Annotated in this window: 43 protein-coding genes and 6 tRNA genes (1 of these 49 running past the window's edge); 28 read left to right on the forward strand and 21 right to left on the reverse strand. The window is 46.0% G+C overall.

The genetic code is table 11. The features are described 5' to 3' along the window. Positions 1-71 precede the first annotated feature (71 nt). On the reverse strand, positions 72-1,481 hold the full coding sequence (gene gltX / locus K6Y21_RS17475; protein ID WP_233073172.1) for a glutamate--tRNA ligase: 1,410 nt from the start codon (positions 1,479-1,481) through the stop codon (positions 72-74). Between the two features lie 260 nt (positions 1,482-1,741). Between gltX and K6Y21_RS17480 the strand changes: the two genes are divergently transcribed. The 8 genes from K6Y21_RS17480 to K6Y21_RS17515 all read left to right on the forward strand — a co-directional run bounded on the left by K6Y21_RS17480 (position 1,742) and on the right by K6Y21_RS17515 (position 4,813). Further along, a tRNA-Val gene (locus K6Y21_RS17480) sits at positions 1,742-1,817 on the forward strand. A 37-nt stretch (positions 1,818-1,854) separates the two neighbouring features. Next, positions 1,855-1,930: transfer RNA gene (locus K6Y21_RS17485), tRNA-Val, on the forward strand. A gap of 40 nt (positions 1,931-1,970) precedes the next feature. After that, positions 1,971-2,046: transfer RNA gene (locus K6Y21_RS17490), tRNA-Val, on the forward strand. A gap of 33 nt (positions 2,047-2,079) precedes the next feature. Beyond that, positions 2,080-2,155 (forward strand) — tRNA-Val (locus K6Y21_RS17495). A 58-nt stretch (positions 2,156-2,213) separates the two neighbouring features. Beyond that, positions 2,214-2,289 (forward strand) — tRNA-Val (locus tag K6Y21_RS17500). Between the two features lie 45 nt (positions 2,290-2,334). Beyond that, a tRNA-Val gene (locus K6Y21_RS17505) sits at positions 2,335-2,410 on the forward strand. A gap of 164 nt (positions 2,411-2,574) precedes the next feature. Further along, on the forward strand, positions 2,575-4,119 hold the full coding sequence (locus tag K6Y21_RS17510; RefSeq protein ID WP_233073173.1) for a phospholipase D family protein: 1,545 nt from the start codon (positions 2,575-2,577) through the stop codon (positions 4,117-4,119). Positions 4,120-4,132: 13 nt separating this feature from the next. After that, positions 4,133-4,813, forward strand: a complete 681-nt coding sequence (locus K6Y21_RS17515) for a DNA-3-methyladenine glycosylase I (RefSeq protein WP_233073174.1) — start codon at positions 4,133-4,135, stop codon at positions 4,811-4,813. Between the two features lie 9 nt (positions 4,814-4,822). Here K6Y21_RS17515 and K6Y21_RS17520 read toward each other — a convergent pair whose 3' ends face one another. After that, complete coding sequence (locus K6Y21_RS17520; RefSeq protein WP_233073175.1) at positions 4,823-6,019, reverse strand: potassium/proton antiporter; 1,197 nt, start codon at positions 6,017-6,019, stop codon at positions 4,823-4,825. 150 nt (positions 6,020-6,169) lie between these two features. Continuing rightward, positions 6,170-7,069: a TIGR01777 family oxidoreductase gene (locus K6Y21_RS17525; RefSeq protein ID WP_233073176.1), complete on the reverse strand. Its 900-nt coding sequence runs from the start codon at positions 7,067-7,069 to the stop codon at positions 6,170-6,172. Between the two features lie 131 nt (positions 7,070-7,200). Here K6Y21_RS17525 and K6Y21_RS17530 point away from each other — a divergent pair, with 131 nt between their 5' ends. Both K6Y21_RS17530 and K6Y21_RS17540 read left to right on the forward strand, forming a co-directional pair. Further along, positions 7,201-8,250, forward strand: coding sequence for an AI-2E family transporter (locus K6Y21_RS17530; RefSeq protein WP_233073177.1), 1,050 nt, complete (start codon positions 7,201-7,203; stop codon positions 8,248-8,250). Positions 8,251-8,626: 376 nt separating this feature from the next. After that, positions 8,627-9,532: a class I SAM-dependent methyltransferase gene (locus K6Y21_RS17540; RefSeq protein WP_233073178.1), complete on the forward strand. Its 906-nt coding sequence runs from the start codon at positions 8,627-8,629 to the stop codon at positions 9,530-9,532. Here K6Y21_RS17540 and K6Y21_RS17545 read toward each other — a convergent pair. From K6Y21_RS17545 to K6Y21_RS17555, 3 genes are all read right to left on the reverse strand, one after another. Further along, the gene (locus K6Y21_RS17545; RefSeq protein WP_233073179.1) at positions 9,524-9,721 is read right to left on the reverse strand and encodes a hypothetical protein; all 198 of its coding nucleotides are present in this window, start codon (positions 9,719-9,721) and stop codon (positions 9,524-9,526) included. The two genes, K6Y21_RS17540 and K6Y21_RS17545, sit on opposite strands and share 9 nt — an antisense overlap. A 354-nt stretch (positions 9,722-10,075) precedes the next feature. Continuing rightward, on the reverse strand, positions 10,076-12,220 hold the full coding sequence (gene pta, locus K6Y21_RS17550; protein WP_233073180.1) for a phosphate acetyltransferase: 2,145 nt from the start codon (positions 12,218-12,220) through the stop codon (positions 10,076-10,078). Positions 12,221-12,304: 84 nt separating this feature from the next. After that, positions 12,305-13,501, reverse strand: a complete 1,197-nt coding sequence (locus K6Y21_RS17555) for an acetate kinase (RefSeq protein ID WP_233073181.1) — start codon at positions 13,499-13,501, stop codon at positions 12,305-12,307. 297 nt (positions 13,502-13,798) lie between these two features. Between K6Y21_RS17555 and yfbV the strand changes: the two genes are divergently transcribed. From yfbV to cydC, 7 genes are all read left to right on the forward strand, one after another. Continuing rightward, positions 13,799-14,245 carry a terminus macrodomain insulation protein YfbV gene (gene yfbV / locus K6Y21_RS17560; protein ID WP_233073182.1) on the forward strand — a complete coding sequence of 149 codons (447 nt, stop codon included), beginning with the start codon at positions 13,799-13,801 and terminating at the stop codon, positions 14,243-14,245. 364 nt (positions 14,246-14,609) lie between these two features. Then, entirely contained in the window at positions 14,610-15,173 is a 564-nt protein-coding gene (locus K6Y21_RS17565) for a GbsR/MarR family transcriptional regulator (RefSeq protein WP_233073183.1), read from the forward strand. A gap of 29 nt (positions 15,174-15,202) precedes the next feature. After that, the gene (locus tag K6Y21_RS17570) at positions 15,203-16,789 is read left to right on the forward strand and encodes a cytochrome ubiquinol oxidase subunit I (protein ID WP_233073184.1); all 1,587 of its coding nucleotides are present in this window, start codon (positions 15,203-15,205) and stop codon (positions 16,787-16,789) included. Between the two features lie 9 nt (positions 16,790-16,798). Next, positions 16,799-17,938: a cytochrome d ubiquinol oxidase subunit II gene (gene cydB / locus K6Y21_RS17575; RefSeq protein WP_233073185.1), complete on the forward strand. Its 1,140-nt coding sequence runs from the start codon at positions 16,799-16,801 to the stop codon at positions 17,936-17,938. Positions 17,939-17,993: 55 nt separating this feature from the next. After that, complete coding sequence (gene cydX, locus K6Y21_RS17580) at positions 17,994-18,122, forward strand: cytochrome bd-I oxidase subunit CydX (protein WP_233073186.1); 129 nt, start codon at positions 17,994-17,996, stop codon at positions 18,120-18,122. Between the two features lie 168 nt (positions 18,123-18,290). After that, positions 18,291-20,114 carry a thiol reductant ABC exporter subunit CydD gene (cydD, locus tag K6Y21_RS17585; RefSeq protein WP_233073187.1) on the forward strand — a complete coding sequence of 608 codons (1,824 nt, stop codon included), beginning with the start codon at positions 18,291-18,293 and terminating at the stop codon, positions 20,112-20,114. After that, complete coding sequence (gene cydC, locus K6Y21_RS17590) at positions 20,107-21,828, forward strand: thiol reductant ABC exporter subunit CydC (protein WP_233073188.1); 1,722 nt, start codon at positions 20,107-20,109, stop codon at positions 21,826-21,828. Before cydD ends, cydC begins: the two co-directional genes overlap by 8 nt. Positions 21,829-22,033: 205 nt before the next feature. On the opposite strand, the gene K6Y21_RS17595 is transcribed toward cydC, so the two are convergent. The 3 genes from K6Y21_RS17595 to pflA all read right to left on the reverse strand — a co-directional run bounded on the left by K6Y21_RS17595 (position 22,034) and on the right by pflA (position 25,439). Beyond that, a complete protein-coding gene (locus K6Y21_RS17595) occupies positions 22,034-23,914 on the reverse strand; it encodes a methyl-accepting chemotaxis protein (RefSeq protein WP_233073189.1) in 1,881 nt (626 codons plus the stop codon). Positions 23,915-24,030: 116 nt separating this feature from the next. Next, on the reverse strand, positions 24,031-24,696 hold the full coding sequence (locus K6Y21_RS17600; protein WP_233073190.1) for an energy-coupling factor ABC transporter permease: 666 nt from the start codon (positions 24,694-24,696) through the stop codon (positions 24,031-24,033). Then, positions 24,696-25,439: a pyruvate formate lyase 1-activating protein gene (gene pflA, locus K6Y21_RS17605; protein WP_233073228.1), complete on the reverse strand. Its 744-nt coding sequence runs from the start codon at positions 25,437-25,439 to the stop codon at positions 24,696-24,698. The genes K6Y21_RS17600 and pflA overlap by 1 nt, the downstream gene beginning before the upstream one ends. 548 nt (positions 25,440-25,987) lie before the next feature. Here pflA and K6Y21_RS17610 point away from each other — a divergent pair. From K6Y21_RS17610 to K6Y21_RS17630, 5 genes are all read left to right on the forward strand, one after another. Next, the gene (locus tag K6Y21_RS17610) at positions 25,988-27,547 is read left to right on the forward strand and encodes an ethylbenzene dehydrogenase-related protein (RefSeq protein WP_233073191.1); all 1,560 of its coding nucleotides are present in this window, start codon (positions 25,988-25,990) and stop codon (positions 27,545-27,547) included. Continuing rightward, positions 27,544-28,137 (forward strand): Lcl C-terminal domain-containing protein, encoded by a 594-nt coding sequence (locus K6Y21_RS17615; protein WP_233073192.1) that lies wholly within the window; start codon positions 27,544-27,546, stop codon positions 28,135-28,137. Before K6Y21_RS17610 ends, K6Y21_RS17615 begins: the two co-directional genes overlap by 4 nt. A gap of 40 nt (positions 28,138-28,177) precedes the next feature. Then, positions 28,178-30,772, forward strand: coding sequence for a PKD domain-containing protein (locus K6Y21_RS17620; RefSeq protein WP_233073193.1), 2,595 nt, complete (start codon positions 28,178-28,180; stop codon positions 30,770-30,772). 160 nt (positions 30,773-30,932) lie between these two features. Next, on the forward strand, positions 30,933-32,402 hold the full coding sequence (locus K6Y21_RS17625) for a M12 family metallopeptidase (RefSeq protein WP_233073194.1): 1,470 nt from the start codon (positions 30,933-30,935) through the stop codon (positions 32,400-32,402). Positions 32,403-32,680: 278 nt separating this feature from the next. Beyond that, complete coding sequence (locus K6Y21_RS17630) at positions 32,681-36,631, forward strand: two-component regulator propeller domain-containing protein (RefSeq protein WP_233073195.1); 3,951 nt, start codon at positions 32,681-32,683, stop codon at positions 36,629-36,631. A gap of 63 nt (positions 36,632-36,694) precedes the next feature. Here the strand turns inward: K6Y21_RS17630 and K6Y21_RS17635 are convergent, their stop codons facing one another. From K6Y21_RS17635 to K6Y21_RS17645, 3 genes are all read right to left on the reverse strand, one after another. Next, positions 36,695-37,612: an alpha/beta hydrolase gene (locus K6Y21_RS17635; RefSeq protein ID WP_233073196.1), complete on the reverse strand. Its 918-nt coding sequence runs from the start codon at positions 37,610-37,612 to the stop codon at positions 36,695-36,697. Between the two features lie 253 nt (positions 37,613-37,865). Beyond that, positions 37,866-38,600, reverse strand: coding sequence for a glutathione S-transferase family protein (locus K6Y21_RS17640; protein WP_233073197.1), 735 nt, complete (start codon positions 38,598-38,600; stop codon positions 37,866-37,868). Then, the gene (locus K6Y21_RS17645; RefSeq protein WP_233073198.1) at positions 38,597-39,061 is read right to left on the reverse strand and encodes a DoxX family protein; all 465 of its coding nucleotides are present in this window, start codon (positions 39,059-39,061) and stop codon (positions 38,597-38,599) included. Before K6Y21_RS17645 ends, K6Y21_RS17640 begins: the two co-directional genes overlap by 4 nt. Positions 39,062-39,176: 115 nt before the next feature. Here K6Y21_RS17645 and K6Y21_RS17650 point away from each other — a divergent pair, with 115 nt between their 5' ends. Then, complete coding sequence (locus tag K6Y21_RS17650; protein WP_233073199.1) at positions 39,177-40,058, forward strand: LysR family transcriptional regulator; 882 nt, start codon at positions 39,177-39,179, stop codon at positions 40,056-40,058. Between the two features lie 30 nt (positions 40,059-40,088). On the opposite strand, the gene K6Y21_RS17655 is transcribed toward K6Y21_RS17650, so the two are convergent. From K6Y21_RS17655 to ohr, 4 genes are all read right to left on the reverse strand, one after another. Further along, positions 40,089-40,676: a hypothetical protein gene (locus K6Y21_RS17655; protein ID WP_233073200.1), complete on the reverse strand. Its 588-nt coding sequence runs from the start codon at positions 40,674-40,676 to the stop codon at positions 40,089-40,091. 137 nt (positions 40,677-40,813) lie between these two features. Beyond that, complete coding sequence (locus tag K6Y21_RS17660) at positions 40,814-41,263, reverse strand: DUF2541 family protein (protein WP_233073201.1); 450 nt, start codon at positions 41,261-41,263, stop codon at positions 40,814-40,816. A gap of 263 nt (positions 41,264-41,526) precedes the next feature. Continuing rightward, a complete protein-coding gene (locus K6Y21_RS17665) occupies positions 41,527-41,913 on the reverse strand; it encodes a DoxX family protein (protein WP_233073202.1) in 387 nt (128 codons plus the stop codon). Further along, positions 41,913-42,335 (reverse strand): organic hydroperoxide reductase Ohr, encoded by a 423-nt coding sequence (ohr, locus tag K6Y21_RS17670; RefSeq protein WP_233073203.1) that lies wholly within the window; start codon positions 42,333-42,335, stop codon positions 41,913-41,915. The genes K6Y21_RS17665 and ohr overlap by 1 nt, the downstream gene beginning before the upstream one ends. 165 nt (positions 42,336-42,500) lie before the next feature. On the opposite strand from ohr, the gene ohrR reads away from it, so the two are divergent. From ohrR to K6Y21_RS17685, 3 genes are all read left to right on the forward strand, one after another. Further along, positions 42,501-42,968, forward strand: a complete 468-nt coding sequence (ohrR, locus tag K6Y21_RS17675; RefSeq protein ID WP_233073229.1) for a transcriptional regulator OhrR — start codon at positions 42,501-42,503, stop codon at positions 42,966-42,968. 528 nt (positions 42,969-43,496) lie between these two features. Continuing rightward, on the forward strand, positions 43,497-47,465 hold the full coding sequence (locus K6Y21_RS17680) for a hybrid sensor histidine kinase/response regulator transcription factor (protein ID WP_233073204.1): 3,969 nt from the start codon (positions 43,497-43,499) through the stop codon (positions 47,463-47,465). Positions 47,466-47,809: 344 nt separating this feature from the next. Continuing rightward, positions 47,810-49,858: a M4 family metallopeptidase gene (locus K6Y21_RS17685; protein WP_233073205.1), complete on the forward strand. Its 2,049-nt coding sequence runs from the start codon at positions 47,810-47,812 to the stop codon at positions 49,856-49,858. A 253-nt stretch (positions 49,859-50,111) separates the two neighbouring features. Here K6Y21_RS17685 and pflB read toward each other — a convergent pair whose 3' ends face one another. The 3 genes from pflB to K6Y21_RS17700 form a co-directional block, all read right to left on the reverse strand. Next, on the reverse strand, positions 50,112-52,397 hold the full coding sequence (pflB, locus tag K6Y21_RS17690) for a formate C-acetyltransferase (RefSeq protein WP_233073206.1): 2,286 nt from the start codon (positions 52,395-52,397) through the stop codon (positions 50,112-50,114). A gap of 740 nt (positions 52,398-53,137) precedes the next feature. Continuing rightward, a complete protein-coding gene (ycaO, locus tag K6Y21_RS17695; RefSeq protein WP_233073207.1) occupies positions 53,138-54,931 on the reverse strand; it encodes a 30S ribosomal protein S12 methylthiotransferase accessory factor YcaO in 1,794 nt (597 codons plus the stop codon). A 352-nt stretch (positions 54,932-55,283) separates the two neighbouring features. Then, a complete protein-coding gene (locus tag K6Y21_RS17700) occupies positions 55,284-55,457 on the reverse strand; it encodes a hypothetical protein (protein ID WP_233073208.1) in 174 nt (57 codons plus the stop codon). 304 nt (positions 55,458-55,761) lie between these two features. On the opposite strand from K6Y21_RS17700, the gene K6Y21_RS17705 reads away from it, so the two are divergent. Beyond that, a complete protein-coding gene (locus K6Y21_RS17705; protein WP_233073209.1) occupies positions 55,762-56,226 on the forward strand; it encodes a YehS family protein in 465 nt (154 codons plus the stop codon). A gap of 67 nt (positions 56,227-56,293) precedes the next feature. Here K6Y21_RS17705 and aqpZ read toward each other — a convergent pair whose 3' ends face one another. Together aqpZ and K6Y21_RS17715 are read right to left on the reverse strand one after the other, a co-directional pair. Beyond that, positions 56,294-56,992: an aquaporin Z gene (aqpZ, locus tag K6Y21_RS17710; RefSeq protein ID WP_233073210.1), complete on the reverse strand. Its 699-nt coding sequence runs from the start codon at positions 56,990-56,992 to the stop codon at positions 56,294-56,296. Between the two features lie 223 nt (positions 56,993-57,215). Further along, positions 57,216-57,506, reverse strand: coding sequence for a DUF1244 domain-containing protein (locus K6Y21_RS17715; protein ID WP_233073211.1), 291 nt, complete (start codon positions 57,504-57,506; stop codon positions 57,216-57,218). A gap of 87 nt (positions 57,507-57,593) precedes the next feature. Here K6Y21_RS17715 and K6Y21_RS17720 point away from each other — a divergent pair, with 87 nt between their 5' ends. Beyond that, a protein-coding gene (locus K6Y21_RS17720) for a hypothetical protein (RefSeq protein ID WP_233073212.1) crosses the window boundary here: on the forward strand, positions 57,594-57,671 show its 5' end (the start). It continues 420 nt past the right edge of the window; the window shows 78 of its 498 coding nt (coding positions 1-78); the start codon lies at positions 57,594-57,596; its stop codon lies beyond the right edge, outside the window.

Genomic DNA, 57,671 nt, shown 5'->3' on the forward strand with positions numbered 1-57,671 from the left:
GCTTAAGTGCGGGGGAGGGGATAAGCACAAAAAAGGCCACCGAAGTGGCCTAGCAATCTAGCGGTTGGCGATTAGCCCGCGCGCTGCGCGATAAACTCAAGGGCTTGACTGATGCGCGCGATGCTGCGCGTTTTACCAATCAGCTTTAACGTGATGTCCAATGAAGGTGATTGGCCTGCACCAGTGATGGCGACGCGTAGCGGCATGCCCACCTTACCCATACCTAACTCAAGCTCGGTGGCGGTATCGGCAATCGCTTGGTGTAAGATAGCTTCATCTTGCCAGTCTTCGATGGCGGCTAACTTGTTCTGGACAGTTGTAAGGGCCTCAGCAGCAACGGGACGCAGGTGTTTTTTCGCCGCAGTAGGGTCAAATTCACTGAAGTCTTCATAGAAGTAACGGCTTGATGCGGCCAACTCTTTTAGGGTTTTGGCGCGGTCGGCTAGGGCAGGGATAATATCCGTTAGTGCGGGGCCGTTATTCGTATCAATACCTTGGTCTTGCATATGCCAGCTTAGGTACTGCGCAATGTGCTCTGGCTCGCCAGTTTTGATGTAATGCTGGTTTAGCCAGTTTAGTTTTTCGGTATTAAAGGCCGATGCGGCTTTGTTAATGTCTGTTAGCTTAAATAGCTCGGTCATTTCGGCAATCGAGAAGATCTCTTGATCGCCATGAGACCAACCTAAGCGTACTAAGTAATTTAAAATCGCTTCAGGCAGGTAGCCGTCATCACGGTATTGCATCACACCCACCGCACCATGGCGTTTTGATAATTTTGCACCGTCATCGCCTAAGATCATAGAGACATGCGCATACACAGGTACAGGTGCGCCTAACGCCTTAAGGATGTTAATTTGACGCGGCGTATTGTTAATATGATCTTCACCACGAATAACGTGGGTGATGCCCATATCCCAGTCGTCTACCACCACACAGAAGTTATAGGTTGGTGAGCCATCGCTGCGTAAGATGATGAGGTCATCGAGCTCGCTGTTGTTAAATTCAATGGTGCCGCGCACTTGATCGTCAAACACCACACTGCCTTCGGTTGGGTTTTTAAAACGAATTACATAAGGCTTGTCGGCAGGGTAGTCGGTGCGGTTGCGCCATTCACCGTTATAGCGTGCACTTTCGCCACGTGCCATTTGCGCTTCACGCATGGCTTCTAATTCTTCAGGTGTGCAGTAACAGCGGTAAGCTTTGCCCTCATCAACCAATTGCTGGATCAACTCTTTGTAGCGATCAAAACGTTTGGTTTGGTAGTAAGGACCTTCATCCCAGTTTAAACCTAACCAGCTCATGCCTTCTAAGATGGCATCAACCGCAGGTTGAGTAGAACGTTCTAAATCTGTGTCTTCTATTCGTAGAACAAATTCGCCTTGATTCGCTTTTGCATATAACCATGAATAAAGAGCGGTACGAGCGCCGCCTATATGTAAATAACCGGTAGGGCTGGGAGCAAAACGCGTTTTAATCGTCATAATCGACTTATGTCCTTTAGTTTTGAATAGAAAAGTTGGCGTCATTTTATCCTCGTGGCGCGCCAAGCTCAATTTTTGTTGCTCAGTAATTACCTATTCGGTGTTTTTTAGTGCGGGTTTTGCTGTGTTTTTGCGCAAATTAATTAAATAATGTTCAGTCGTACAAAATTGAAAAAAAAGAGGTTGACGCTTTCGCTTTGCTCCCTATAATACGCCCTCACAAACACAGCGGATGTCGCAAATGACAAAAGTTGGTTGACGGACGATTAGCTCAGTTGGGAGAGCACCGCCCTTACAAGGCGGGGGTCACTGGTTCAAGCCCAGTATCGTCCACCACTACTCTAGATGAGTAGGTTAGCAAGCATATTCTGTTGGGCGATTAGCTCAGTTGGGAGAGCACCGCCCTTACAAGGCGGGGGTCACTGGTTCAAGCCCAGTATCGCCCACCAACAGAATAGCAAGTTGACAATTGAAGTAACCTATAAAGTTGGGCGATTAGCTCAGTTGGGAGAGCACCGCCCTTACAAGGCGGGGGTCACTGGTTCAAGCCCAGTATCGCCCACCACTTCAACACGAAGTGCCAACTTTATACTCTATCGGGCGATTAGCTCAGTTGGGAGAGCACCGCCCTTACAAGGCGGGGGTCACTGGTTCAAGCCCAGTATCGCCCACCACTTCAGTACCGAAAGTATATACGGTAATGAAGTACCGATAGAGACAAACCATTAAGCTGGGCGATTAGCTCAGTTGGGAGAGCACCGCCCTTACAAGGCGGGGGTCACTGGTTCAAGCCCAGTATCGCCCACCACTTCAACATCGCAAGCATGCTTGAGGTACCAGCTTAATAAAATATGGACGATTAGCTCAGTTGGGAGAGCACCGCCCTTACAAGGCGGGGGTCACTGGTTCAAGCCCAGTATCGTCCACCATCTCGTTTTACTCTTCTTCAGCATCCAAAAACATAAACTAAGACAACTAGAACAACTTAGTGTCTCATTCCGTGCCATCACTTCTACTTTGTTGATATACTCGCAACTCATCATAATCCAAATAAATATCGCGTTATTATTGCTGGCAAAGGATGCAAATGGACATGCTTAAACGGTCCCTGTGGTTAGGGCTCATCTCACTGTGCTACATCGCGGGCTGCGCACAACTGCCAGCGAATGACAACCTTGCGCAAACCTTTGTGCTTCAAGATGTCAGTGATACTAAGTTAAACCAGGCTGTTGCTGAACAAGTGGCTAATCACCCCGGTAAATCAGGTGTGACCATGTTAATTGATGGTATCGATGCCTTTATCGCGCGCGTCGCTTTAGTCCAAGCCGCACAAGTTTCATTAGACCTACAATACTACATTTGGAAAAACGACTTAACGGGGCGTTTATTGGTAAGTCAGTTGCTTGATGCTGCTGATCGTGGCGTTCGGGTGCGTATTTTGCTTGATGATCTGGATACATCAGGTAAAGCTCAAGGCCTGCACTTATTGGACATGCACCCCAATATTGAAATTCGTTTCTACAATGTGTTCGCTCACCGCCGTTTTCGTGCCTTTGATTTTGTGACCGATTTAGATCGGGTGAATAACCGCATGCATAATAAATCCTTCACGGCCGATAACGCATTCACCATCGTCGGTGGGCGTAACATAGGCAATGAATATTTTGGCGCCCAGAGCCATGCCGAATTTCGTGATTTAGACGTGTTGGCCGCAGGTGAAGTGGTCAGTGAAGTTTCTAATGTGTTTGATACGTATTGGAATAGCCACTTGGTTTGGCCTAGCTCGGTATTTTTGGGTGAGCAGGCTTTTACTGAACAAGAGTACCAACAAGCCAGAGCACACTTTCAGCGTCAAACAAAGCAAGATAAGAACAATCCATACCTCGAGGCGGTAGAGCAAGTCGTCCTTGACGCCCAATTTAACCAGCGAATGCAGAACTTACGTTGGGTTAAAGCAGATATTTATGCCGATGCGCCCGATAAGGCTTTGCAAGATGCTATCACCAGTGAAAGCCATATCGCTCCTTTGATTGGCAAATTATACCAATCGGCTACACAAGAATTAATGATCGTGTCACCTTACTTTGTGCCCAATGATGCTTTGGTTGAGCTATTTGCGGACTTAACCAAACGCGGCGTCGTGGTCAAAATCATCACTAACTCCCTTGCATCTAACGATGTCAGCATAGTGCATGCCGGTTATATCAACTACCGTAAACCCTTATTACAAGCGGGGGTGCAGCTATATGAATTTAAACCCACGCTAAATGAAGAGTATGTTGATTCGCGCAAGTGGTATGGCTCATCCCATTTAAGCTTGCATTCCAAGGTCTTTATTACTGATAAGCAGCAGGTTTTTGTTGGCTCATTTAATTTAGATCCTCGCTCTGTATTACACAATACTGAAATGGGCATGTTGATCCATTCGGCGGCTATCGGCATATCATTAGTGGAGGCCATCGAGCAGCACATTGATCGCCTCAGCTATCAAGTTAAACTGGACCAACAAGGTGACTTGATTTGGCAAACGACAGAAGCCGGTGAACAAGTTGTTTTAACGAAAGAGCCCTACACCAGCTGGTGGCAACGCGTGAAGCTAACCGTTCAGTCTTGGCTAGTCATTGAAAGCTATTTGTAAAAGAGGCCGTTAAGTGGAAAATTTTTCGCAGTTATACCAAAGAGCCTGTCAGCGAAAGGGGGGAGAAGCTGCACTGAAGGCGCTACTTTCACCGGTTATTTCTGATCAGGCGCTGTTAAGGATCCCCGATCATCGATTTTTAGCTACCTTTACCCAAACTATTTTTCAATCCGGTTTTGTGTGGTCGGTGGTGCGTAATAAGTGGCCCGGTTTTGAAGAGGCCTTTTTCGGGTTTGAGCCTGAAAAAATGGTGCTCCTTAATGACCAACATATTGAGCGTTTGTGCCAAGACTCGCGGATCATCAGAGCGCGGCAAAAAATCATCACTGTGCCGGTGAATGCTCAATTGATGTTAAGTCTAGAAAAGCAATACGGCAGTGTAGCCGACTTCATTTCACAGTGGCCAACATCTAACTGGGTTGGGCTTTGGCAATACTTTAAACAACACGGCTCACGTTTGGGCGGCAATATTACCCCTTATACTTTGCGAAAATTGGGCATAGATACCTTTATTTTAACCAAGGATGTTGAAAGCTATTTACGTGGCCATGGCTATTTAGATGCGGGACTCACGAGTAAAAAAGGCTTACAACAATGCCAAGATGCGTTTAACGCCTTGCAGCAGCAAAGTGGCCTGTCGCTGACGCTCTTGAGCCAAATCATTGCTTATTCCGTCGGGGATAATCACCTATAACTCAAAGAACTATGGTTCGTCCCTTTGATTCAATCCCAGCCTATTAGCTAAGGGTGCCAGTAAGCTCCCCTGTAATAAGATAGAAAACAGCACAATAAAGAACACCATGTGTAATATGGTGCTGGCTTCTGATACCCCTGCTGCAGCGGGGATCAAGGCAAACACAATCGGGGTGGCGCCTTTCAAGCCGATAGCCGAGATAAATAACCGCTTTTTGCTGCTGGCCTTAGGAAAGGCTAAATAGACTAATTGCACGGCTAATGGCCGAGCAACCAAGATGAGTAGCAACGCCGGTAAAATCGAAATTAAAAATACCTGCAACAGCTGTTGAGGGAATATTTGTAGGCCAAGAATGATAAACATTAATGCCTGAGCCAACCAAGATAAGGCGTTGAAAAAGTGTTTGTTGATTTCTTTACCTCGCTTTAACTCATTGCCAAAAATAACCCCACAGATGTAAGCAGCGATCAACACATTGCCGCCCACCATGTCAGTACCAAGGGTGACTAAAGCAAAGCAGGCCAGTATGAACACGGGAACCAGACCGTATTCACCTAAGTTTATGTAGTTGAGCGCCTTTACCGCTATCTTTCCGATCAGAAAGCCCGCGATGCAACCAAGGACAATTTGCGACAACAAGCTAAGAGCCACCTCTGACGCGGGAGGCATGATGCCTTGGTTAAGCAAAATTTCGGTGAGAATAACCACCATGACCAGCGCAACGGGATCGTTGGTCGCGGATTCAAACTCTAGCACGGTGTCGGTATTTTCTTTAAGCTTGAGCTTTTTCGCTTCTATGATAGAAAACACCGCGGCGGCATCGGTTGAGGCGACCACAGCAGCAAACAATAAGCAGGTAATAAAATCGAAATCCAGTAGCCAATAGAGTATGCCGGCGAAAATCAAGGTAGTGAGAACCACGCCAAACGAAGACAAGGCGCCGCCTTCTTTCCAGGCCCGTTTTATATTCGCAGTGGGAGAATTTAGGCCACCAACAAAAACGATGATGTTAAGGGCGATGCCGCCGATAACAGAAGTGGTGACAAAGTCATCATAGACAAAATTCCATTCACCATTACCAAACGCAAGGCCGACGGCCATAAAAATCAGTAAAGATGGCACGCCTAAGGTTTTTGAAGGGTGGTGCAGTAAGATGCCAATGATCACAAGAGCGGCCATGCCCATAACCGCGAGTTCGAAGTTCATATTACCTTTCGTTCCTTTAACAAGTTGAGGGGCTAGCGCTCAGCAGGTTTGGTTTATCCAAATAGCCTTGAGATACTTGTTATCATATTCGTTTTCAGGCACTAACAAAAGTAAATGAAAACCCTTAGCTCGATGTTACTTGAGCTGGGCTCACAGTTTGCTCGTGATTTCTGTCAACGCATGCTGGAGCTCCGGGTAATGAAATTCAAACCCTGAGTCGAGTAATTTACTGGGTAATACGTTTTGCCCATAAATGAGAATTTCACTCATTTCACCAAACAGCAGTTTTAGTACGACGCTGGGCATAGAAAATAACACAGGGCGGCGTAGCGCCATGGCGAGGTGGCGAGTAAACTCTCGATTGGTAACTGGGTGGGGGGATGTTAGGTTAAAAGGCCCATGTAAGCTGTCTTGGCTTAAAAGCCAGCGGATCGCCGCCACCATGTCATCGATGTGGATCCAAGACATATATTGGTAACCCGAGGCCATTTTTCCACCTAGGCCCATTTTGAAAGGAGGCAGCATTTTTTGTAATGCGCCGCCTTCGTGGCTAAGCACTATCCCAGTGCGTAAGGTGCAGACCCGAGTTTGTTCACTTGCTTGGTTGGCGATGGCTTCCCATTGTTCACACACTTCATGACTGAATTCGTGATGAAAATGGGTAAAGGTTTCATCAATTGGCTGGGCATCTTGGCGGCCGTATATGCCGATGGCAGAGCCACTGAGCAAGACTTTTGGTGGGTTACTTGAGGCTTTGATCAGGTAAACCAAGGTTTGGGTGATTTGCCAGCGGCTTTGACAGATACGCTCTTTTTGCGATGGGCTCCATCTTTTATCGGCGATGGGCTCTCCAGCAAGGTTGATGACGGCATCGAAATCATTTAAATCTTGCCATTGAGATAAGCTCTCAACTAATCGAACATTGTGGCCTAATCGCGCTTTCGCCCGTTGCGGCTGGCGAGTTAATACGGTTAATTGATGGTCCTGTTTGAGTTTATTGCATAGGGCTTTACCAATTAATCCGCTACCGCCGGTGATCAGGATATCCATACTTGCCTCAATAATTTTGATTTATTTTATAGTATTACGTTAAATCAGTGGAAAAGGATGTTATTTTGCTAGCAAATTTTATCCTTGCTGTGTTGTACTTTGCTAACCCTTTAAAATAATAAGGAAATGACATGCCAGAGCCATCCGTAGCCAGCCGAGGCTTATTCATTGCGTCCGCGATCGTTATCTGTTTAGCTGGGTTAAAAGCCGCCAGTAGCTTAGTGGTGCCTTTTCTGCTGGCGATGTTTATCGCGATCATTTGTCATCCCATTATTAATTATCTGGTCGCTAAACGCTTGCCGCGCACCTTGGCGATCACCTTGGTCATCGTCGTGATTGTACTGGCTTTTGTCATCTTGGGCAGTGTGGTTGGCGCTTCCGTGGTGGAGTTTAAGACTCAATTACCCACTTATGAGGCACAACTAACCCAGCGTTTTGTTGGCTTCAATCAATGGCTACTTGATCACGATATTATTCTCACCACAGACATTCTAAGAGAATACTTTAACCCCAGCATTGCCATGAACATGGTGACAAACATGCTATCGGGATTTGGCAGTGTGTTGACCAATGTTTTTCTGCTGCTATTAACGGTTGTGTTTATGTTGGGCGAAGCCACCGATCTGCCTGCTAAGCTCCATTTAGCGTTTCGTGACCCTGGTATGAAGTTAAAAAGTTTGGATAAATTTCTTCATTCTGTAAACCAATATATGCTGATCAAAACCTTTGTCAGCATCGCGACGGGTTGCATCATTTCATTTATCTTATGGGTTATTGGCGTTGATTTTTATATTCTCTGGGGTGTGTTGGCCTTTTTACTCAATTACATCCCCAATATAGGCTCGATTATTGCGGCAATCCCTGCGGTGATCCTCACGTTTTTACAGCTTAGCTTAGGCCATGCAGCTGTCGTGGCTGCTTGCTATATTCTCGTCAATACCATCATGGGTAATGTTGTTGAGCCTCGGTATTTGGGGCGTGGGCTAGGGCTATCGACCTTGGTTGTGTTTTTATCATTGATTTTTTGGGGCTGGTTACTTGGCACCGTGGGAATGTTGTTATCGGTACCGCTCACCATGATCTTGAAAATAGGCCTAGAAAATAGCGCTCAAGGCCGGTGGTTTGCAGTGTTGTTAAGTTCAGATACCTCAGCGGTGGATGAGCTAAAAACCAGCAAATAATGAAAACGTGTCTAGGGCATGTTGACCTTTCGCGGTTAATTTTTGTTCGAGTGGGAGACACCCTGTCTAAAAGCGTTTTGGGCAAGGCGAGCAGTGTGTAGCTTAGCATTCTAAGTAAATACTGCTCAACAACGAATAGAATGCTTACGCCCGAAGGGCTTTAGCCGAATCCGCAGGACAGCGTTTGTTGGTCATTTCTACTGCGTTAGCGCCTTTTCGCGTAGATGACTATGCCACAAAGATGCTGCCTACAACGATTGTTTTGTATAAATACCCAACAAATCGCTGCAAAAACAAACTCAAAAGATCAACAGGCCCTAGCCATTACAAAAGGGAGATTCTGGTGTAAAATCCCCCTTTTTGTTTGAGCTTATCTATGTCACTTATCGATCCTATCGCTCCTCAATTTAATTGGCCTGACTCTGAGCAAGCATGTCGGATTTTTCATGGCCGAGGGGGCCACTTTGCCGATTATCGCTTTGTTAATATTGATTGGTTTGATTCGGTTGTTTTAATCATTTTATACAGTGAGGTTGAACCTGCGTGGTTAACGGCATTAACCGATTTGATTCAACAGCAGTTAGGCTCACGTTGTCGCAGTATTCAAGTGCAATATCGCTGCCGCCATCTTGCTCCTTATGAGTTGCTATGGGGAGAGGCGATTCAGAGCCCCATTGCCATCGAGGCAGGGCTTAAGTATCAATTAACCCTAGGCCGTAACCAAAATTATGGGTTGTTTTTCGACATGGAGCAGGGGCGCCGCTGGGTGCAAGCCCATGCCAACAAGGCGAACGTATTAAACTTGTTTTCTTACACTTGTGGCTTTTCGGTCGCCGCCGTCGCGGGAGGCGCGCGTCAAGTCGTTAACGTGGACATGAGTAAGGCGTCATTGGCGGTGGGGCGGGATAATCACCGGCTCAACCAGCACGATTTATCTAAGGTGAAATACCTGGCCCATGATATTTTTAAAAGTTGGGGCAAATTGAAAAAAATGGGGCCTTATGAGCTGGTGATCGCCGATCCACCTTCTTTGCAAAAAGGCAGTGTCAACGTGATCCGCGATTACCCCAAAATTATTCGCAGATTACCTGAACTGCTAACTCCAGGCGGAAGAGCCATGTTATGTTTAAATGCGCCGGAGCTTGACTTTGAGTTTCTACGTCAAGCCGTGTTAGAGCACTGCCCATCTTTGTCCTTCGAAGCTGAGGTTGCCCCAAGCAGCCTATTTCAAAACTTAGATAAAAATAAAGGCTTAAAGGTGTTAGTGTATCGTCTAGATTAAGTTTTGGTCTAACAACCCTGCTAAATCATCAAAGGTAGGGTTGTTAATGTGTTTGAGTTGCTCAACAATGTGCCGTTGTTGCATATGGCTAAAGTTTTTACCCTCAAGGTAGATCATTAGCGATATGTCGTTATTATCATCAAGTAATTGTTGTAGCTGCGATGCTTGCCCTTCGATCATTTCGTTCATTGATCAATACCTCTTTCAATGCACCCTTACCAAGTTTAAAACAGTCTCGTTGCGCAGCTAGATCGATTAACTCTAAGAATACGAGCATCAATTAACCAGTGGTTATATGACAATTAACCTGTGCTTATATGATAGATAAAGTCCCATCTTGTTCGATGAACATTAGCTTCTCTGTGTATAACTAGCCGACTTAGTTGAAGAGTGGTTTTTCTTTTGTGAGTAAGCTTGATTGATTACTAAAACTATCCACAAAAACTGTGTATAACTCTGTGGGTGAGATGATGGTAATTGTTAACCAGCATTATCTTATCGAGGTAAAAAGAATAAGGCCTTGTAAAACAAGGCCTTAAGGTATTAATTTTTAAGTTGAGATGCTTGGATAGCGGTCAGTGCGATGGTGTACACAATATCATCAACTAAGGCTCCCCGTGACAAGTCATTGACGGGTTTTCTCATGCCCTGCAGCATCGGACCGATACTGATAAGATCTGCACTTCGCTGCACTGCTTTGTAAGTGGTGTTACCCGTGTTCAAATCAGGGAAGATAAAGACGGTTGCTTTACCTGCAACTGGGCTGTTTGGTGCCTTACTCTTAGCGACATTTTCCATGATCGCGGCATCGTATTGTAACGGACCATCAATGATCAAATCCGGACGACGCTCTTTGGCAATCTTGGTAGCTTCACGTACCTTGTCTACATCTGAGCCCGTACCGGAAGAGCCGGTAGAGTAACTGATCATTGCCACTTTTGGCTCGATACCAAAGGCAGCCGCAGAATCCGCTGATTGGATGGCTATATCCGCTAGTTGTTCGGCATTCGGATCTGGGTTAATCGCACAGTCGCCATAAACCAGTACTTGATCCGGCAGTAACATAAAGAAGATAGATGAGACTAAACTTGCCCCCGGTGCCGTTTTAATTAACTGCAATGGTGGGCGGATAGTGTTTGCTGTGGTGTGTACCGCACCCGATACTAAGCCATCAACTTCATCTTGGGCCAGCATCATGGTACCGAGTACCACATTATCTTCTAGTTGCTCACGTGCTACCACTTCGGTCAGGCCTTTGCCTTTGCGCAGCTCTACCATAGGCGCGACGTATTTTTCACGCACGGTAACGGGGTCAATAATGGTCACATTTTCACCAAGTACGACACCTTGCTGGGCGGCAGCCAGTTGAATTTTTTCTGGGTTACCGAGCAGGATAGGGGTGGCAATACCACGTTGCTCACACAATGCAGCCGCTTTAATAGTACGTGGCTCTTCACCTTCAGGCAGAACAACACGGCGATTTACCGCACGCGCTAACTCGGTTAGGTGGTAACGGAATGCAGGTGGCGACAGTTTACGTGGCAGTGTTGAGCCTTGGGTTAGGGTAGCGATCCAGTGTTTATCAACATGGCCAGCCACATAGTCTTGTACCAATTCAATACGCTCAGCGTCATCGGTTGGGATTTCCATGTTAAAGCTTTGCAGCCTTACCGCTGTTTGCCATGTGTTGGTGTTGATCAACATGATGGGCAGACCCGTGGTCTCCATCGCCGTTTGACAAAGCTTCATCACCTGTGGCTCAGGCTCATAGCCGCCCGTTAGTAGCAAACAGCCGATCTTAACGCCATTCATTGATGCCAGACAAGCTGACACAATAACATCGCTGCGATCGCCTGATGTCACTAGCATAGAGCCAGGTTTAAAGTGTTCTACCATGTTCGGAATTGAGCGAGCACAGAAAGTCACACTTTGTAAGCGACGTGTGGCCATTTCACCCGCATTAAGTATGGTCGCGTCCATATGCTCAGCGAGGTCTTTAGCGCGAGGGGCCACTAAGCTTGGGTTCCAAGGAATGCAGCCTAAAATACGCAGTGGGCTTTTGCCAAACATTTGCAGTACTTCAAGGTTGGCGCCTGACTTATGGTGATTCTCAAACATCTCGGTGAGATCAGGACGCGTTTTTTCATGATCATCAAGTGGAGCGCCCACTTTGTTGATGATACAACCGATAATGCGTTTGTTCTCATGGCCGCCAAAGGCAGACACCGCAATTTCGATGCGTTCTTTAAGCTGTTGACTAGAATCGTTACTCGGGTGAGTCACAAACACCATTTCTGCACCAAGTGCTTTGGCGATTTGGTAGTTGATTTCATTGGCAAACTGATGCTTAGCAGTCGGAACCAGACCTTCGACGACGACCACATCCGCTTCTGCTGTTCCTGTTTTAAAACGGGCTACAATGTTCTCTAACAGTTCAGAAGTTTGGTTGCTTGAGATCATGTTTTCAGCATATTGCATGCTAAAGGGCTCAGGCGGAATAAAGCTGGTCGCGTTTCGTATGATGGTCGTTGAAGGCTCTGGCCCTGTATCGCCAGACTTAGGTTGGGCAATAGGTTTAAAAAAGTTAACAATAACACCATGGCGTTCCATGGCGCGCACCATGCCAAGGCTAACCGATGTGACACCTACGCCGGAGCCAATAGGGATAAGCATTATAGTACGAGACACAAGCGTTCCTCATTTTAGTAGTTGAGCATTAGCTCTAAACAGGACCTGCAGCGATAAATGGGCTTATCGCTGCAAATAATCATTTTATTGGCTAACCAATTCAGCAGAATCTTGTGCTATGACCCATTCTTCATTTGTTGGGATCACTAAAGCAACTGGGCTATTTTCTGCAGTGATAATACCGTCATTGCCCAAGCGCGCAGCTTGGTTTTTCTCGTCGTCAACAACAAAGCCAAAGATAGCTAAATTCTCTAATACAATTTTACGGATATTGGCTGAGTTTTCGCCAATGCCACCGGTGAAAACGATGGCGTCTAAACGGCCCAAAGGTACCGTGTAAGAGGCAATATATTTTGCTAAACGATAGCAGAAAATCTCTAATGCCAAGGTACAGCCCTTGTGACCTTCTGCAACCCCTTGCTCAATGGCGCGGCAATCACTTGAAACCTCAGAAATCCCCATTAAGCCACTTTGTTTGTTAAGAACATTGTTCACTTCATCTAAGGTGTAGCCAAGCTTGTTTACAAGATGCTGAATAATACTTGGGTCGATATCACCACTTCGTGTACCCATTACCAGACCTTCAAGTGGCGTTAAACCCATGCTGGTATCAACACTCTTGCCACCTTTCACCGCACATAGAGAAGCGCCGTTACCTAAGTGAGCGGTGATAACATTGACATCTTTTGTCTCTTTACCCAGCATTTTGGCAGCCATGCGGCTAACAAATAGGTGGCTGGTGCCATGCATGCCGTAACGGCGAATACCATGCTCGCGGTACAACTTATAAGGCAGTGCGTATAGAAAAGCCGATTCAGGCATGGTTTGGTGAAACGCGGTATCGAATACAGCCACCTGAGGCAATGCAGGAAACGCGGCTTGCGCGGCGCGAATACCAATAAGGTGAGCTGGATTGTGCAAAGGAGCAAGGGCTGCACAAGCTTGAATGCCCGCGATCACGGCTTCATCAATGATCACTGATTTAGTGAACTTTTCGCCGCCATGTACAACGCGGTGACCAATCGCAATCAGGTTTTCAAGTAATTCCGGTTTCGTGCTGAGAATATTGCTCACGATAAATTCAATGGCTTCACGATGAGCAGAAAATGCGCCTAATGATGCTTCTTGTTTGGTGCCGTCTAACTTCCATTTTATTCTGGCTTCTTCTAGATTAAAGCATTCAGCTATGCCTGAGATGTACTCATCACCGTTAACGGCGTTGAGGACGGCGAATTTCAAAGAAGAGCTACCGCAGTTAAGAACGAGAACAAGTTTGTTCATTGGCAAATCCTAATAACATTTCGATTACGTTTGGAATACAATTGAAATTATGTCAATTGCTGGACTTAATGTATCCTTAAGCATATAAACGGGTTATTTCTTGAACTAAACACGGTTTATATTCGGTCTGAAACTGCGCAAAATACAGTTAAATCGACTTGAGATACCTTTAGTTGTAACAAGGATACAGCTAATGTAAGAAAATAACAAAGTGAAGCGTCTACAGAGTTAATTAAAATCAATTTTTAACAAATTAGACTCATTTTATGGCCAAGATAAGTGGTAAGGCAGGTAGAGATGAAGTTTTTTGGTGGAAAATTACATAATGGCAAAGCCTACATGAAGCTTTGGCCTCAGCGCAAAGAGCTCAATAGTCTGTTTCCTGAAAATAAAGTCATTAAAATAACTGAATTTGCAGAAAAATATATGCCTATGTTGGCCGTTTTCACCTTGCTATTGCAACATCAATTTGGCCACGAGATGTTTTGGCCGACCACAGTGGGGATGGTTTTATTTATGGTCACCTTGCCGCTGCAAGGGTTATATTGGCTAGGAAAACGCGCCATGAGTCCACTGCCACCCAGCTTAGCTCGTTGGTATCATGAAATTTTAGATAAAGTGGCAAAGCAAAAACCGCAAGAAAACCAAGATGAGCAAGTGCAGGTTGCCGCTAATCCGACCTATGGAGATTTAGCATTAGCCCTTAATCAAGGTTTTAAGACCCTAGATAAAGCGTTCTTTTAATTGTTTTCGCGCCAGCCCCCGTGGCGGGTTGCCTCAAGCTTTGCCTAACAAGTTGACCCCCTTTCAGCTTTTACCCTGAACGACTTGGCCGCTGCTGTTTTTTTGGATCCCTCTTATGCTTTGTAGTATCAGCCTGCATTTGCCGAAACACATATCTCTAGCTGACTGGGTATTCATCTGGTGCCTTGTTGTGAAGCGCATCACATTGGGTGTTTGGCCTGTCATGCAAGAAGAAGGCCCGAATAATTCATATACTTAACTGCCTTTGCAAATTCCGTTGTTAATTTACCACTGATTGATCTTGATCAAATGCGTCGTGCTGGTTTAAACTTTCAGAAATTTCTGAAAGTTTAAATAGGTGGAAATGGAACTCTCACCCAACATTCAATCCTTTGTATTTCATTTTGGTGAAATGGGCAGTCGCTGGGGCTTTAACCGCACGGTGGGGCAAATGTTTGCTTTACTGGTCGTCACCGAAAAAGCGCTCAGTGCCAATGATCTCGCCAATGCGCTGAACATTTCTCGCGGCAACGTCAGCATGGGGATGAAAGAATTACAATCTTGGCGATTAGTTCAAGTCAGTCACATACCTGGCGATCGTAAAGAATACTACCGAGTGACCGGCTCTATTTGGGATTTAGCCAACACGATTTTTGAAGAACGTAAAAAGCGCGAAGTTGACCCTACCTTGTCTTTACTGCGCGATAACTTGTTGGCCGATCCTTTGGATCAACAAGAAGCGTTTGCATTAGAAAAGATGCAAGAAATCCATGATTTACTAGAGATGCTCACGCAATGGGCCGGCGAACTACAAGGCTTATCTCCTGAAAAACTCAGTACCTTGATGAAGCTTGGGGCAGGAGTGAGCAAGATCTTGAGCATGAAAGAACACCTTTTTAATAATAATCCGCAATCATCTTCAAAGTGAAGGTGGGTGCTGCCAAGTAGGAGTGCAGTATGATCAATGAAACCTTAGTGGAGTTATCGCGGTGGCAGTTTGCCATCACAGCGATGTTTCACTTTATCTTTGTCCCTTTGACAATAGGTTTAACTTGGATCTTATTCATCATGGAGTCCGTTTATGTCATGACGGGGCGCCAAATTTATAAAGACATGACCAAGTTTTGGGGCAAGTTGTTCGGGATCAACTTTGCTATTGGGGTCGCTACCGGTCTCACCATGGAGTTTGAATTTGGTACCAACTGGTCGTATTACTCCCATTATGTTGGCGATATCTTCGGTGCCCCGCTGGCGATAGAGGGACTGATGGCCTTTTTCTTGGAATCCACCTTTGTTGGTATGTTCTTTTTAGGCTGGGAACGCTTAAGTAAACGCCAACATCTTGCGGCCACTTTTTTAATGGCGCTTGGCACCAACTTATCCGCTCTGTGGATCTTGGTTGCCAACGGTTGGATGCAAAACCCGGTGGGTAGCGAGTTCAACTACGAAACCATGCGCATGGAAATGACGAGCTTTGCGGAGTTGGTATTTAACCCCGTGGCTCAGGTGAAATTCATCCACACCGTGGCTGCTGGCTATGTCGCTGGCTCCATGTTTGTACTGAGTATCAGCAGCTACTACATCCTAAAAGGGCGCGATCTCCCCTTTGCAAAACGCTCCTTTTCGGTTGCGGCTGGTTTCGGTCTTGCTTCCATTTGCTCCGTGCTACTACTGGGTGATGAATCAGGTTATGAAGTTGGGGAAGTGCAGCGAGTAAAATTAGCGGCGATTGAAGCGGAATATGAAACTCAGCCCGCACCGGCTTCGTTCACCGTGATTGGTTTACCAAACGATGAGACCATGGAGACGGAATATGCTCTTAAGATCCCTTACCTAATGGGCATTATTGCCACCCGTTCGTTAGATGAAGAGGTGGTTGGTTTACGTGACTTGCAGGCAGAGCACGAAGTACGCATTCGTAAAGGTATGATTGCTTATGAATACCTACAAAAGCTACGCAACGGCGAAGATACCCCAGAGAACCTTGCCAAGTTTGATGAGCTGAAAGTCGATTTAGGCTATGGCTTGTTGCTTAAGCGCTACACACCCAATGTGGTGGATGCGACCGAGGAGCAAATTCAAGCGGCGGTAAAAGACTCGACCCCACCGGCGGCACCATTGTTTTGGACCTTTAGGATCATGGTTGGCTGTGGTGTGATCATGTTGGGCTTGTTTGTACTGGCGTTTTATTACAATGCCAAGCGTCAAATTGAACGTAAGCCTTGGCTATTAAAAGCGATTTTATGGTCATTGCCATTACCTTGGATAGCGATTCAAACAGGTTGGTTTGTGGCGGAGTTTGGTCGTCAACCTTGGGCTATCAGTGAAGTTCTGCCGACCTTTTTGGGGGTGTCAAACCTGACCGTCAGTCAAGTCGTCACCACCATGATAGCGTTTGTTACTGTGTATATCATCTTGTTCGTGATTGAAATGTACCTCATGGTGAAGTTTGCCAAACAGGGGCCAAGTTCTTTGCATACCGGGCGCTATCATTTTGAAAAGCAAGCTGAAACAGAAGCCAGTTTACGCCAAAGCCATTACTAGGAGTGACTCATGTTTGATTATGAAACGTTAAAATTAATTTGGTGGGCAATCATAGGCGTGCTGATGATTGGTTTTATGGTGACCGATGGCATGGACATGGGGGTCGGGACCTTATTGCCATTTGTGGGTAAAACCGATGATGAGCGCCGTGTAGTGATCAATACCGTAGGGGCGCACTGGGACGGCAACCAAGTTTGGTTTATTACCTTAGGTGGTGCGCTATTTGCGGCTTGGCCTTTGGTTTATGCGACCGCATTTAGTGGTTTTTACTTTGCCATGATGCTGACCTTATTTGCATTATTCTTACGTCCACTTGGATTTGACTATCGCAGTAAACTCGATAATCCACGCTGGCGTGGCAACTGGGACTGGGCCTTGTTTGTTGGAAGTTCGGTACCGCCACTGGTTTTTGGTGTGGCCTTTGGTAATTTATTACAAGGTGTGCCGTTTCATTTTGATGATCTGATGCGTGTGAGCTATACAGGCAGCTTCCTTGCCTTGTTTAATCCATTCGCTTTGCTCTGTGGCGTGGTCAGTGTTGCCATGGTCACCATGCACGGCGGCGCCTGGTTGGTGATGCGTACCGAGCAAGTCGTTGCAGAGCGTGCAGCAAAAATCGGCATGGCCGCAGCCCTCGTTTTAGTAGTCGCATTTGTTTTTGCCGGTGTGTGTATTTGGCTTTGGATCCCAGGGTTTCACGTTGTGGGTGAAGTGGATATCAGCGGTGTCGCTAACCCAACGCTGAAGCAAGTTGAATTAGCACAGGCTGCTTGGTTACAAAATTACAACTTGTACCCACTGATGTGGCTGTTTCCTGCTGCGGGAGTGACCTTGGCACTCGTGGCTATGGTGCTGATGAAACTAGGAAAAGGAGCATTAGCCTTTATTGCGACCAGTGTGGCCAATGCGGGCGTGATTTTAACGGCTGGCGCTTCCATGTTCCCATTTGTGATGCCATCAAGTTCGGTGCCTAATCACAGCTTAACTTTGTGGGATGCGGTATCAAGTGAAATGACGTTAAATTTAATGTTGATCGCGGTGATACTGCTACTGCCTTTTGTATTAGGTTACACCATTTGGTGTTATTACAAAATGTGGCGCCGAGTCACGGTGGCCGAGATTACCGAACACAGTCACTCTACTTACTAATTTGATAAACGCGGTGGCAAGCCTGTCAATTTGCCACCGTAAATAAGGAATTTCTATGTGGTATTTTAGTTGGATTTTAGGTGTGCTGCTGGCTTGTGCTTTTGGCATTATTAATGTGATGTGGTACGAAATGCAGCAACATGTAGACAATGTTGCAAAAGACCAGGATGACGACAACGTTTAGTCTTCGATATGTTGGGATTGGCGTTTGGTTGATCCCTTATTGAGTGCTCTATACCTTGATGCTTTGCGCCACCATGGCGACTTAAGTTAGCCAGTCTTCCAATTGGCCATATTAACTCAAATTACGCCAAATAATGCGAAGACAATGGGCCGCAGTTTAGGAGTTTGCATGTCACAACCCCTTTCTAAAGATACAAGCCAACACGCCAATCGCTGGCTCAAGCAGCAAAAAAGTAAGTCTAATGGTTTATTAGCCAAGGCCATCGCCTTTGGCTCGTTCAATGGCTTGTTGATGATCGGCCAAATGGCGCTGCTAGCCATCCTCATTAATCAAGCTATCTTTGAGCAGCGCAGCTTAACGGAGTTAGGGCCTTGGTTTGGTTACCTTGTCGTTGTGGTAATACTGCGTGCTTTGTTTGGTTATTTAAGTGAGCGCTTTAGTCAACGCGCCGCTGCAAGGATAAAACAACAAATTAGGCACGAGCTGCTGGCTAAGATCGTCCGCCTTGGCCCTGCTTATTGTCGTCAATTCGGGCAATCCAACCTGGCCCAATTAACCCATCAAGGGGTTGAATCGCTGCAAGATTATTTTGCAGGCTATTTACCTGTGGTTGCCTATTGCGCCGTGATCCCTTTTGGCGTGTTGGCCTTAGTGTTTCCCTTTGATTGGGGCGCGGGCTTGATCTTAGTGTTCACAGCGCCCTTTATCCCGTTTTTCATGATTTTGATTGGCCAGCGCGCAGAAGCCATGAATCAGCAACATTGGGCTAAGCTGTTGCGCATGAGCAGTCACTTTTTGGATATTATTCAGGGGCTGACGCAACTGAAGGTGTTCAATGCGGCGCGCCAAGAGCTTGCTGCGGTAAAATCCATTAGTGATGATTATCGGCGTCAAACCATGAAAATCTTACGGGTGGCGTTTTTATCCTCATTCTTTTTGGAATTTTTAGCCTCTGTTTCCATTGCTTTAGTGGCGGTTATCTTTGGCTTTAGGCTTTATTACGGCGAGGCGACCTATGTGATTGCCCTTTGGATCTTGTTGTTGGCCCCCGAGTTCTACTTGCCATTTCGCAACCTAGGCACTCAGTATCATGCCAAAATGGCAGGGGCGGCCGCTGCCGTGGATATGATAAAGCTATTGGAGCAACCTGAACCAACAACGACAGCTAAGCCAACAAGCGTCGATGTTGCGCTGGCTAGACCAAGCTTAGTGGCGCCCTTTACGTTAACTTGTCAGCAGGTTAACTTCGCCTACGCTGGGCGTCGCAATACCTTGGTTGATATTAATTTGCAGATTTCAGGCCCCGGTTTATTCGCTATTGTTGGGGCAAGTGGCGCGGGAAAATCCACCTTAATTGATATATTGCTGGGCTTTCAATCCCCCGATAGCGGTCATGTGCTGGTTAATCAACAACCTTTAACCCCAACGTTACGCGACCGGTGGCTCAATCATTGTGGTTGGATAGCGCAGCAAGGCCAGGTGTTCTTTGGCTCCATCGCTTATAACCTCGCCTTGAGTGATGACATTGATATAAACCTTGCTCAGCAAGCATTAGCCCAAGCGGGATTAAACCCGTTTGTTGATTCCCTTGAGAAGGGCATAAATACCCAAGTAGGTGAAGGTGGGCTGGGCCTTTCGGGTGGACAAAGTCAGCGCTTAGCCTTAGCAAGAGCATTTTATCATCAACCTGAAGTATTGATACTGGATGAGCCAAGTAGCCACTTAGACAAAGACAGTGAAGCCATCGTCCTTGATGCGATTAAGGAATATGCAAAAACACATTTGGTGATAGTGATCGCTCATCGCTTGCATACGGTAAAGCAGGCCAATGCCATTATTGTGATGGCCGAGGGGCAAGTAGTTGAGCAAGGTGACCATCAGCAACTACTGGCTCAAAATGGGATTTACCATGCCATGTTACATGTGGATAGCGACCTCAGCGGCATTAATCAAGAGGGCTTAAAACCAACGGGAGTAGGGCGTCATGAATAATGTGATCCGTTTGCTCAAGCTAATGAAACCCCAACTTGGGATGATGGCGCTGGGTGCCTTGTTATCCCTTGTCGCCCTGTTAGCCAATATAAGCTTACTTGCCGTTTCTGGCTGGTTTCTGACCATCATGGCGATGGCTGGACTAACAGGCGCCTCGATTAATTATTTTACACCGGGCGCAGTGGTGCGCTTTTTAGCCATTGTCAGAACCGCGGGTCGCTATGCGGAGCGATTAGTTACCCACGAAGCGACGTTTCGGATTTTAGCCCAGTTAAGGTACTACTTTTATCAACAATTAATGCCTTTGATGCCCTATTATCAGGTGCAGTTTCAATCGGCTGATTTGTTAACGCGAATGCAGCAAGATATCGATAATATTGACAACTTTTACCTTCGCATCTTACTGCCTGCGACGGTGGCGGGCGTGAGTGTCCCGCTTGTGTGTGCGGCGGTCGCTTATTTTTCAACTACCTTAGCCATGGTGTTAGCTCTGGTGCTGGTGGCGTTGGGGGTAGGCTTACCTTACTTAACCTATCGTTTGAGTGCGGCTCAAGCCAAACAAAAGCTGCAAGTGAATAACCAGTTGCAACTGGGGTTAGTTGACGGCATTTTTGCTCTGCGTGAGCTCATTATGTATCAGGTTGCAACGCGTTATCACGCGCATCTACTAGATGTTTCTCAACGATTATTAGCGATAGAGCTGCAATTACAGCGTTATCGTAGTTTGGCGAACTCGGCTCATTTTTTGTTGGTTAATGGGCTGGTGATAATCAGCTTTGTTATTCTGATACCGTTAGTGGAGCAAGGCCAATTGGCCAGTGAGTATATTGCTAGTCTTGCGCTGTTAATGCTTGTCAGTGTTGAAACCGTGATGGCATTGCCATTGGCTTGCCAGTTATTACCCAACACCTTAGCCAGTGCGGCGCGTTTGTTTGACATTGTTGATATGCCCCATCCTAAGTTTACAGGTAACGAGAAGGTGACTCGCGGGGATATTGTATTTAACCAATTGGACTTTAGTTACCCAGAGCAGAGCGCGTTAGCATTAAAGGGGATTACCCTCACCATTAAACCGGGACAAAAGGTGGCCATTATTGGCCCAAGTGGTGCAGGAAAATCAACATTGATTAACTTACTGATGGGCTTTTGGCCGACCCCAGCAGGCAAGCTCACGGTGGCAGGCAAAGATCTTAATGTGTTAGATCGAGAGCAATTAAGGCAGCACATGACATTGATGAGTCAAACGGGCCACATTTTTAATGCCACCATTGCCGATAACTTACGTTTAGCCAAGCCTGATGTGACTTTGGAGCAAATGCGCCAAGTTTGTGAACAGGTCGGGTTAACTGACTTTATTGATACCCTTGAACATGGCGTCGATACTTGGCTAGGAGAAACCGGCTCGGGGATATCTGGCGGCCAAAGGCAGCGGTTGCAATTGGCGCAAGTACTGCTTCGAAATGGTCAGGTATTGATTCTCGATGAGCCAAGTAAAGGCTTAGATAACTTATCAGAGCGCCAGCTCATGGCGAATTTATTTGGCCATCTTGCGAGTACTCAGCAAACCCTGATCATGGTTACTCATAAACCGGCTATGCTAGCGGCGATGGATAAGATAGTGGTGATGGAGCAAGGGGAAGTCGTGGCGATGGGTGAGCACTTGAGTTTACTGCAAACGTGCCCTTATTATCGCGACCTTATTGATTATTTTTAGTCTTAAGCAGACTTTTTAGCCAACGCCTTGCTGTAATATGACTCATTAAGTTGATTGGGTAGGGTGACGATTTTGAGCGAGCCTGTCGACTTGTAATCATGATGCACGCCACTGGCGTTGCGAAAACTGATTGAAGGAACTGACTCTCTATACCCAAGCAGCCTAAGCCGGACATGGCTTAGGCTGCTTCGTCAACCTCTGATGGTTAAACCTTAAATTGACCCAGTAGCTTATCTTGCTCAGATACTTGTTGCTCCATTGCGCGACAATGGTTTACTTGCTCAATGGCGCCACTGGATACTTCTTGACTGATGTCGCGGATATTTGTGGTGTTGCGATTAATCTCTTCTGAGGTTGCCGATTGTTGCTCGGCTGCCGCAGCAATTTGCAAGTTCATGTCATTTATTTTAACGATGGCAGAACGAATCACATCCAGTGCTTCATTCGCCTTGCTGGCTTCTTCAGAGGTATCACTGGCAAGCTCTCTGCTTTGTTTAATTTTGGACTCAGCCTCTCTAACACCCGTTTGCAGTTGTTCTATCATGGTTTTTATTTCGCTGGTGGATTGTTGAGTACGAGAAGCCAGAGAACGAACTTCATCAGCAACGACCGCAAATCCACGTCCTGTTTCACCTGCTCGCGCGGCCTCAATTGCGGCATTGAGTGCGAGTAAATTGGTTTGTTCAGCAATGCCGGTGATCACGAGTAAGATGGATTCAATGTTATCACTGTATTTTGCTAGCTCGACAACGGTTGCAACGGCGTGATCCATTTCTTTAGCGAGGTTATTAATCGACTGACTGGCACTGGACACGATGGCCACGCCGTTCGCCGTTTCGGTGTCAGCGGTTTGTGCTGATTGGGCGGCGACTTGAGCACTGTTAGCCACCTCGACAGCACTGGACGCCATCTGATTCATGGCGGTGGCCAGTTGATCCAGCTCGGCAAGCTGTGTCGCTAACTCTGATTCGGCTTTTTGTGATTCATCGCTCGTCAGAGTGGTACTGTGTCGGATGTCATCAGAAATGGACTTGATCTGGGTGATCATGGTTTGCAACTGAGCAACAAATTTGTTGAATTGATCAGCCACTTCGCCAAATTCATCATTGGATAATACGGGCAAACGCTTAGTTAAGTCGCCGTTACCACTGTTAATTTCTACAAGTGAGCTACTGAGTAGACCAATAGGGTGTAGAATGCGTTGCATAAGGGTACTGACTATTACAACACCAATCAGTAAGCTAATCAGTCCGCCGAATAATGACTTCCAAGCGATTGCTTGAGCATCAGCCATGACAATGTTTTCGTCTACCACAATGGCGAGATACCAATCAAGCCCTTTTAATTCGGTTAAAGGGGTAAAGCTAACCCATAACGATTTACCGTCTATGCTGACTTCTTTGATATTCGACTCAAGGGGTAATTTAGTGCCGCCAAAAGCAGTACTGTAATTTTGGCCATTGAGGTCAGCGTTGGGGTGAGAGATGATCTTACCATTACTGCTGAGTAAAAAAGCGTAACCCGCACCATTGAAGTTCAATGTGTTTAGTGCACTCGAGACGGTTTTTAGGCTTAAATCACCACCAAATGCACCTTTGAAACTGCCTTTGTCAGATAATTTAGCAACGACTGAGATCAGGATATCCTTTGTGACGGCATCGGCATAAGGCTCGGTGATGGCTGCGCCTTTTGCTGCTCTGGCTACACCGTACCAAGGGCGCTTGCGGGCATCCCAGTTATCTGGTTGCCAAGTAGGATCATTGGTGATCGCGACGCCATCTGTGTCTAGGCCACCGAAAATAAGCAAAAACTCGTCTTTTAATAAGGGGCTGTTAAATGCTTCTTGGATATTTTCATCGCTAAAGTCGGCATCGATGAACTGGGCCATCAGGTTTATCAGCTCGAGCTTACCATTTAACCAATGAGTGATTTGGAGATTTAATGCGTCACTGGATTCGGTAATGGCTGCATAGGAATGGGTTTTGAGATTATCGGACATCTCTTTATATTGAAACCAAGACAACAGGCTGATCGTGACGGCTAATACGATGGAGGAGGCCCCCACCACTTTCCACGCAACTTTCATAGCTAATTCCTATTAACATGGTCGATGAATGATGTTTATAGATCTAGCTTAAGACTAAACTGAGTTTTTGCTTGGATTTATGGGAACTGAGCGGTCATTTTTATATAAAATTGCAGTTATTTCAGATCTTCAGGTTGAAAAGAATCCAGCCACTGCGGCTTGTAGGTTGCCATTAGGCTAATGGCCATGCCATTGAGGAGCGCTTCTGGAAATAGCATCAGCGGCCAAAGGTGAAGGTAATCTTGCAGTACCGCTTCGGCCCGATATTGGCCATCAATCAGGTAAAAACCGCCTAAAGCAAGGTGGCGAACCAACATGCTCAGTGCTGCCGCAAAAAAGCCACAGCAAAATACATAAACGAAAAAATGCCTGGGCAAATGCTGTCGATAGAGCCTTAATACTTGATGGCTGACAAGGATAGGTAATCCTATACCGAGGAGTATTTCGATAACAGTCTGGGCAACTGAGCTGCCTTGCCAGAAGCTAAGTAACACTAAGTTTGCCGTCGCGATCAGAAAGGTCAAGCGCCAGCCGATCATTAATGTTGCCGCGGTCAATCCGAGAAAGTGCATTTCAAGGCCGGCGTGTATGCCAGCTTTTAAATACCAAATAGGCAGCAAAGCCAGCGCAATTCCAAGGCATCTTTTTTGCAATTCAGGCAAAAGAGGTGGGTGTAAATACTGCTGATAACCAATGACAAGAAGTAAGCAAGCTAATAAAGTGCCGGCGACCCCGCTAAGTAAGGTAAATTCAATGGCAGGGGCCGGTGAAGAGGCGAGCATTAGAAAATCACATTATCGTGGTATTCACTGAGAATGTCTTTAATTGTGTTCATGACATCCCGAGAAGGGGGCGATACACCTTCAAGAGGGTAGGTTTCACCCATGGCTATCCATTTATGTCGGCCTAACTCGTGATAAGGCAGTAACTCAACCTTTTCGATGTTTTTCATTGGCTTAATAAACTCACCTAAATCGCGAGCAGATTGCTCGTCATCAGTGTGGCCCGGCACAACGACATAACGGATCCAAGTAGGTTGATTCCGTTCGGCAAGGTGCTTGGCAAAAGCTAAGGTGTATTTGTTGCTAACGTGAGTAAGTTCAATATGGGCATCGTTATGAATTTGCTTGATGTCGAGCATTACCAGATCAGAGACATCAAGCACTTCATCGACCAACGGACTCATTTTACGCACAAAGCCATTGGTATCTAAACAAGTGTGTATGCCTTCTTTCTTGGCTTGGCTGAACAAGGCATGAACAAACTCTTGTTGCAACATGACCTCGCCTCCGCTGGCTGTGACTCCGCCGCCACTGGCGTTCATGAAGTGGCGGTATTGAACTAAATCTTTCATCAGTTCATCAACGGTCACTTCTTTGCCGCCTTCGGTATCCCAAGTGTCACGGTTATGACAATACTGGCAACGCATTAAGCAGCCTTGAGTGAAGACAATAAAACGTATACCGGGGCCATCGACGGTGCCGCACGTTTCCACAGAGTGAATACGGCCAGTCACTTTACCCATATCTTGCTCAGCTTCTGAGCTTAGGGTCACTGAATCAATTTGTGTCGATGGATGGGCAGGGCTTGTCATAAGTACCTAAACAGTTGTGATTGAGCAAGGGCAATAAAATAAGTAGATGATTGTAACCAAATATACCCAAGCATAAAAGCTTTGGCGTCTTGGATTTGTGCAAAAAGCGCTTTTTAAATGCCGTTAACAAAAACGCTGTATCGGGGCGAATCCTGTTTCCCTCATAAATGTTATCAACTTGTGATATTTGTCTCGCCTAGGATGTCTTAAAACTACTAGATATTCGGTAATTCACCACTGTTCATTGTGTCTTCGTTTCTACGGAAAAATGGTACGATATTGATTAACTCTTTGTTTAGTAATGATTATGGTCTGTCGCTTTTATTGCTTTTTGTCTTTTTTTTGGGGTTTTTAACGGTTTATGAAGGCTGAGTCTGGTGTCTTTTAATTGACATTGATTTTCGCCTTTTCCTATTACGATGTTGCTCAATGATAACCATCACTGGTATCGCAATATTTCATCAATAGGAGCAAGTTTAATGAGGATGAGGTCAACGGATTGGCCCCTAGTGATTATTCACTCAACGGCAATGGTTGCATTAGTGATCAGCTTACTTTCTGGGTTTAGGCTGGCCCAAGATAGTCAACACGCCGTTGCCGTCGTTCAGAGATTGCAGTGGCTATTGCCTCAGGGAGATGTGTTTTTCTGGCATGGCTTATCAGCCTTGATATGGATAGGTGTCATGTTAGCTTATGCGGGATACCTATTATTGCGCGATAAGCCACTGGCTGCGGTGAAATCCAAACGTTTGCTGATCCAATCCCTTAAAGTCGTGTTGCCATTGAGCTTAGTGACCGGTTTATTGCTGTATTTTTCGCCACAGAGCTTGTCATTCCTGTGGCTGCTAGAGATTCACTACTATCTTGCCATCATGGTTGTGCTATTGGCTTCGCTACATATTTTGTTGCAATTGCAATCCGGTATCAAACCAACGTTGGCTATTTTTTTATTTCGCCGAGCACCGGCTAAGCACAGTTTACCTTTATGCATTGGCGTGTTGGTCGCAGGCCTTTGCTTTTTTTATTACCCGAGTCTCACGCCCAAATTAGTCAGCCAGCACACAGCCCAACCGGTACGAATTGATGGCATTAGTGATGAATGGACACAGATAACTGAGAGTTATTTGTGGTTAGGGCAGGGAGCAAACCAAGGTCAGCAGCTTAGAGTATCGGCGCGCTCTATGCATGATGAGCACGTGGTGTACTTTTTATTTCGATGGCAAGATACAGAACCTAGCTATCAACACCTCCCCTTGATCAAAACGGCACAGGGTTGGCAAGTTCGCCAACAAGGCTTTGCTACCGATGATGAGCAGCAATTTTACGAAGATAAATTTGCGGTTATGTTAAGTCATTCGGCACGCTTTGGCGCCGCTGGCAGTATTCATTTAGGTGCAAAGCCACGAGCCGATCTGCCTGAATCACGCTCCGGCCGCGGCTATCATTACCTCAAGCAAGGCTTAGTGGATGTTTGGCAGTGGAAAGCCGCGCGCCTAAGTCACATGTCAGTACTGGATGATGATCACTTTGCTCAACCGGTCAAGGTGTGTGATTACTGCCCTCGTTATACCGCAGGCTATCAAACCGATGCCAAGGATGCAGGCGGTTATCGCATGAATTGGCAGTGGTTTGACGCCAATACCGTGGTGCCATTGCGATTGCCCAAAGCGGAATTTATGGCTCAGTTTTTACCTTCATCAGGCAGTGAGCTGGGGGCGGATTTAAGCCAATATGCAATTAGCTGGTGGGATACGCAAGCCTACAGTGAGCACCTCGATACTTATCCCATTGGCACTGCCTTACCCAGTGTGCTGCTGTTGGATCAATTTGAAGGCGATCGCGGCGATGTGCGTGCCGTCGCGACCTGGCAAGACGGTTTCTGGCAACTTGAAATCGCCCGTAATAGGCAAACCCACTCAGAGCATGACCTCAATATTGAGTCAGGCATTTATATCTGGCCCGCTTCATTTGATGCCAACCAAACTCGTCATAGTTATTCACAACAGCCTTGGCAGCTGGTGTTGGAGCAACAAGGATGAAAACCCAAATATTGATGTTATTGATGTTATTGATGAGCTTACTGAGCGCGATGGAGGCGACGGGAGCCGATGGCAAAGTGGGGACATTGAGGTATCAAAAAGTACACCAGCAAGGCCATCACATCGCTGCTAAATCTGGCCCTTGGCATTGTGTCTTCGACAAGGAAACCGGATTGTTGTGGGAAGTGAAATCCGTGCAAGAAGGCGCGCACTACTACAAATCAACTTATTCGTGGTTTTGGCAACAACAAGGGGTTGCGCGCGCAGGCAGCTGTGCATTAGCCGAGGGTTATGCACCTTGTGATACCGAGCAATTGATTCACTTATTTAACCAAATTCAATATTGCGGTGTCGCGAACTGGCGCCTACCTAACACAGCGGAGCTACAAAGCCTGCTTGATCCTGATGCCTATGTTGGGCGCCCTTGGGTACCTGCAGGGCTTTTTCCCAATACGGTGAAGGGACCTTATTGGACGGCCGACTGGCACCCAAGCCTTAACAAACCTGCCACAGTGCATTTTGGCACGGGGCAAATTAACTATTTAACTGCGCAAGGAAGTGCTTGGCTGCGATTGGTTAGCAAACCTTGAGTACGTGACGACAACAATAACCTAAACAAGGATGTAAGCGATGCAACGAAGAACGAAACACACGATAGGCACCTTGTGTCTGTCGGCCATGCTGGGATTTGGCGCTTATGCCAATGCCGCGCCTAATCAAGTGCGAGTGGTATGGGATCAAGATCCCGCGCGCAATGCGGTGATTGGCTTTTCCCCGAGTCAAACCAGTGCCAATAGTTATGTGATGTACGGTCAAAACCCCGATGAGGCCACCTGGCGAAAACTCACCCCTTTTGCCAGTCGGCGGTTTGACAGCGTGTTGACCAGTGAGTTTGTCAGAGTACGTAACCTTACGCCTGATGAGCACGTGTATTTTCGTTTATGTGATGAACAAGGCTGTGGTCAACACTACACGTTTAAAACCGCGCCCAGTGCGCCAGCTGATTTTACCTTTGTTGCTGGCGGTGATTCGCGCAGCAATGCCAGCATGAGAAGAACGGGCAACAAATTGGTGAGCAAAGTGCGCCCCTTATTTGTGATGTTTGGTGGCGATTTGACTTACGGCAATGAAGCTCATGAGGTCTCGCAGTGGTTGTCTGATTGGCAAAGCACCTTTAGCCAAGATCAAGTTAATGGCGTGAACTATTTATCCATTCCAGCCTTAGTGCCGACCGTAGGCAACCATGAAGGCAATGATCATACGTTTATTTGTAAGGTGTTTGGTGTTGATGGCGACAACAATGGCCGTTGTGATTTAAACGATACCTACTTCGCCTTTAATGTGGGCGGTGATCAAATGCGGGTTTACACCCTTAATACCGAATTTCGCTCATCGGGTTATCAAACCCAGTGGCAACAGCAAAAAAACTGGCTTAGTAATGACTTGTCACAAGCGGGCGGGCAAGTGCAATGGCGCATCAGCCAATATCACAAGCCGATGTTTCCTCGTACCACCTCAAAAAGTTACGTCAACACCAAGATGTTTGAATGGGCAGGGGATTTTTACAACAAAAAGATGAACCTAGCAGTGGAGTCTGACAGCCATCTTGTTAAATATTCTTGGCCGGTCAAACCTGCCAGCAATGACATGGAGCAAGTCAGTGCCGGCACTGTGTTTATCGGTGAAGGCAGTTGGGGCGCACCAACACGCCCCGCTGACCGCTATTCATCTTGGATTGCTGATCAAAGCAGCTTTGCCCAGTTTAAAATTATCCAGCTCAAAGGTGAGCAGATGCTGATCCGCACCGCTCGCTTCTCATCAAGTGGGCAGGCCTTAAGCCAACAAGCAAGAGCGCAAGATCCATTGGCATTGCCAACTGGGTTAAGCCTTTGGCAGGCAGATCAGATCGGTGACACATATCGCCTTGGTTTAGACAATGCAGGTCGCACTGTGGTGGTGGATGATAACCCGCCTAGTCCCTTGTTTGACGCAAGTTGTGATGGCTTATCGTGTCGTTTTGATGCCAGTGCTTCGGTCGGCGCGGGGTTAAATTATCTGTGGCAGTTTGGCGATCAACAGCAAGGAAGCGGTGCTATTGTCAATCATACCTTTGCTAATGCAGGAGAATATCAAGTTCGCCTGACTGTCACTAACGGCAGTGGCCAATCCGAACAACTGACAAAAAAAGTGGTGGTGACCGCAACGCCAAATCAAGGTATCGAGCTAGTTAACAATCAAACTAAAACGAACTTATCGGGTCGAAAAGGCCAAGATACGCTTTATGTGTTTGATAATAAGACAGTTGGACGCCTAACTATAACAACGCAGGGTGGCACAGGTGATGTTGATTTATTAGTGAAATTTGGCTCTCGCCCGAGTGGCAGTAATGCGGATTGTCGGCCTTATAAAAATGGCAATAACGAAGAGTGTGTTATCGACAACGCTGCCATCGGTCGTTTTTATATCGTCCTTAATGGCTATCAAGATTATCAAGGCGTTAGCTTAAAAGTCAGTGCAGCGACGGGCAGTGAAAACCAAGCACCAGTGGCGAGCTTTAAAGCCCAAGTGCAAGGTTTAAGTATAGAGCTCACTGATTTGAGCACAGATGCGGATAGCAACATTGTATCTTGGTTATGGCAGTTGGGTGATGGAACTCAGCTTGATGCCACTGACGGCCAAGCCGTAAAACATACCTACCAAAAAGCCGGTCAGTATACGGTTAGTCTGAAAGTGACCGATCAACAGGGCGCCTCTCATCGCGTGACGAAAGACGTTAACGTAACTGAGCCGGGGCAAGCCGAGGCATGGAATAGCAGCAAGGTCTATGTCGAAGGGGATAAAGTGCTTTACCAAGGCAAGGTATATAGCGCGCAGTGGTGGAACAAAGGCGTTGAGCCGGGCGCGTCGCAATGGGGCCCATGGCAATTAGTTGATGGTGCCGTTCAACCAAGCGTTGAGCCAACCATTGCACCTACACCGACCCCAACAGTGGTTCCAACAACATCACCCACTATCGCTCCAACAGTGACGCCAACGATGACACCCACGGCTGAGCCAGGCACTGGCTGCCAAGGTTCATCATGGGATGCAGCCCAATCCTATGTACCGGGTGATCAAGTGGTGTACGCCAACAAGCGTTGGCAAGCCACTTGGTATTCAACTGCACTTGCACCTGGCTCAAGCAATGCTTGGAGCAGTTGGGAAGTGATAGGTGAGTGTAATTAACGGTTAAATTTGGGGCTTTGGCCCCGTTTAATTGGGAACTCGGTTCCCAACCCGCGTCCTACCTGTGGTTTAGTCAAAAGGCAAAACCACGGAGATGAGTGGTGGCGCAGGGAAGCAATGTAACGATAAGGCAATAGCCTAAAAACAAGGATGAACAAAGATGAAAATAAAAATGACCCCCATCGCTATCTGTGTGGCTCTCGCACCTTTGGCGGCCAACGCGCAAACCGAAGCAGAAGTGAATGCCGCGTTTGTTTCACAAGGTGAGCAAATTACCACCATCATGGGATCAAATGAAGAAGTGTCTTACGAGCTTAAAAACCTAGATGGTAAAGAGCTTGGCGTATACGAAGGCGACATCATTTTAGGTGAGCATGAAGAGCTGCAATGGATGGGAGCTACGCCATTTGAATTACAATCATTTAGTGATGCACCGGGCGCTAAAGCGTCATGGGGCGGACGTACGACATGGCCAAATGGCGTGGTGCCTTATGTGATTAACTCAAGTGTGCCTGCTGGCGATGTCACCACCATCAAAGCGGCAATGAAATGGCTGGAAGAAGCGGCCAACGTGACCTTTGTTGAGCGCAGCGGCGAGTCTAGCTACATCAATATCATCCGCGGTGATGGCTGTTACTCTATGGTGGGCCGCATGGGCGGGAAGCAAGATTTATCCATTGGCAGTGGCTGTGGCAGTCGCGGTATTGTCGCCCATGAGTTTTTACACGCATTGGGCTTTTACCACGAGCAATCCCGTGCCGATCGTGATGAGCACGTCAATATCTTATGGGAAAATATCCGCGCGGGCCGTGAAAATAACTTTAAAAAACGCGGCGCGGTCACAGCATCGGTTGGGCCATACGATGTGCGCTCAATCATGCACTACAGCTACCGTGCATTTAGTGTAAATGGTCAGCCGACTATTACCTCAAAAAACCCCAACGTGCCTAATTCAGCCCTAGGTCAGCGCACCATGCTAACTGAGTATGATATTGCAGCCTTACAAGCGATATACGGCATGCCAAATGGCACCACACCGACCCCGCAGCCTACGCCTGTGCCGCCACAAAAAACCAAGTTAGCCAATGGTGAAACTGTTTATGTGACTGGCAGCAAAGACAATAATGTCTACTACAGTATCGATGTGGCCACTAACAGCCGTGTCAATGTCGCGATTTCAGGTGGTAGCGGCGACGCTGACCTCTATGTGAAACAAGGCGTTAAACCAAGCTTAACCAGTTATGATTGTCGTCCATACAAAGACGGTAACAGTGAATCTTGTACCCTTGACAATGCCAGTGGTACGGTGCACATCATGCTGCGTGGTTATGCTGATTTCACGAATGTGGGCTTAACTGCCAGTTACAGCCAAGTGACCACGCCAACTCCAGCACCAACGGTTGCGCCAACGGTTGCGCCGACTTTACCACCACAACCTACCACCGAGCCAACACCACCACCGAGTGGCGCCTGTGGTGAAGCTTGGAGTGCATCGACCGTTTATACCGCAGGCAAACTGGCGGTAGAAAACGGCAAGCAATACAAGGCGAACTGGTGGACTAAAGGTCAATCACCGTCAGCGAACAGTGGCCAATGGGAAGTTTGGTCATTTGTTAAAAACTGTAACTAACTCAGGTTATATCGGTGTCAGTTTCACTCACCGATGAACTTGCATACCCAATCAACCTGTAAATTATTGCTGAAACATGCATCTTCAAGTTGATTGGGTATATATGACACTAAGAGGGCCGACGGCCCTCTTGTTCTATCAGCAACGAGCTCTCAATTCGCGGCGTCGTTCGTTGACATTGTGCTAACATATTGCTCCAATTTAGTTTCAGCTAAAAGGTGTTAGCTGACCGCCTCCTGTTCCGGGTTATCCTCTTCTTAAGGCTTGCGTCAAAGGAAATGATGAGAGTTTTTAGTGTATGTTGCTTGCTCTACCTGAGCTTAGTTCAGTCTATTTCGGCTTTGCCCTTTCAGGGGGCTCATTTGATCGAAGCGATTGGCTTAGAGCAAGGGTTAAGCCAAGCGACAGTAGTTTCCATCGTACAAGATAATCAAGGCTACTTATGGATCGGGACTCAAGATGGTTTGAACCGTTATGATGGTAAGCAGATTCAGCAATACCGCTATTCCGTCAACGATGCTAACAGCCTCTCAGGCAACTATATTTCCGGATTAGTGATTGATAGTCAGCAAAGGTTATGGGTTTTGACCCCGCAAGGGTTGAACTTGTACCAAAATGAAACGGATGACTTTAAACGCTTTGCCGTGACCGCAAAAGTGCACCAGCGCAACATTCGAAGCCCGTGGGATCTTAAAGCGACGCAAGATGGTGGCCTTTGGTTAAAAAGCTCCCAAGGGATCAGCCGTTTTGATGCAAACAAGCACACTGAACAAGCATTGATGTTAGCCCCTTCCACGGATCCCATTATTGATTTTAGCGTCACATCGGATAACCAAATTTGGCTACTGTATCACCAAGGCATTGCGGTGAATAAACCAAACCGAGGTCTTTCGCCTTTAGCGTTAACGTTGCAGCCAAATGACAAGCTGATTGCCATTAAAGCTGAGCAAATATCATCCAGCAACATCACGTTATGGCTATTAAGTGAACAGGGCATCTATCGCTATCATGTTGCCAGTCAAACTAGCTTGTTTTACTCGCAAGCCGCACTGGGGATCTCGTCTCGCCTTACCGCGCTTGCCCTTGATAATCTGGGAACGCTTTGGTTAGGGACACGGGCAGGGCTCTATCAATGGGCGCCAACCATGACACAAGCACAAATTATTCACCATCAAATTGGAGAATCTAAAGGCTTAAAAGACGCTTATATTCGCCAGCTTTACTTTGATCGCGCCGGTGTGCTCTGGATCGGAACTCGGTTAGGCGGGTTAAGCCGGTTGACCCCCCAAGCGGCAAACTTCCACTTATATAATCAGCATCAAGGCATGATGCACAGTGATGTGGTGATGGCTATCCATCGCAATCATGATCAAATTTGGCTCGGTTTAGCAGACGGTTCAATTAGCCAAATTAATTCACGCCAGCAAACCGTGGTGAACCTGCGGCCAACGAATCAAGCTGGCCAAGATCTCGGTGTGATAGTGGATATCGAGCAGGATCAACAAGGCAATATTTGGTTTGCTTCTAATCGCGGTTTAGCTCGCTACAGGCAGTCTGATCAGCAATTCGAGTTCGTAGAAGTGAAGGCTCCAAGGGGCGAAGTTGACACGTATATCAGCCAATTATTTATCTTTGATCATCGTTTATGGTTGGCCAGCGCTCAGTATGGTTTGGCGTATTATGAGCCAAGTAGTGAACGCTTTCACTTTATTGACGACAGCGCAGATCCTGCGTTAGCCAGTGTATCAAGTGTGCTGGTCAATGGCCAAGAGACTTGGCTAGGCACATTTGATGGTCACTTGATTCGATTAACGACCAATGGCGCAGGCGGGTATGAATACCAACCCCATGCCCTTAACTTTCTTGGTCAACCGATTAAGTTAGATATCATTAGTCATATTTTTCTCGCTGCAGATGGCGCGCTTTGGTTGAGTAACCGTAATGGTTTGGTTTCCTACCGCCCGGGGCAGGGCGAAGTCACTATCTTGAGTGCACAAACGGGTTATCCGCGTGGTGCTTATTATGAAGTCGTAGAAGTCGGAGAATATGTATGGGTGAGCCAAGCGCACAGTTTGCTCAAGGTGACAAAAAAGGGGGAATTACTTGCGGTTTATGGTCAGGCGCAAGGTTTACCCGTTAATGAGTTTAATGGCGCGAGCTCGGTGGACGGGTCAACCTTGTTATTGGGCAGTGTTAATGGATTACTGGCCGTTGATACTGAGCTGCTTGAGCAAGACGCGACGCCTTGGCCTGTGGTGATAAGTGACATTAAAATTCAAACCATGCATGAGCGTGGGATGAGCACTAAGCAATGGCACAAGGTCGCGCAACCTGAGCAAGGCTTAGTACTTGATTATGATAATGCGACGGTGAAAATTGCCTTTGCTGATCTCGACTTTGGTCATTCACCAACCCATTTTCGCTATCGCTTAATAGGCCTAGACCAACATTGGAACTTAGCGGAGCCACAACATAATGAAGCCATCTATCATCAATTGCCTCATGGGGAATATGTGTTTGAAGTGCAATCCAGTAAAACCCCTGACAAGTGGCATGGTCATAGCAGACAACTTGCTATCCAAGTTGCCACTCCCTTTTGGTTGAGCCATTGGGCATTCGCTATTTACCTTGTCGCGTTTGCGTTACTGATAGTGGGCTATATCCAACTAAAGTTAAAGATGGCCAATAGCCAAGCTAAGCAATTGCGTAGCCAAGTCAAGATGCGCACTAAAACCATAGAGCAACTGCTATTACAACGCGTGAATGCATTTGCTCGAATTGCCAATGAATTGAAAAACCCCCTCAGCTTGATCCAAGCCCCCGTTGCTTATTTAAAACAACAAACCACTCAACCCCAAACTCTTGAACAACTGGAGTTAATTGAAAGCCAAACAGCAAAAGTAATGTTGCAATTGGACCGTTTGGTTCATTTGAGTCAAGCCAACGAAGGCCAATTCTCAATGAGTGAAGGGCACTATGAGCTTGCGCAGCTGGTGCATCAGGTGGCTGAACAGGTATGCCAATCAGCCGACATTAACCCTCAACAACTGCGTGTTCAATGGCGCGGGCCAACCAAGGTCGCCGGCAATTTGGTGCAGCTTGAGGGGCTTATCTTCCAGCTGCTCAGTTATATGATCACGAAAGGGAAAGCCCATGAAGTGATTCACGTTTATGGCCGAGCGTGGGATCGTGAAATCAAGCTTTGGTGTTATGCTAAATCCGTGTTGTTATCGGGCGAACAATTGAGTGGCTCAGCCCTTTCTATTGCAGAGATGAGCGCGACAAACGCGTTGCAGTTGGATGATTTAGGGTTGGCTATTTTATACCAAGCAAGTCGTCAATTAGGGGCGAACATGACGATAAAGCCACATGTAAGCACTCAGTTCAGTTTGATAGAGTTAAGCTTTGCTCATCAAGCTGATGGGGAGCAAGGTGGCGAGTTTCCCTCAATACGCGGTGACCTCCCTTCTTGGTTAAAGCAGCACAAGCCTATTGCTAATCGCTTACCCAAGCTCTTGTTAGCCACTCATGATGTGAGCATGGGGCAGTTTTTACAGCGCCTATTTATTGATGATTATCAGGTTGTGGTGGTAGAGAAACCGAGTCAGTTAGTAAAAGCCGTTAACAAAATCATGCCTTGTGCCATCTTGATTGATTTTGAGCATCCATTAAATCTGTGTCATCAGCTACAGCAGGAGAGTTTGGGCCCCATTCCATTATTGGTATTTGTCACCCAAAGCGACCCACAATTGCGCTTGGCGTTGCTCAATAGTGGCGTGCATCATGTATTAAGTAAACCATTTGAACTGGCAGAGTTCACCGCCATGGTGACCAACATGACGACCAATATGGCAGCCACGCCAACACCGGTCAGCCAACAAGGTGAGCCAAATGATGATGGCGAGCGGTTATTAGAGCGAGTTGAAGCGATTGTTGCGGCAAACTTTGACGATCCCGATTTTAATATTCAAACGCTGTCAGCCTTGTCTGGGTTCAGCATGAAACAACTGCAGCGCAAACTCAAAGTCATCGCCAATGTGACGCCTAATGAATTTTTGCGCAACTACCGTTTGAAAAAAGCACAGCAGCTATTATCTGAGCCCCTCAGTATCCAAGAGGTGGCCATGCGCTGTGGCTTTAATTCACCGAGCTATTTTACTAGCTGCTACAAAAAAGAGTTTAACCAAACGCCTAAGCAAGCACAGGCTCAAGGTGTCGAGTTGGGATAAAGCGGCAGAAAAGTGAGGTGTTGATTGCGCAACCCTGCCGCTATCCATCGAGCTTCTTTGTTATCATTTTAGCATTGATTCTATGGCTGCAACGGTTTGTTGCCATTCAGAGGAGTCAACATTGAGTATTGAAAAATGGTTACTTGATGGCTGTAGTGAGATGGTTTCGACCTGATTTTCCCTAAGCTTAGCGAGATAATTGTTTGCCTGCGAGACGGGCACGACACTATCGTTTTTTCCTTGTACCAACAAGGTTGGCGTCAGGCTGATTTTCATCTGCATAGGGGACGTAATGATGAGCCTTTGGGCAAAATCGTCGCTGCTTGGTTGCACGCCGATTAACCGATTTATGCCGCCCCCACAAGACGTGCGCCAATATTGACCAAGATCTGTGATGGCCGCTAGTCCAACGGTGAGTGCAGGCACAAGGGGTTGAGGATCGTAAAGAGGTTGGCCAACTTCAATTTGATCTCTTAGGCCAGCCCAAAGTGCAAGATGGCCACCGGCACTGTGCCCAGCAACCACTACTTGCTGAATATCAATGGGCAAGGTATCGGCTAGGGTATTCACACTGTTTATGATGGTATTGACATCTTCAAAGGTGCCCGGCCACCCCCCGCCGGTATCGCCCAGAGCACGATATTCCGCGTTGATGGTGACAAATCCGCGACGCGTTAAGTCTTCAGCTAGGGGATCAAAATAGGAATAATCTGCCGTAGATTTAACCCAGCAGCCACCATGTAACAGAACGATGACAGGTAAAGGCGACGGCGAAGTTTCAGTATCAGCAGGCAGCCTTAGGTCGTAAAACTGCTGGCTGTTGGTGCCGTAATAAATGCGCTGATAAGCCGAAAAGCTCAACTGCTCTTCGATTGTAAGGGAGCTGTTTTGATTTGAACCGCTATCGACAGAGGGGGATGAAGATCCGCCCGAATTACAGCCTGTGATGAACAAACAAATCAGCAAAGTAACGTATTTCATATGAAATTCCTCTGACAATGAAATTAAGTTACGAATCTAATGAAGCTAGCGATCTGTATCGGCTCAGAAATAGTGTAATCGGCAAATTAGTGATAAAAATAAAGCGTGACGAGATGTTCAAGGATTCAACTGCCGCAGATGAATGTTATGACAAATATCGCGTCCAGCTTGCTGGCAGGATCATTAGGCAGAGAAAGCGGGTACTTGCGCACCGCAAAGGACCCACTTGTGGTGCTTGAGCCAAAAGCAGCGTTTAACTCGTTGGCACCAAGTCGCTTTCCTGCGTGCAGGCAAGCTTGCCCGAGAGGACGCCATTTTTACGCGCTACAAACGTCAATAATTGAGCTGGGTAGTCAGTGGTAACGGCATTTTGTACCGAGGGTCGCAGTAACAGTGCTTTTTGCCATGCGGTTACTTTCGGCAAGCCGGCCAATAATTGCATTATGTCACTGCATTGACCAGCTTGACCAAGCACCTCAAAGTAACGAAAAACACTGGCGTAAATCGCATCAATAAGGTGAAAACGACTCCCCGCAAAATGCCCATCTTGGTTCACTTCACTTTCAAGTTGTTCTAGTTTTAAACGCAGAGTTACCAGTGTATTGGTGTAAACATCTTGCGCTTGCGTGCTATAAAGCACAGCTATGTTAGCCAGCATGCCTGACGCAAAATCCATCCAGCCCCTGTGCTTGGCTCGGCTCACTGGCTCACTGGGATGCAAGTTTGTCACCGCAATCTCATTAATAAACTCGCAAATTGCCGCCGATTCAAATAACACCTGCTCACCATCAACGACCATCACGGGCACCTTTTCGGTTGGCGAGATCGCACTAAACCACTCAGGTTTATTAGCTAGGTCGATATTAACTCGCTGAACGTCGATACCTGCTTCCTCGGCCGCGATCACCGCTCGCTGTACATAAGGACACAAGGGAAAGCTGATTAATACCAGTGGCGCATTATTTGCTAAAGGGAGTTTACGTTTCATGATAGTTTCCCTCTGGTTAGCGTAACTGAGTTCACTTTACTTTCAAGGGCCCATGCGCCTTCACCAATCAAAGCCTGTACTGCCGCCGCCAGAGTGAGAAACAGTGGATATTCCCAACCGCCCCCGCTGTTGGTAAATAACCAGCCACTTTGCCAGTGTGCCCAAGTGGCCCCCGCCAACACAGGTATCAGCAGCAGAGATGCTAAGCGCACTTTCACCCCCAGTAATAATGCAAACCCTGCCAAGGCTTCGGCGGCAAAAACGACGTAGGCTATAAAGCCTGGTAAACCTAAGGATTCAAAAAAGGCTTCGGTGCCCGGTAGGGTAAAAACAACGAGCTTAAGATAAACGCTATGCGCAAGCAAAATGATGCCTAAGCCCCAACGTAAAATGGTTGCTCCTAGTTGTTCACGGCTGATAACGTGCTCTTCAGCTGTTTGTTTTAGTACATGTGTTGTCATGGTTGACTCCTATTGAACAGTAATTGTGAAACACCGAGTCAGTTTATTGCTTGCTGTATTGCAATAAAATTAGCAAAATATGCAAAATCAATTTGCATATTTGCAAGGTGTGATAATGGATTGGAATTTGTTGCATAGCTTTTTAGCCATTGCCCGTAACGGCAGTCTAAACGGCGCTGCACGTGAGCTAGGGGTTAATCACTCAACTATATTTCGCCGTCTGAACCTGTTTGAAGACACGCTTTCGCTGCGGCTATTTGACCGTTTGCCGCAAGGGTACAAACTGACACAAGCGGGTGAGGAGCTGCTGCGACAAGCAGAGCAGATAGGTGATGCCTTTGATGCCCTTGAGCGACAGTTTACCGGTCAGGATTTTCGCCCTCGTGGTGTGGTTCGTATTACCGCCCCCAATAACATCGCTTATCATTATTTGCCCGCTTGGCTGAGTCAGTTCAAAGCGCTATATCCCGAAATCAAGGTAGAGTTGATTGTTGGTAATCAAGATCTGAACTTAACTCGACGAGAAGCCGATATTGCTATTCGTGCTACGGCGAATCCTCCTGAGCATTTGATAGCGCGGAAACTGGCGGATATCAACTGGGGCATTTACGGTGCGATTGAGTTTCCACCAGTCACGGGGTTTGATGTTAATAGCCTGCGCCATCAACCCTTAATTGGTGCTGAAGGCGCAATGGCAAACTTGACTGCATTTAGGTGGCAAGAGCAGCACTTAAAGGACGCGATTGTCGCCAGAGCGAATGACTTAAACGCAATGGCCGCCATGGCGGAATATGGTATGGGGTTGGCTTTTTTACCTGATGATCAACAAAACCCTAGGTTGAAGCGCCTAGATACCCTAAAACAGGGAAAGCAAAGCCATTTATGGTTATTGCTGCACCCGGATCTACGCAAAGTTGAAAGAGTTAAGTTGCTAGTAAGTCATTTGCAACGTTGTTTTAGCGAAGATCCGCGCTTGTCCAGTAGGGGGGATGGTTGATGGTATGTTCCTTAATTCGGCATAACTCAATTAATGTTGGTCATAGGACGTGATCAACAGTTGCACTTTTTCTCGCCAGCTTAGCGTCAAGTTATCAAACGCAGCGTTATCTCTCGAAACTAATAACTGCTTTCTATTTAATGCTTTATCACTGATTTGTTCAGGTGCCAGCTTATTGATAAGAGCAAATAGTGCCATAAATCTTTTGGCGTCAGAGCTAAAACTGCCCCCTTCTAATTTTAACGTTGCCGTTTCAATAAATGAGTTGTCGAGCAAAGAAAGCGTTGCTGCAATTTGAGGGCTCACCCACGACCCTTTATCTAGGCAAGACCACAACAGTTCAGTGACTTTTTCATTACGATCTATCAGGCAAGCAATAAAACAACCCACAATGTGCGGGCGCCAGTTTTTAACAGACATCAAATTGTGAAGATCAGACACAATATCAGGTGAATTAGTTATCAGAGTTCGCACCTCTTGAATCTCTGAGCTAACAAACTCTTTTCTTAAATGCAGTAAAGCAAGGTAATTTACCTTGGCAACAGTGTAAAATCGTCCTTCACTCTCTTCTTGTGAAAAGAAGCCAGTATTGAAAATAATATCTTCGTTTTGTTCCAATGAGGCTTCCTTTGTAATGTTCGATAGTCTTAACTTCAACTACTTATACTAATCAGTAAAGCTAGGTAGGAGGCTAATGGGCTACCAGTTTCAAATGAGCCCCAATCTGGCTGACTGAGGCATGGGTTTAGGTAGGCTTATTCAGACTTATCTTTTTCGTCGTTTTTACCCATGATGTCGACATGGGCTTTTTTAGATACGCCGAGGAGGGCTAATTTTTGATTGCCCACGGAGTCATAATTTAGCTCAATTTTCTTTAGCTTGGCATCGCCTTTAGGCACGCTAATCACTCGACTAGAAAGGCCTTTGCTCAGTACACCCAGATTATCGACATCTTTTACCGTGCCATCAGACATGTGCAGGCTGATCTTATGCAAATTCACCGTACCTTGGGTACATACCAGCTTGATATGGGTAACGTTTTTCTCGTTAAACTGAGGGGTTACTTCGTCAGTCTCTGATTTGTAGTTCACGACTTTATCGGCAACTTTAAACCAATCGGCAGCCATTGCCGGTAGGGTCGCTAGCGACATTGACAGGATGAGGGCGGCGGCGAACATCGTTGATGTTTTACTTTTAAAAGACATAGTTTCTCCTGAGCGCAGATTTGTCCTTTTAACCTAACTAACAAAACCGTGTAGAGTCATACCCAATAAGCTCAGCAGTAGGTAAAGGTTAATTATTGTAAGGGGTGTTGTTCGATAAACTACTGTTAATTAAGCATATGTTTTCGTGTGTTGTAAATAATACAATTGCATTAAATAGCGAGTGAACAAGCGCTTTTGATATCGAACAAAAAGGCCGCGGTTTACTCGCGGCCAAAGGAGCGGAGATTGAAGTTATTGGGTCGTTAATTTCGCTGAAAACTGGTTTTCCAACTGTGCCCAGCCAGTAGCAGTAGGCCGGCAAAAATCGCTAAGTTTTTAACAAAGTTTTGCTGCTCATGGGCGCCTTCGATACCGCTGAAATTCCAAAAATCATGCAGATTAATGTTTATCAAAAGTACCATAGCGGCAAGGACTAAGGCTGAAATTGCGGTGTAGCGATTAGCCATAATTAGCAAAGCGGCTGCTATTTGCACTACGCCCGCCGCGGCTAATAATAAAGGGATCAGCATCATTTGATGCTTTACCATTAACGCGACATGCATATCCCACGCAACAAACTTCATGATGCCGGGCAATAAAAAGTACAAAGCCAATAAAACTCGGCCTGTGGTGTTCAATGCTTTATCCATTACAGCGCCACACCATTTACATCCAGTGCCACATCGATATTGCCTCTTACCGCGTTTGAGTAAGGGCATACTTGGTGAGCGATGGTAACCAGCTGCTGCGCGGCATCTTGTGCTAAATCTAGGGTCACACTTAGGCTAACCGTTAACCCAAAGCCGCCCGCTTGATTGGCAATCAAACCGACTTGAGCCGAGACGGGAGCCTGTTTAAGCGCTAATTTTTGCTCGCGTGCCACATGTAAAATGGCATTAGAGAAACAAGCCGCGTAGCCAGCTGCGAATAATTGTTCTGGGTTAGTTGCTTCACCTGTGCCACCGAGCTCTTTAGGGTAGCTAAGGCTTAATGACAGCTTGCCATCATCCGTAGAAACCTGACCGTTACGACCTGATAGAGCGGATGCGCGTGTTGAATACAATGCTGACATAATATTTCCTTTGATTGAGTGTTAATGAATTAATGATTGCTAGCAATTAAGTTGTGCGCAATTTGATTTATGTCGCAGTATAGGTCGATCTGGTTTTATAATGCAACTATATTGTGTGCAATTTAATTGTGTTGCTCTTTTTACGAGGAATTTGCTATGACCGACATGCAAGCCTGCGACGCCACTAAGGCGGATTTAGCGGCAACCGAAACGGGTGAATTATTACTGCAAAATCAAGTCTGTTTTTCCTTGTATAGTGCCGCCAATGCGATTGTTCGCGCCTATCGCCCTGTGCTCGACGCTATCGACTTAACCTATCCACAATACCTTGCCATGTTGGTGTTATGGGCCAACGACGGCATTAATGTAAAAGACATGGGGACTCAGCTACATCTGGATTCAGGTACGCTAACCCCATTATTAAAACGCCTTGAAACAAAAGGATTGCTGGATAGAAGACGAGGGGCAAATGATGAGCGGGTGCGTGAAATTTGGTTAACCCAAGCCGGTAAGAAACTCAAAGAGCAAGCGAGGGATATTCCCAATACCATGTTTTGCAAAAGTGAGCTGCCCCTTGAAGAGCTTATCGCATTAAAGGCAACGTGCGATAAGCTGTTAAGCAAGATAACCTGATCTCAAGAAACGGGCCAAGTAACAGGGCAAGTAACAGGACAGGCACTTTGTATAAGTAACAGTGGGCCAAGTAACAGAAGTAACAGGACAGGCACTTTGTATATTCTTTGTATATTTAATCATCACAGTGCTTTAGCTGTGAATTATGAGGGAAGTGGGCAGTTGAACTTCTCCGTTTAGGCAGGCTCACTCCTGCTCGAGACAATAAAGTAGACACCAGAGCGGGTTCAAATGGATTGGTGCTCAACTTTGAATACGATAGCTTTAATCAGCTTGAGCGTCAGCATGGAAAGGTCATGAAACCCGTTTGGTGGTTAATTCTCCATGCTCCATTAATTCCCAAAACGCCAGTCATAGAGCGCTCAAAAATGAGAGCTACTCCTATCGAGTAAGAGCCCACATAGATCGCAATAAAGCATTTCAGTCATTGCGCCATTTCGCAACATTCAATTAACATACAATGTTCTAAATCTAAGCAGGATACTAGTGTTATCCGTGGTGAATAAAATGTTCTCAAGGATGAGACAGATGGTTCAAGCAAAATTCGCCTTTATTGCACTCATGCTATTGTTTACAAGGCCAATTCATAGTTCGCCTCATTATAGCTTTGCGAATGTGTCATTAGGCCAAGGCTTAAGTCAAGCTAGCGTTAACTCCATCGTCCAAGACGATACCGGCTTTTTATGGTTAGCAACACAAGAAGGGTTGAACCGTTTTGATGGACATCGCTTTGAATCGATTGCTGCGGGAGTATTATCAAGCCAATTTATATGGCGAATAGCGAAGGGCCGCAATGGCCATTTATGGGTGTTAACGGCTAGTGGTCTTGATATTTACGATCCGAATACTCAATCTGTTGTCCGTCGTTTCAGTCCTGAACAAATAACGGGCAGCCATGCGGGCTATCTCATCCGTAGTATTCTTATTGATGGCGATCACGCCTATCTAGCGGGAAGAGGTGGGGTTTATGTTGTTTCTGAAGAGGGGGATGTAACAAACATTGCAGCAGTTGCTCATCTTAATAAGCCCACCCTCGATGCTTACATGGTTGCGAAAGATGGTTCAAACACACTTTGGGCTGCGACCAATAAAGGTCTCTATTATTCAATAGCACAAAGTAACGATTTTGTGCTTTTTTCTAGTGATCTTAGCAAAGAAGATCTTAATGCCACTTGTCTCACTGCAACCAACCACCTTGTCTGGGTCTGTACCGAAAGCGGAATTTATCAAATTGATACTCAAACTCAAGGAGTGCGCTACTTTTCACATAAAACCTTGCAGTTAGCCAACCCAATACAAATCTTGTATGAAGATTCAGCTGGGGTTATTTGGCTTGGGTCTAAAGCGGGGCTTTTTCAGGCTGATTTTATCAAGCAACAAGCATATCCCATTGATGTGGGAAGCAATCTCTCTCAGTTAATGATTAGCGCGATTTATGAAGACAAAGCTGGGAACTTATGGGTTGGCAGCCAGCTTCATGGCGCCTTTAAACTATCTAACTCTGCGCGATATTTTAACTTGATGGATGAGAAGGATGGCTTATTAGACAGCTCAGTGATGGCGCTAAATAAATTAGATAACAGTCAGTTACAATACTTCACCGCAAACAGCACCTATAATTTGGTGTCAACAGATGGCCAAGTGATCGATAAAACAATATTAACGACAACCAATGGCAGTAAGCTTGGCGTTATCGTTCATACCTTACGATTTAATGATAAGACTTGGTTAGCGGGTGACTTTGGTATCGCCACGCTATCGCTGCAATCTAATCAGGTTACGTCCTATGATCTAGCTCACTTTGGTCAGGTGGACAGGCGTGACTTTGTCAGCGAGTTGATGGTTTTTAATGGCACACTTTGGGCGTTTTCTTTTGAGTCTGGTTTGTTGAGATACAGTCAACACACAGATCAATTTTTACCATTTAAGCCATCTCACTGGCCAAGCCATCAGCCCTTTTTAGCCAAAGTCAGTAGCGCAACGCAAAACAAAGACAAGCTCTGGTTAGTCACGGTTGATAATCAGCTTATTGAGATGGATAAAAGCAGCTTTCAACTGACGGAATTAGCCGCTAGTGGTGCCTTGGTATTTGACGGGGTTTATGATCATTTAGTTGATCGCTCTAACCGTGCTTTGTGGCTTGCTAGCCGCTCGGGTGTTATTCGTTTTGATTTAAATACGAGACAGTTTCAATCAGTCAACGCCTCTGTTGGCTCAGGCCAAGCCCGAGCCGCTTATTCGGTGTTTGAAGATGAGTATGGAAATATTTGGAGTAATGCAGGGGCTAGCTTATTGCACATTGACCCTAATAGTTTGCAAATAAAGCGCTACACATTAGCTGATGGTATGCCTATACAAGAATTTAACGCTAAGGCAAGTTTGCCACTGTCAAACGGAAGATTTTTGATGGCTGGTATCAATGGTTTGTTAGAGGTTGATCCCGCGCTCGTCTACCAAAATGACAACAGTGCTTCAGCCCAAGTGACCCATATCGAAGTAAAACAGGCAACAACAGTGCGCAATGATGAGTCGCCTTGGCTTGCGGTGCCATTTCGTTATGAACAAGCGCTTCAGTTAGAGCAAGATTCCGCTATTCGGTTACATTTTGCTGATTTTACATTTAATTCTGCCACACGTTTTCGCTATAAAATGCAAGGGATTGATAGTAGCTGGAACTATACCGAGCTCGGTCAGCATTCGGTCACTTATCACCAATTACCACCCGGGAACCACACTTTTGTTATTGAAACTGAAAGTAAAAGTGGGGAATGGCGGGGCAACCAAAAGCTGATGCTAGGGGTAAAGACTTATTTTTACCAAACAATTTGGTTTAGTTTGTTAGTCGGTTTGCTGCTCATTATGCTGGGTGCGCTGATTGCACGTTCAAGAGCCCGCTATTTACAACAGCAAAATTTTAAACTTGAAAGTAAAGTAGCCGCGCGCACTCAAGAAATTAAAGCCATGCTGGATCAGCGGGTTCGTCTGTTCGCCAATGTATCCCACGAGTTTCGCACGCCTTTAACCCTTATTCTAAGCCCGTTAACGTCAGCCCTGTCTGACAATGCTCCAGCAACTATCAGCCAAGCTCAGTGGACCGTAATAGAAAGAAACGCACGCCGTTTACTTTTAATGACAGACAAGTTGCTCAAACTGACCCAAACCGGAGCCAGAGAGGCCACGGCGGTGACGCCGCTGGATCCGGTGATGCAGCACATTAAGTTGCAGTACCAAGATTTAGCCCAACACCAGCAAGTGCAAATTTGCTTCGCGGGACAGGAGGGTTATTGTGTTGCCGCCAGTGCGGATGAATTACAGTTGATTATTCAGAATGTGGTGAGTAATGGGATCAAGTATAATCGCCCTGGGGGCCATGTTCAGGTTAAATGGTACGTTAATAATGACATGCTAGTCATTGCGGTTGCAGATGATGGCTATGGCATAGATGAAGCAGATGTCGCCCATATTTTCGAACCCTTTTACCGTGAAAAGCAATCTCGGCATCCTGATATAACAGGCACCGGGCTAGGGTTAGCGTTGGTGAAGGAAACTTTATTGTCCATTGGCGGCGACATAACCGTTGAATCGACCTCAGATCAAGGCTGCGAGTTTATTATTAGTTTGCCTCTTGCTCAGTCGCAGCAAGCTGATATGCCTTGTTTTGAGTTACAACCATTAACAGAGCCTTCACCCTCAGCCATAAGCCCACCTATCCATTTACCGAATACAGCAACAGATATAGAAGATATCTTGTTAATTGTTGAAGATAATGTTGAGTTATCCGATTACTTGGTGTCTGTATTTTGCAATCATTATCAATGCTTAGTGGCCAGTGACGGCCAGCAAGCATTGGCGATAGCCACTGATACTATCCCAAACGTGATCTTATGTGATTGGCAGATCCCAAATTTAACTGGATTAGAAGTCTGTGATGCTATTCGTGACAATGATAAAACCTGCCACATCCCCTTTTTATTGGTCACCGCTAAGGTTGATGATGATTCTCGAAAGATGGCGCTTGTGCATCAAGTAACGGATTTTATCACTAAGCCATTTGATATTGATGAACTGAAACTTAAAGTCGATAACCTAAACGCCCTGACTCATGGTTTTTCAGCTGATAAAAACGCGACAGCCAACGTACTGGGTACCCACCATGATCTTAAAGATAAAGACCAAGAGTTCGTTAACAAACTCGAGCATATTTTTAAGCAGCATTTTCATGATAGTGACTTCAGTGTGGTGCAATGTGCAGAACAAATGTTTATGAGCAGTAAGCAGCTGCAGCGCAAAATTAAAGGGCTGTTAGGCGTGACGCCGAGTGAAATGTTACGAGAGTATCGATTACAGCAGTCGAATGAAATTTTACGCTCTGGTATTGCTATATCAGAGGTGGCCTTCATGTGTGGTTTTAGTTCGCAAAGCTACTTTAGTACTCTCTATAAAGCCCGCTTTGGTATCACGCCGAAAAAATATCAGGATCAAGTCGAGCGAGGGTAATTACCTCGCTGATATTGTTTTCGAGTGCTGAATTGAATAATGATAAACTCTAAGTTATTGAATTTAAGCGCCATAAAAGAATCTTGTATGTCTTTCTATATCTTTGAATGGTAACCACTCAGTGAACTTTAATGAGTCATTTTGTGTTGAGATTGGCCCCTTCATCAGTAGAAAAATGACAAATGTATCTTAAGCCTCATTTATGACATTTTGTCGTTTAGTTTTAAAAAATCGTCCTCTATTTGAAATAAATGTTGATGCCCTTTATCTACGCTAACTGGGCTCAAAAGAACAATGACGTTCTGATTGAGCCCTCATTAGAATTGATAAAGGAAGACAGGATAATGTTTAAATTGAAAGGAAGCGTCATAGCTGTTGCCGCTGCGTTAATCGCCAGCCCGACTTTTTCGGCTGAAGTAGTCGAATTGAGCCTCGACGACGTAAACAGTCTTGGTATCGTAGGTAGCCCTCAAGCTCTGAGTTTAGGCATACTGGCAGAGCCAAATGGATTTAGTGTGTCTGAGCAAAGTCATCGTGTGCAACACGGCGAACTGCATCAGACGTTGCAACAATATTATCAAGGTGTCCCTATCTTAGGGGGGGATATTGTATTACTTAAAAATGAGCAAACGGACAAATTTACCTACGTTGCGGGCAGTGTCGTTAAAAATATTGAAGACGATGTTAAATCTGTCACGCCATTAATTAGTGTGCGAGATATTGAAGCTTTAGCAAAACAAATTATTGCGCGCGATGAAGGTACCTCTCTTGAACACGTTAAACAAGAACAGCCAACCGATCTTTATATTTACGCCAGTGAATCGGGTAAAGCGCACTTAGCCTATTTATTTTTTGGCTTTGTTGATGTGAATGCCGTTAAAGCACCTGTGTTGATCATGGATGCCAATACTGGAGAGGTATTAGAGCAATACAATAATATCCCTCATGCCAAAGCAACTGGGGAAGGCGGAAATGAAAGACGTGGAATTATCAATTATGGTGAAGGAGAGTGGGATCATCTGAACGTCACTAAATCGGGTACTCGTTGTACTTTAGAAAACCAACATGTGCGGATCGTCAATCTCAATAATCGTGCTGATTATACGACTACCTCTCCGGCTTACCCATACAATTGTGTCGATTCCGACAACCGCTTTGATGAAACTGATGTGAATGGCGCTTACGGCGTGGGCAGTGAGGCTTTGTACAATGGCACTAAGCATGTAGAGATGTTTCGCGAGTGGTATGCTACCGCGGCGTTACCATCTAAGTTAATCATGCGAGTGCACTTTGGCAATACAGATAAAGATGCAAACAATGCATTTTGGTATCAGGGCAAAATGAGTTTTGGTGACGGCGGCTCTCGGTTCCATCCATTTACGAGTGTTTCGGTGGTTGGTCACGAAGTGGCCCACGGTTTTACTGAAAATCATTCGGGGTTAGTTTATAAAAATCAATCTGGCGGTTTGAATGAATCATTTTCTGATATGGCGGGCATGGCATTAAAGGAATACATTTACGGCCATGCTGATTTCATTATGGGCAATGAAATCTACAAAAATTCGGGCTTTATGCGTAGCATGAAAAACCCGACGTCTGACGGGCGCTCTATTGATCATGTATCGAAATACACCACAGGCATGGATCCCCATCACTCCTCAGGTGTTTTTAATAAGGTCTTTTACAACTTAGCAACGACACCGGGCTGGAACGTAAGATATGCATTTGAAGTGTTTTTACGTGCGAATGAGCGTCGTCTATGGACTTCTAATGCAACGTATCAACAAGCCGCTGATGGCGCCTGTCGTGCGGCAGCTGATTTAGGTTGGGATGGTAATGACATTGCCGCAGCGCTGAGTGATGTTGGTTTATCATCAAGCTATTGCCGTAGCGGTAATAAGCCAGTGGGCGGCGTTACTCCCTCGGTTGAGCCGACGATAGCACCAACCATCGCACCTACCACAGAACCAACGATTGCGCCTACACCTGATCCATTACCAGGCGGCGCTTGGAACCCTCAAAAGATATACCTTGCCGGTGATAGAGTGTCACACCAAGGTAAGGTCTATGTATCACTGTGGTGGAACCAAGGTCAAGAGCCCGGAACGGCACAATGGGGACCGTGGGATTTAGTGGATGGTGGCACCGATCCAACTCCACAACCGACTATTGATCCAACGGTAGCTCCGACGGTTGAGCCAAGTGTTACCCCTACCAGCGAACCAGATGGAAGCTGTAGTGGTGTTGGTGCTTGGAGCCCGAACCAGTCGTATTCCCTAGGCGATCATGTTGTCTACTCCGGCAATCGTTACGAGGCGATTTGGTGGAGTACCAATGTCCAGCCAACGGATCGGTCAGCTTGGAATATTTGGAAAAAAATAGGCGGCTGTTAATCAGTTAAATACTGATAAATGAATGATAAAGGAGCCACATTGGCTCCTTTAATATATCACTGAGCACCGTCTCCTTACCCTTGGGAACCCGCGACAGAAAAGATGAGTTATCAATGGCAGGGTTACCCATCAAATGATTAGATGAATTTAGTGAACTTAACGAGAGTTAGGTACAACAAAAAAGCCACCTGAAGTCAGGTGGCTTGATGCGCTTAACTACAGCCCGCTAAGCAGGCTGTCTGCTATAAAGCTATTATAGCGAGCTAGTAAAGGTACGTGTGATTACGTCGTTTTGCTGCTCTTTCGTTAGCGAGTTAAAACGTACTGCGTAGCCAGATACACGGATAGTCAATTGTGGGTACTTATCCGGGTTTTCCATTGCATCGAGTAGCATTTCACGGTTCATTACGTTTACATTCAAGTGCTGACCACCTTCTAAATCAGGGGTGTGCTTGAAGTAACCGTCCATTAGACCCGCTAGGTTAGCGCGCTGTGAGTTATCGTCTTTACCTAGTGCATTTGGCACGATAGAGAAGGTGTAAGAGATACCATCTTGTGCGTAAGCAAACGGCAATTTAGAAACCGAAGTTAATGATGCAACCGCACCTTTTTCGTCACGACCGTGCATTGGGTTAGCACCTGGCGCAAATGGCGTACCTGCGCGGCGACCGTCAGGTGTGTTACCTGTTTTCTTACCGTATACCACGTTAGACGTGATAGTTAGGATAGATTGAGTCGCACGAGCGTTGCGGTACATTGGACGCGCTTTGATTTTCTTCATGAAGCTTTCAACAAGCTCACATGCGATGTCATCAACGCGTGCATCGTTGTTACCAAATTTCGGATAGTCGCCTTCGATTTCAAAGTCAACTGCGATGCCGTCTTCGTCACGAACCGGCTTCACTTTTGCGTACTTAATGGCCGCGAGTGAGTCAGCCGCGATAGATAGACCTGCGATACCACATGCCATGGTGCGAGAAACGTCGCGATCATGCAGTGCCATCAGTGCCGCTTCGTAGCTGTACTTGTCGTGCATGTAGTGGATACAGTTAAGGGCTGTGACGTATTGCTCAGCTAACCAATCCATAAAGTGGTCTAGGTTGGCGTACACTTCATCAAAGTTAAGCACTTCAGAAGTAATCGCTGGGATAGACTTAGGACCTACTTGCAGTTTTAGCTTCTCATCTACACCGCCGTTGATGGCGTAAAGTAGTGTTTTAGCTAGGTTGGCACGAGCGCCGAAGAACTGCATTTGTTTACCCACGATCATTGGTGATACACAACATGCAATAGCGTAGTCATCGTTGTCAAAGTCTGCACGCATCAAGTCGTCGTTTTCGTACTGGATAGATGACGTATCGATAGATACTTTCGCACAGTACTGCTTGAAGTTAGCAGGTAGGTTTTCTGACCAAAGTACAGTGATGTTTGGCTCAGGCGATGGACCCATGGTGTACTGAGTGTTTAGGAAACGGAATGCGTTCTTTGTTACCAAAGTACGGCCATCTGTACCCATACCACCGATAGACTCGGTTGCCCAGATTGGGTCACCAGAGAATAGCGTGTCGTATTCTGGCGTACGTAGGAAACGAACCATACGTAGTTTCATTACTAGGTGGTCGATTAGCTCTTGCGCATCAGATTCAGTAATTTTACCCGCTTGTAGGTCACGCTCGATGTATACGTCTAGGAAAGTCGCGGTACGACCGAAAGACATTGCAGCACCGTTTTGTGATTTAACTGCAGCTAGGTAGCCGAAGTAAGTCCACTGGATTGCTTCTTGTGCGGTCGTTGCTGGGTTAGAAATATCGTAACCGTATTTTGCCGCCATTTCTTTCATTTGGCCTAGGGCACGGTATTGTTCGAAGATTTCTTCACGTAGCTTGATAGTGTCTTCTAGTTTAGTTCCTGCTACTAGCTCAGCTTCTAATGATTTGTGCTGTTTTGCCTTGTCAGCCATTAGGAAGTCGATACCGTATAGGGCAACGCGGCGGTAGTCACCGATGATACGGCCACGGCCGTATGCATCAGGTAAACCTGTGAGTACGCCTGACTTACGACATTTCATGATGTCGCCAGTGTAAACGTCAAATACACCTTGGTTGTGGGTTTTACGGTAGTCGGTGTAGATTTTCTTCACTTCTGGGTCTAGTTCGCGATCGTAAGCAGCAATCCCGCCTTCAACCATACGAATACCACCGTTAGGGATAATCGCGCGTTTTAGTGGTGCTTCAGTTTGTAGACCTACGATGGTTTCTAGGTCTTTGTTAACGTAACCTGCATCGTGAGAAACGATAGTAGAAATAACAGACGTGTCGAAATCAACCGGTGCGTGGGTTCTGTTTTCTTGCTTGATGCCTTCCATTACCTTTTCCCAAAGGGCGTCGGTTGCTGGTGTTGCGCCAGCTAAGAAAGAATCATCACCTTCATAAGGGGTGTAGTTCTTTTGGATAAAGTCACGCACGTTTACCTCTGTTTGCCAGTCACCTGCGGTGAAGCCAGCCCAAGCTTGGGTAAATTGCTCTTTTTGATCTGCCATAACGGTATTCCTACTGTATGTTACTCATTATTCTTCGATGAGAAAAAGTCGTTTCTCATCAACCTTGATTCTTACCATGTTTACTTTTTCATCAAAATAATCTGCTAATTGGCTTACCCATGGTTGTAAGCACTGATTATTTTGTTGTTATTTTTTTACCACCTATTATTTATATCTAGACTAATCGACCTAAGTTGTATTTACCAGTACTAGTTTTCGTTACTTAACGGAGTGCTAAGTAGGGGTTAACCCCGACTGCTTGCAGGTATGCAAAATAGGGCTGTTACAGAACTTAATTAACTGATTAATAAATAGATTCGTCTTAAGGGATAGATTACAAACAGGGGTGGAAAAAACGCGAGGTGAAACGATTCGGTTAGGGAATGCTTGGGGTAAAAAAACAACCTCGAGATCCAGCATTGTTGGCTTAAATAGCATCACTGTTCTCCTCCTCACCTTCGCGTTTCATTTTCTCTAAAACAAAATATAGCAGACGAGAAAAGGCCAAAAATTGATCGTGATCAGTTATATTGGGTTTGTTTTTGTAATTTTACTACATTTTGTAATTTTGTCGTGTGGTAAGGATATTGCAAAAAAAGTGTACAGATACTTTTGAGTTAGCCCCTTGGGCTTAGTGTTGTTAAGGGCAGGTGGGATAAATTGTCGTGCTGTCTAAGCTGAAGATAACACAACAAAAGCAACCCTTGTCGTTGCTTTTGTTGTTATTGACCGAAAGTTAATTACAGTTTGTGGGATTTTCTAGCGTGTTTCCCTTTTGCTAACTGCAGTTTTTCGTAGGCCGCCATTAATTTATGATGTAGCGGCTGGTTAATTAATTTGTCACTGATTTCACTTAAGCCATTGTCGCTATGGGTTTGATCAATCAAGCCAAATACTTGCTCCACTCGTTGTGCACCATACATGCGCTTAAATACGCCTAGGTACTGTTTGCGCTTACGATCTTCATCGAGTTCCAGTTGCAGTGCTTGGTTTAGACAATCATAAAAGCGTTGGCGATCGGCGCTTAAGGTGGATTGACCGTAATCAGCGGTCCACTGTGCCCATTCTTGCGCCTCATCTAGCTCGCCTAAGGTTAGCAGTAATAAAGCCCGCAGCTCACCCACGCGCAAGGTTTTCCATGGATTACCAGCAGGGAAGGCAAGGCCAATTAACTCAAAAAGCCGCTCTTGTTCGCTGTAGTCTTGTTCGTCTAAATAAGCCAGAACCTTGGCGGCTTGTTTTTGGTTAGACCAATCTTTAGCCAGTTTAAACATGAGTTTGCGCAGTTTGTTACCGCCCGAGTTGTTACGCCAAACCAAATCTTCTACCGGGTAGATTTCGGATAAGCCTGGCGCTAACACACGACAAGAATACACATTTAAATGTTCGTAATCGGCAATGTAAACGGGTTGTTCTAGCTCATCAAACGCGGCGATGAGGGCTGCAAACTCTTCTGGTGAGCTGCCTTCAATATTCCAGTGTACAAAATCAAAATCGGCTTTTTTCTTAAATAAATCCCAAGAGATCAAGCCAGCACTGTCGATAAAGTGAGTTTCTAAGTTGTGATGATCCGCAACCTCTTCGTTATCAAAGGTTGGCGGGTAAAATACGTCGAGGTCTTTTAAGCTTCGCCCTTGGAGTAATTCGGTTACGGTACGCTCAAAGGCCACTTCGAATTTAGGGTGAGCACCAAAGGAGGCAAAACAAGTGCCGTTGTTGGGGTTTAGCAGCACCACACAAATCACCGGATACTTGCCACCTAGCGAAGCGTCATAGCTATAGATAGGAAAGCCTTCAGCTTCTAATTTATCAATCGATGCCTTGATGCCAGGGTATTGGGCAATAACCTTAGCTGGAATTTCAGGCAAGCTGATGCCATCGGCGATGATCTTATTTTTCACGCTGCGTTCAAACAGCTCAGACAGAGCTTGAACGCGGGCTTCGGTTTTGGTGTTGCCCGCCGACATACCGTTACTGACGTAAAGGTTGCCAACGATATTCATCGGGATGTAAACCGTGGCTTGGTTATCTTGGCGGGTAAAGGGCAGGGCACAAATACCGCGTTTGCTATTACCTGAGTTAAAGTCCACTAAATGCTTGGCTGTTAGTTCCCCTTGTGGATTGTAATGCTCCAGTAGATACTCATCCAATATGCCTTCGGGCAGAGAGTTATCTTGGGTTAATGGAAACCATTTTTCATTGGGGTAATGGACAAAATCGCCTTTGGCGACCTGTTTGCCGAGGTAAAAGTCAGCCCAAAAGTAGTTACAGCTTAAGCGCTCAAAAAATTCACCTAGCGCACTGGCCAAGGCCGCTTTTTTGCTTGCGCCTTTACCATTGGTAAAACACAAAGGGCAGTCTTTGTCGCGGATATGCACCGACCAAACATTGGGGACTGGGTTAAGCCAAGAGGCTTCTTCAATGTCAAAACCAAAGCGTTTAAGCTTGGCTTGCATGGATTCGATGGAGTCTTCTAAGGCAGCATCTTTACCCGTAATAAAGGTTAATGCAGAGTTGGTTTCAATGGGCGACATAGCGGTTCCGTTAATTTGGCACTAAACACAGGCCGCTAGAATATCATAATGCTAAGCAGGGTGAAGGGATATCGTGCGAGGGTATTGGGATTTAGCGGGGAGGGGGGCTGTTTGAGCTAAGTTTGAATCTTGCCTGTTCTAGATGTGGCTAAGGGGCAAGGCATAAGCCATCCCCCTCAAAATCAGCTAAATAGTATTTATTTAGCTTTTTTTAGCTGCTTAGCCAGCTTTTTCAGTTTTTTCTCTTGCTTTTCAATCTTCGCTTGACGGGCTTTGATTTCTTTTTTGATTTGCTTAGCTTTTGCCATGGTTATGGTTCCTTTTTAGATTGGATTCAGGCTTTTTAGGGGGACTAATTGTTATCCTCCCCTTGTTTTGCCAAAAATTGACGTATAAAACGGCGAATTTCTCGAGCGGCGCTGGTGTCGAGCTCTTCACATAAGCTGACGAATTGATCGCGCTCAGTGCTATTAATTCGGATCACCAATTGACTGTCTTTCTTCTTCACTTTTTTGGTATCTAGCATAAAGATAAACCTATGATAGCTAATGAATTAGCGCATAAAGTAACCTGAAGTAAAGATAGTCGTTATGCCTATCTCTGGTACATCGCCTGTATATACATTAATCACCTTAATGGAGTGATAAAGCGATATCAAGCCAAAATAAAAATTTAATAAAACTGTAATATATATGAAGTGATGATGACATGCTTTTAGTAGCTTCGGTCTCTTTCAAACGTTTACAAAGCAGCCTCAAGCAAATGCGATGCGGTATCGATAAAGCTCACTGTTTATGGTAATTTAGCCGGCCTAATTTACGGAGTTTTATATGATCCACAATCTTGTCTTACGTCGCCTGCGTTACGCATTAAATTTAAAAGAAGCTGATATGCAACAGATCTTTGCGCTAGCCGGACACAAAATTAAACCGTTTTCGATTAGCTGCTTGTTAAAAAAAGAGGACGAACAAGGCTATGTGGAGTGCACTGATGCGGTACTAGAAAAGTTCTTAGACGGCTTAATCATTCAACGTCGCGGCCCACGTGAAGGCGCTGCCCCAGCCCCTGCAGCGAGAATGAATAACAACTTAATTTTAAAGAAAATTCGTATTGCTCTCGAGCTTAAAGAAGATGATTTACTGACCATCATGGACAAGGCGGGCTTTGGCATGTCAAGGCCAGAGATGAGTGCGCTATTTCGCAAATACAATTCACGCAACTATAAGCCATGTGGCGACCAATTACTGCGTAACTTCTTACACGGCATTTGCCAGCATTTACGGCCTAACAAATAAGCCGAGGGTTACCCCTTGTTTCAATCTCGCCAACGGCAGGCTTAGCTGGCGAGATCCCCATTCGGATTTAGTTATTGTCTGGTGCTAACCAGCGATAAACAATCCCAGCCAAGATAGCGCCAACAATCGGTGCCACCCAAAATAGCCATAATTGAGATACCGCCCAATCGCCGACAAACAGTGCAGGGCCAGTGCTACGGGCAGGGTTAACCGACGTATTCGTGACAGGAATGCTCACTAAATGGATCAGCGTTAATGCAAGGCCAATTGGAATACCTGCGAAACCAGCTGGCGCCAATTTGTGGGTCGCTCCTAAAATAACGATTAAAAAGCCAAACGTCATCACTATTTCGGTGACTAAGGCGGCTGTTAAGCTATAGCCGCCCGGTGAGTGTTCGCCGTAACCATTACTGGCAAAACCGCCGCTTAAATCAAAGCCAGCTTGACCACTGGCAATCACATACAAAATAGCGGCACCTGCAATGGCACCTGCTACCTGTGCGAGAATATATGGGCCAAGCTCTTTGGCTGAGAAACGACCGCCTGCCCATAAACCAAATGATACGGCTGGGTTTAAATGACAACCCGATATATGGCCAATCGCAAACGCCATGGTTAAAACTGTTAAGCCAAACGCCAGTGACACTCCAAGTAGGCCGATACCCACTTCAGGAAAAGCGGCGGCTAACACTGCACTACCACAACCACCTAATACCAACCAAAGCGTACCGATAAATTCGGCCGCCATTTTTTTAGAAAGATCCATTTTTTAACCTCATATCGATTAAGCACCTGCCTGATTTTGTTTTTATAAAGTATTGATGTTTTGTGTTAAGAGCAAGTTAAATATGGGAAAAAATGTACATTTTTCTTTTATATATTGTGGGACTGGGTGTTTGTAGCGGAAATGATTTTTTCAAATATGTCTTTTGTTTATATAGGGCGGCAAGTAAGACTGGCATTAAGGCCAGTCCAAAGGTGTGGCACTTTTATTTCTTTTTAGCATTAAAAGCAGCGAGTTGCGCCTCTGTAGCGGGTAATTGATGCTGCTCTTTCCATTGTGAGTAAGGCATTTTGTAAATCCACTCTCGCGCCTGGTCGTCGCTAAGCTCGACGTCCCTGGCTTGCGCTTCTGCTGCTAACCATTTACTCAAACAATTACGGCAAAAGTCGGCGGTGATCATCAGATCGATATTCTGAACTTCCTTATGCTGATCTAAATGATCCAATAAGCGACGAAATGCGGCCGCCTCTAATTCTGTTTTAGTGGATAAATCCATGTGGTGCTCCATAATATTTGTTAAAGCTTAGGTTATCTTGGCCGATAACCTGATTACCCCAAATTGTGATGACGGTAACTCTAGTCCATGATAATTACGCCCCGAGCCTCAGCCCCAGATACGTACCTAGCTTACGCTAGCCCATCGGATTTGCCAAACAAACAG

Origin of the sequence: Motilimonas eburnea, from assembly GCF_021295345.1 — a bacterium.
In the GTDB taxonomy this organism is placed as follows: Bacteria; Pseudomonadota; Gammaproteobacteria; order Enterobacterales; family CBDFNC01; genus Motilimonas; species Motilimonas eburnea.

Coding starts and splice junctions, on each gene's coding strand:
- pflA (WP_233073228.1), bottom strand. CDS start 25,439: ATGGGTAAAGTGACTGGCCGTATTCACTCTGTGGAAACGTGCGGCACC.
- K6Y21_RS17705 (WP_233073209.1), top strand. CDS start 55,762: ATGATCCACAATCTTGTCTTACGTCGCCTGCGTTACGCATTAAATTTA.
- gltX (WP_233073172.1), bottom strand. CDS start 1,481: ATGACGATTAAAACGCGTTTTGCTCCCAGCCCTACCGGTTATTTACAT.
- ohrR (WP_233073229.1), top strand. CDS start 42,501: ATGCAAGCCTGCGACGCCACTAAGGCGGATTTAGCGGCAACCGAAACG.
- K6Y21_RS17615 (WP_233073192.1), top strand. CDS start 27,544: ATGAAAACCCAAATATTGATGTTATTGATGTTATTGATGAGCTTACTG.
- K6Y21_RS17625 (WP_233073194.1), top strand. CDS start 30,933: ATGAAAATAAAAATGACCCCCATCGCTATCTGTGTGGCTCTCGCACCT.
- K6Y21_RS17650 (WP_233073199.1), top strand. CDS start 39,177: ATGGATTGGAATTTGTTGCATAGCTTTTTAGCCATTGCCCGTAACGGC.
- K6Y21_RS17555 (WP_233073181.1), bottom strand. CDS start 13,501: ATGAACAAACTTGTTCTCGTTCTTAACTGCGGTAGCTCTTCTTTGAAA.
- ycaO (WP_233073207.1), bottom strand. CDS start 54,931: ATGTCGCCCATTGAAACCAACTCTGCATTAACCTTTATTACGGGTAAA.
- K6Y21_RS17715 (WP_233073211.1), bottom strand. CDS start 57,506: ATGGATTTATCCACTAAAACAGAATTAGAGGCGGCCGCATTTCGTCGC.
- aqpZ (WP_233073210.1), bottom strand. CDS start 56,992: ATGGATCTTTCTAAAAAAATGGCGGCCGAATTTATCGGTACGCTTTGG.
- K6Y21_RS17525 (WP_233073176.1), bottom strand. CDS start 7,069: ATGGATATCCTGATCACCGGCGGTAGCGGATTAATTGGTAAAGCCCTA.
- cydX (WP_233073186.1), top strand. CDS start 17,994: ATGTGGTATTTTAGTTGGATTTTAGGTGTGCTGCTGGCTTGTGCTTTT.
- K6Y21_RS17600 (WP_233073190.1), bottom strand. CDS start 24,696: ATGCTCGCCTCTTCACCGGCCCCTGCCATTGAATTTACCTTACTTAGC.
- K6Y21_RS17640 (WP_233073197.1), bottom strand. CDS start 38,600: ATGAAACGTAAACTCCCTTTAGCAAATAATGCGCCACTGGTATTAATC.
- yfbV (WP_233073182.1), top strand. CDS start 13,799: ATGAAGTTTTTTGGTGGAAAATTACATAATGGCAAAGCCTACATGAAG.
- K6Y21_RS17645 (WP_233073198.1), bottom strand. CDS start 39,061: ATGACAACACATGTACTAAAACAAACAGCTGAAGAGCACGTTATCAGC.
- K6Y21_RS17665 (WP_233073202.1), bottom strand. CDS start 41,913: ATGGATAAAGCATTGAACACCACAGGCCGAGTTTTATTGGCTTTGTAC.
- K6Y21_RS17530 (WP_233073177.1), top strand. CDS start 7,201: ATGCCAGAGCCATCCGTAGCCAGCCGAGGCTTATTCATTGCGTCCGCG.
- K6Y21_RS17635 (WP_233073196.1), bottom strand. CDS start 37,612: ATGAAATACGTTACTTTGCTGATTTGTTTGTTCATCACAGGCTGTAAT.
- K6Y21_RS17545 (WP_233073179.1), bottom strand. CDS start 9,721: ATGAACGAAATGATCGAAGGGCAAGCATCGCAGCTACAACAATTACTT.
- K6Y21_RS17620 (WP_233073193.1), top strand. CDS start 28,178: ATGCAACGAAGAACGAAACACACGATAGGCACCTTGTGTCTGTCGGCC.
- pflB (WP_233073206.1), bottom strand. CDS start 52,397: ATGGCAGATCAAAAAGAGCAATTTACCCAAGCTTGGGCTGGCTTCACC.
- K6Y21_RS17680 (WP_233073204.1), top strand. CDS start 43,497: ATGGTTCAAGCAAAATTCGCCTTTATTGCACTCATGCTATTGTTTACA.
- K6Y21_RS17610 (WP_233073191.1), top strand. CDS start 25,988: ATGAGGATGAGGTCAACGGATTGGCCCCTAGTGATTATTCACTCAACG.
- K6Y21_RS17685 (WP_233073205.1), top strand. CDS start 47,810: ATGTTTAAATTGAAAGGAAGCGTCATAGCTGTTGCCGCTGCGTTAATC.
- cydC (WP_233073188.1), top strand. CDS start 20,107: ATGAATAATGTGATCCGTTTGCTCAAGCTAATGAAACCCCAACTTGGG.
- K6Y21_RS17510 (WP_233073173.1), top strand. CDS start 2,575: ATGCTTAAACGGTCCCTGTGGTTAGGGCTCATCTCACTGTGCTACATC.
- cydD (WP_233073187.1), top strand. CDS start 18,291: ATGTCACAACCCCTTTCTAAAGATACAAGCCAACACGCCAATCGCTGG.
- K6Y21_RS17630 (WP_233073195.1), top strand. CDS start 32,681: ATGATGAGAGTTTTTAGTGTATGTTGCTTGCTCTACCTGAGCTTAGTT.
- cydB (WP_233073185.1), top strand. CDS start 16,799: ATGTTTGATTATGAAACGTTAAAATTAATTTGGTGGGCAATCATAGGC.
- K6Y21_RS17540 (WP_233073178.1), top strand. CDS start 8,627: ATGTCACTTATCGATCCTATCGCTCCTCAATTTAATTGGCCTGACTCT.
- ohr (WP_233073203.1), bottom strand. CDS start 42,335: ATGTCAGCATTGTATTCAACACGCGCATCCGCTCTATCAGGTCGTAAC.
- K6Y21_RS17570 (WP_233073184.1), top strand. CDS start 15,203: ATGATCAATGAAACCTTAGTGGAGTTATCGCGGTGGCAGTTTGCCATC.
- K6Y21_RS17565 (WP_233073183.1), top strand. CDS start 14,610: ATGGAACTCTCACCCAACATTCAATCCTTTGTATTTCATTTTGGTGAA.
- K6Y21_RS17660 (WP_233073201.1), bottom strand. CDS start 41,263: ATGTCTTTTAAAAGTAAAACATCAACGATGTTCGCCGCCGCCCTCATC.
- K6Y21_RS17520 (WP_233073175.1), bottom strand. CDS start 6,019: ATGAACTTCGAACTCGCGGTTATGGGCATGGCCGCTCTTGTGATCATT.
- K6Y21_RS17700 (WP_233073208.1), bottom strand. CDS start 55,457: ATGCTAGATACCAAAAAAGTGAAGAAGAAAGACAGTCAATTGGTGATC.
- K6Y21_RS17595 (WP_233073189.1), bottom strand. CDS start 23,914: ATGAAAGTTGCGTGGAAAGTGGTGGGGGCCTCCTCCATCGTATTAGCC.